The sequence below is a fragment of the Oleiagrimonas sp. MCCC 1A03011 genome (assembly GCF_003267965.1).
GTDB classification, from domain to species: Bacteria; Pseudomonadota; Gammaproteobacteria; order Xanthomonadales; family Rhodanobacteraceae; genus Oleiagrimonas; species Oleiagrimonas citrea.
In genome coordinates, this window is record NZ_MSPY01000008.1 from 1 (window position 1) to 57,671 (window position 57,671).

43 protein-coding genes, 3 tRNA genes and 1 pseudogene (1 of these 47 running past the window's edge) are annotated in these 57,671 nt (G+C 65.9%); 13 read left to right on the forward strand and 34 right to left on the reverse strand.

Annotated features, from left to right (window positions below; all coding sequences use genetic code 11):
• Positions 1 to 176: 176 nt before the first annotated feature.
• On the forward strand, positions 177 to 698 hold the full coding sequence (locus tag BTJ49_RS13640) for a hypothetical protein (RefSeq protein ID WP_113065980.1): 522 nt from the start codon (positions 177 to 179) through the stop codon (positions 696 to 698).
• A 402-nt stretch (positions 699 to 1,100) separates the two neighbouring features.
• On the opposite strand, the gene BTJ49_RS13645 is transcribed toward BTJ49_RS13640, so the two are convergent.
• The 5 genes from BTJ49_RS13645 to BTJ49_RS13665 form a co-directional block, all read right to left on the reverse strand.
• Positions 1,101 to 1,967 carry a trypsin-like serine protease gene (locus BTJ49_RS13645; RefSeq protein WP_113066045.1) on the reverse strand — a complete coding sequence of 289 codons (867 nt, stop codon included), beginning with the start codon at positions 1,965 to 1,967 and terminating at the stop codon, positions 1,101 to 1,103.
• A 240-nt stretch (positions 1,968 to 2,207) separates the two neighbouring features.
• Entirely contained in the window at positions 2,208 to 2,876 is a 669-nt protein-coding gene (locus BTJ49_RS13650) for a trypsin-like serine protease (protein WP_343125534.1), read from the reverse strand.
• Positions 2,877 to 3,212: 336 nt separating this feature from the next.
• Positions 3,213 to 4,166, reverse strand: coding sequence for a DJ-1/PfpI family protein (locus tag BTJ49_RS13655; protein ID WP_113065981.1), 954 nt, complete (start codon positions 4,164 to 4,166; stop codon positions 3,213 to 3,215).
• 105 nt (positions 4,167 to 4,271) lie between these two features.
• Positions 4,272 to 4,676: a TIGR03067 domain-containing protein gene (locus tag BTJ49_RS13660; protein WP_206098428.1), complete on the reverse strand. Its 405-nt coding sequence runs from the start codon at positions 4,674 to 4,676 to the stop codon at positions 4,272 to 4,274.
• Between the two features lie 196 nt (positions 4,677 to 4,872).
• Complete coding sequence (locus BTJ49_RS13665) at positions 4,873 to 6,258, reverse strand: FAD-binding oxidoreductase (RefSeq protein WP_113065983.1); 1,386 nt, start codon at positions 6,256 to 6,258, stop codon at positions 4,873 to 4,875.
• A 136-nt stretch (positions 6,259 to 6,394) separates the two neighbouring features.
• Here BTJ49_RS13665 and serA point away from each other — a divergent pair, with 136 nt between their 5' ends.
• Together serA and BTJ49_RS13675 are read left to right on the forward strand one after the other, a co-directional pair.
• A complete protein-coding gene (serA, locus tag BTJ49_RS13670; RefSeq protein ID WP_113065984.1) occupies positions 6,395 to 7,630 on the forward strand; it encodes a phosphoglycerate dehydrogenase in 1,236 nt (411 codons plus the stop codon).
• Between the two features lie 35 nt (positions 7,631 to 7,665).
• Positions 7,666 to 8,031 (forward strand): cupin domain-containing protein, encoded by a 366-nt coding sequence (locus BTJ49_RS13675; protein WP_113065985.1) that lies wholly within the window; start codon positions 7,666 to 7,668, stop codon positions 8,029 to 8,031.
• Between the two features lie 172 nt (positions 8,032 to 8,203).
• Here BTJ49_RS13675 and BTJ49_RS13680 read toward each other — a convergent pair.
• The 14 genes and pseudogenes from BTJ49_RS13680 to BTJ49_RS13740 all read right to left on the reverse strand — a co-directional run bounded on the left by BTJ49_RS13680 (position 8,204) and on the right by BTJ49_RS13740 (position 20,984).
• Positions 8,204 to 8,280 (reverse strand) — tRNA-Pro (locus tag BTJ49_RS13680).
• A 63-nt stretch (positions 8,281 to 8,343) separates the two neighbouring features.
• Positions 8,344 to 8,700, reverse strand: coding sequence for a MerR family transcriptional regulator (locus BTJ49_RS13685; RefSeq protein WP_113065986.1), 357 nt, complete (start codon positions 8,698 to 8,700; stop codon positions 8,344 to 8,346).
• Positions 8,681 to 8,980, reverse strand: a complete 300-nt coding sequence (ihfA, locus tag BTJ49_RS13690; protein ID WP_113065987.1) for an integration host factor subunit alpha — start codon at positions 8,978 to 8,980, stop codon at positions 8,681 to 8,683. The genes BTJ49_RS13685 and ihfA overlap by 20 nt, the downstream gene beginning before the upstream one ends.
• A 1-nt stretch (position 8,981) precedes the next feature.
• A complete protein-coding gene (pheT, locus tag BTJ49_RS13695; RefSeq protein WP_113065988.1) occupies positions 8,982 to 11,363 on the reverse strand; it encodes a phenylalanine--tRNA ligase subunit beta in 2,382 nt (793 codons plus the stop codon).
• Between the two features lie 87 nt (positions 11,364 to 11,450).
• Complete coding sequence (gene pheS / locus BTJ49_RS13700; RefSeq protein ID WP_113065989.1) at positions 11,451 to 12,446, reverse strand: phenylalanine--tRNA ligase subunit alpha; 996 nt, start codon at positions 12,444 to 12,446, stop codon at positions 11,451 to 11,453.
• A 132-nt stretch (positions 12,447 to 12,578) separates the two neighbouring features.
• Complete coding sequence (locus BTJ49_RS16060) at positions 12,579 to 12,938, reverse strand: helix-hairpin-helix domain-containing protein (RefSeq protein ID WP_255420391.1); 360 nt, start codon at positions 12,936 to 12,938, stop codon at positions 12,579 to 12,581.
• Positions 12,912 to 13,262, reverse strand: a pseudogene (gene rplT, locus BTJ49_RS15990) (50S ribosomal protein L20); the annotation flags it as partial. The gene BTJ49_RS16060 and the pseudogene rplT, both read right to left, overlap by 27 nt.
• Before the next feature lie 19 nt (positions 13,263 to 13,281).
• Positions 13,282 to 13,479: a 50S ribosomal protein L35 gene (gene rpmI, locus BTJ49_RS13710; protein ID WP_043099924.1), complete on the reverse strand. Its 198-nt coding sequence runs from the start codon at positions 13,477 to 13,479 to the stop codon at positions 13,282 to 13,284.
• 213 nt (positions 13,480 to 13,692) lie between these two features.
• On the reverse strand, positions 13,693 to 14,223 hold the full coding sequence (gene infC, locus BTJ49_RS13715; RefSeq protein WP_113065991.1) for a translation initiation factor IF-3: 531 nt from the start codon (positions 14,221 to 14,223) through the stop codon (positions 13,693 to 13,695).
• Between the two features lie 41 nt (positions 14,224 to 14,264).
• Complete coding sequence (gene thrS / locus BTJ49_RS13720; protein ID WP_113065992.1) at positions 14,265 to 16,166, reverse strand: threonine--tRNA ligase; 1,902 nt, start codon at positions 16,164 to 16,166, stop codon at positions 14,265 to 14,267.
• Positions 16,167 to 16,501: 335 nt separating this feature from the next.
• A complete protein-coding gene (locus BTJ49_RS13725) occupies positions 16,502 to 17,878 on the reverse strand; it encodes a carbohydrate porin (protein WP_113065993.1) in 1,377 nt (458 codons plus the stop codon).
• Positions 17,879 to 17,951: 73 nt separating this feature from the next.
• On the reverse strand, positions 17,952 to 18,890 hold the full coding sequence (locus BTJ49_RS13730; protein ID WP_113065994.1) for a glycine betaine ABC transporter substrate-binding protein: 939 nt from the start codon (positions 18,888 to 18,890) through the stop codon (positions 17,952 to 17,954).
• A gap of 31 nt (positions 18,891 to 18,921) precedes the next feature.
• Positions 18,922 to 19,773, reverse strand: coding sequence for a proline/glycine betaine ABC transporter permease (locus tag BTJ49_RS13735; protein ID WP_113065995.1), 852 nt, complete (start codon positions 19,771 to 19,773; stop codon positions 18,922 to 18,924).
• Entirely contained in the window at positions 19,770 to 20,984 is a 1,215-nt protein-coding gene (locus BTJ49_RS13740) for a glycine betaine/L-proline ABC transporter ATP-binding protein (protein WP_113065996.1), read from the reverse strand. Before BTJ49_RS13740 ends, BTJ49_RS13735 begins: the two co-directional genes overlap by 4 nt.
• Positions 20,985 to 21,275: 291 nt before the next feature.
• Here BTJ49_RS13740 and BTJ49_RS13745 point away from each other — a divergent pair, with 291 nt between their 5' ends.
• Positions 21,276 to 22,286, forward strand: a complete 1,011-nt coding sequence (locus BTJ49_RS13745; RefSeq protein WP_113065997.1) for an NAD-dependent epimerase — start codon at positions 21,276 to 21,278, stop codon at positions 22,284 to 22,286.
• Positions 22,287 to 22,361: 75 nt separating this feature from the next.
• On the opposite strand, the gene recD is transcribed toward BTJ49_RS13745, so the two are convergent.
• Genes recD through recC form a run of 3 tightly spaced genes read right to left on the reverse strand, consistent with a single transcriptional unit; the run spans position 22,362 to position 31,059 of the window.
• Entirely contained in the window at positions 22,362 to 24,212 is a 1,851-nt protein-coding gene (gene recD / locus BTJ49_RS13750) for an exodeoxyribonuclease V subunit alpha (protein ID WP_113065998.1), read from the reverse strand.
• A complete protein-coding gene (gene recB, locus BTJ49_RS13755; protein WP_168184753.1) occupies positions 24,209 to 27,781 on the reverse strand; it encodes an exodeoxyribonuclease V subunit beta in 3,573 nt (1,190 codons plus the stop codon). The genes recD and recB overlap by 4 nt, the downstream gene beginning before the upstream one ends.
• Positions 27,778 to 31,059, reverse strand: coding sequence for an exodeoxyribonuclease V subunit gamma (recC, locus tag BTJ49_RS13760; protein WP_168184754.1), 3,282 nt, complete (start codon positions 31,057 to 31,059; stop codon positions 27,778 to 27,780). Before recC ends, recB begins: the two co-directional genes overlap by 4 nt.
• A gap of 275 nt (positions 31,060 to 31,334) precedes the next feature.
• On the opposite strand from recC, the gene cysK reads away from it, so the two are divergent.
• Positions 31,335 to 32,291, forward strand: coding sequence for a cysteine synthase A (gene cysK, locus BTJ49_RS13765; protein ID WP_113066001.1), 957 nt, complete (start codon positions 31,335 to 31,337; stop codon positions 32,289 to 32,291).
• 15 nt (positions 32,292 to 32,306) lie between these two features.
• On the opposite strand, the gene BTJ49_RS13770 is transcribed toward cysK, so the two are convergent.
• The 7 genes from BTJ49_RS13770 to BTJ49_RS13800 all read right to left on the reverse strand — a co-directional run bounded on the left by BTJ49_RS13770 (position 32,307) and on the right by BTJ49_RS13800 (position 42,821).
• Positions 32,307 to 34,772 (reverse strand): cation-transporting P-type ATPase, encoded by a 2,466-nt coding sequence (locus BTJ49_RS13770; protein ID WP_113066002.1) that lies wholly within the window; start codon positions 34,770 to 34,772, stop codon positions 32,307 to 32,309.
• A 327-nt stretch (positions 34,773 to 35,099) separates the two neighbouring features.
• Complete coding sequence (gene cydC / locus BTJ49_RS13775; protein ID WP_113066003.1) at positions 35,100 to 36,839, reverse strand: thiol reductant ABC exporter subunit CydC; 1,740 nt, start codon at positions 36,837 to 36,839, stop codon at positions 35,100 to 35,102.
• Complete coding sequence (gene cydD, locus BTJ49_RS13780) at positions 36,836 to 38,599, reverse strand: thiol reductant ABC exporter subunit CydD (protein WP_168184755.1); 1,764 nt, start codon at positions 38,597 to 38,599, stop codon at positions 36,836 to 36,838. Before cydD ends, cydC begins: the two co-directional genes overlap by 4 nt.
• A 40-nt stretch (positions 38,600 to 38,639) precedes the next feature.
• Entirely contained in the window at positions 38,640 to 38,846 is a 207-nt protein-coding gene (locus BTJ49_RS13785; protein WP_113066005.1) for a hypothetical protein, read from the reverse strand.
• Positions 38,847 to 38,859: 13 nt separating this feature from the next.
• On the reverse strand, positions 38,860 to 39,993 hold the full coding sequence (gene cydB, locus BTJ49_RS13790) for a cytochrome d ubiquinol oxidase subunit II (protein WP_113066006.1): 1,134 nt from the start codon (positions 39,991 to 39,993) through the stop codon (positions 38,860 to 38,862).
• 3 nt (positions 39,994 to 39,996) lie between these two features.
• Complete coding sequence (locus tag BTJ49_RS13795) at positions 39,997 to 41,568, reverse strand: cytochrome ubiquinol oxidase subunit I (protein ID WP_240601843.1); 1,572 nt, start codon at positions 41,566 to 41,568, stop codon at positions 39,997 to 39,999.
• 251 nt (positions 41,569 to 41,819) lie between these two features.
• On the reverse strand, positions 41,820 to 42,821 hold the full coding sequence (locus tag BTJ49_RS13800; RefSeq protein ID WP_113066007.1) for a LysR substrate-binding domain-containing protein: 1,002 nt from the start codon (positions 42,819 to 42,821) through the stop codon (positions 41,820 to 41,822).
• 351 nt (positions 42,822 to 43,172) lie between these two features.
• On the opposite strand from BTJ49_RS13800, the gene BTJ49_RS13805 reads away from it, so the two are divergent.
• From BTJ49_RS13805 to BTJ49_RS13835, 7 genes are all read left to right on the forward strand, one after another.
• Positions 43,173 to 43,808, forward strand: a complete 636-nt coding sequence (locus BTJ49_RS13805) for a peroxiredoxin (RefSeq protein WP_113066008.1) — start codon at positions 43,173 to 43,175, stop codon at positions 43,806 to 43,808.
• A gap of 65 nt (positions 43,809 to 43,873) precedes the next feature.
• Positions 43,874 to 44,932, forward strand: a complete 1,059-nt coding sequence (locus tag BTJ49_RS13810; protein ID WP_113066009.1) for a cysteine synthase A — start codon at positions 43,874 to 43,876, stop codon at positions 44,930 to 44,932.
• A 93-nt stretch (positions 44,933 to 45,025) separates the two neighbouring features.
• Positions 45,026 to 45,409 carry a hypothetical protein gene (locus tag BTJ49_RS13815; protein ID WP_113066010.1) on the forward strand — a complete coding sequence of 128 codons (384 nt, stop codon included), beginning with the start codon at positions 45,026 to 45,028 and terminating at the stop codon, positions 45,407 to 45,409.
• 93 nt (positions 45,410 to 45,502) lie between these two features.
• Positions 45,503 to 46,543, forward strand: coding sequence for a dihydroorotase (gene pyrC / locus BTJ49_RS13820; RefSeq protein ID WP_113066011.1), 1,041 nt, complete (start codon positions 45,503 to 45,505; stop codon positions 46,541 to 46,543).
• A 118-nt stretch (positions 46,544 to 46,661) separates the two neighbouring features.
• Positions 46,662 to 47,987, forward strand: a complete 1,326-nt coding sequence (locus BTJ49_RS13825) for a GAF domain-containing protein (RefSeq protein ID WP_113066012.1) — start codon at positions 46,662 to 46,664, stop codon at positions 47,985 to 47,987.
• Positions 47,988 to 47,999: 12 nt separating this feature from the next.
• Complete coding sequence (locus BTJ49_RS13830; RefSeq protein WP_113066013.1) at positions 48,000 to 48,872, forward strand: PAS domain-containing protein; 873 nt, start codon at positions 48,000 to 48,002, stop codon at positions 48,870 to 48,872.
• 9 nt (positions 48,873 to 48,881) lie between these two features.
• The gene (locus BTJ49_RS13835) at positions 48,882 to 51,431 is read left to right on the forward strand and encodes an EAL domain-containing protein (protein WP_255420392.1); all 2,550 of its coding nucleotides are present in this window, start codon (positions 48,882 to 48,884) and stop codon (positions 51,429 to 51,431) included.
• A gap of 61 nt (positions 51,432 to 51,492) precedes the next feature.
• Here the strand turns inward: BTJ49_RS13835 and BTJ49_RS13840 are convergent.
• Positions 51,493 to 51,567 (reverse strand) — tRNA-Val (locus BTJ49_RS13840).
• A 46-nt stretch (positions 51,568 to 51,613) separates the two neighbouring features.
• Complete coding sequence (gene uvrB, locus BTJ49_RS13845) at positions 51,614 to 53,632, reverse strand: excinuclease ABC subunit UvrB (RefSeq protein ID WP_113066015.1); 2,019 nt, start codon at positions 53,630 to 53,632, stop codon at positions 51,614 to 51,616.
• 149 nt (positions 53,633 to 53,781) lie between these two features.
• Between uvrB and BTJ49_RS13850 the strand changes: the two genes are divergently transcribed.
• On the forward strand, positions 53,782 to 54,312 hold the full coding sequence (locus BTJ49_RS13850) for a GspH/FimT family pseudopilin (RefSeq protein ID WP_113066047.1): 531 nt from the start codon (positions 53,782 to 53,784) through the stop codon (positions 54,310 to 54,312).
• A gap of 222 nt (positions 54,313 to 54,534) precedes the next feature.
• Here BTJ49_RS13850 and BTJ49_RS13855 read toward each other — a convergent pair.
• The 3 genes from BTJ49_RS13855 to BTJ49_RS13865 all read right to left on the reverse strand — a co-directional run.
• Positions 54,535 to 54,611, reverse strand: a tRNA-Asn gene (locus tag BTJ49_RS13855).
• A gap of 37 nt (positions 54,612 to 54,648) precedes the next feature.
• Positions 54,649 to 56,064 carry a nucleotide 5'-monophosphate nucleosidase PpnN gene (ppnN, locus tag BTJ49_RS13860; RefSeq protein WP_113066016.1) on the reverse strand — a complete coding sequence of 472 codons (1,416 nt, stop codon included), beginning with the start codon at positions 56,062 to 56,064 and terminating at the stop codon, positions 54,649 to 54,651.
• 188 nt (positions 56,065 to 56,252) lie between these two features.
• On the reverse strand, positions 56,253 to 57,671 hold the final stretch of the coding sequence (locus tag BTJ49_RS13865; protein WP_113066017.1) for a TonB-dependent receptor. 1,824 nt of this gene lie beyond the right edge of the window; 1,419 of the gene's 3,243 nt are visible here — the last part of the coding sequence; its start codon lies off the right edge, out of view; it ends in the stop codon at positions 56,253 to 56,255.

The window sequence follows — 57,671 nt, forward strand, 5'->3', positions numbered from 1 at the left end:
GTGTCCGGAGCGTACGCTCCTGTCTGGCTCATCGAAGCCGTGTGGCGACGCGGGAGGAGTCCATTGGATCATTCAAGCCGACAACCCACTGGCTACGCCAGCGGTCGGCGTCTTAACTCAAGCGTTATGCCGCAGAAGAAATGTATTCACACGCACTAATCATTGGTGGAACCGGCATGCTCCAGACAGCGTCGGTGCAACTTGCAACAAGTTCGCTGCAGGTCACCTCCGTGGCGCGCACCGATCGCTCGCTGGCTGCATTGCACAGCTTGATCCCTGAGCGGCAGCGAGCCATGCATCACATGGTGCAACTCGACTGGTCCGAGCAAGATGCCTTTCTCGCAGGCATCCAGAGTCACATTGAAAGTACGGAGCCACCTGACCTTGTTCTAGCTTGGATCCACAATGACAAGCTCGCCTTGCGCCTTGCCAGCACCTTGGGCAAGTTTCAGCTCGCGTTTTTCCATGTCATCGGTAGCGCAACGTCCAATCCAGCAAGAGTGGCGTCCCGAGTGTCGAGCGCCTTACAACCTTCAGCAAGCATCCAGTACTACCAAGTTGTTCTCGGCGCCGCCAAAGACGGCGGCCACGTCCGTTGGCTCACGCACGCGGAGATTTCCGCCGGTGTGCTCAAGGCAATTCAGTCGCACCGTCCACAGTTCGTGGTCGGTGCACTCGGGCTTGACGCTGCCGAATAGGGGACGGGAATAGGACGGAGGGAATTAATTCCATAGATGCGATGCGCAAGAACCAAGGCAGCGCACCATCACCCTCCGCGTGAATAGGATCCTGAAACTTAATTGCCTCCGTCCCCTTAAGACTCAAGACTCGACCCCTTAAGACAGTGAGTCCGTCGCCGCCGAACCCGCCTTCCGCACATCACCACCTCCGCAGCTTGCAATCCATTAGGTATCGCGCGTGTGGAATCCGTTTCGAGCATCAATACCCAACGGCGGCTATAGTTTCTGGCCTTCACTGAAGACCGCGAGAATGTGATGGAGATGGAGCGGAAGGCTGGCGCCGGCTGGTGGTAACTCAGGGGAAGCGGCTAACAATTCGTCCAAGCCGCCGCCGCTTCTTAGTGCGTCTCAATTCAAGTATTAGATCGCGCTTTTAGCAGCCTTGTTCACGCCAAGCTTGTGACTCGTGCTATCCGAGTGCGCATCCATCACGCCCTTTATCCACTTTGTATAGTAGGAAATGCGCGAGTTGGAGAACGACTGGCCGCAAACGCCAGCGACGAATGTAGCGTGCCCCTTGGGCCAATGCTTCCAGTCCGACAAACCGGCAAGCTTCCAAGTTCCGTCCGACTCGATCAGCACCGGGCCACCGCTGTCCCCGTCGCCGATGACACCCTCGAGCGGAAGCGCGTCGGGACCGCAATCGAAGCGATAGTCCAGCCATTGCGCATGCGCCCGCGTGATCCGGTTGAACGCACGGCGCAATTTGCCGCGATGCGGAGAGTGCGGATATTGGCCCACCTTACCGTTGCCCGTGGCGCCTCTGCCGATGATTTTTACCACCTTGCCCTGCTCGTTCGATGCCCGATACAGCGGCATGGGCTGGACGTCTTCAACGGGCTGGGCCAACTCGATCAGCGCGATGTCGTGCATGGCCTCGAAGGCTTCCGTGATCGCCTGCCGATTCTTCAACGTCGGATGTTTTGCCGCCTGTTCGACTCTTGCGTATTGCTCCTTGAATCGCGGATACAAGTACACGTGAGCAACCTTCCGCCACGTGCCATGCACCCGCACCCCCATGAGCATGTAGCCCTGCGTTGCATGTGCGGCCGTCACGACCCAGCGAGGCGCGATCAACACGCCCTGCCCCTCTCCGGGCATTTCGGCCAACGCGGGGATGGCGCTGGGAGCGATGAGGTAGCGGGCATCGTCGACGTCAGCACGGATGACCACCGCACCGACGGCCGTCGATACGGCCAGAAGGCACAAGACGAGACTCCATTTCATGGATTCATTCTCCGTAATGAAAGACAGGGCGACGTAATCGTCGTACAGCGGATGGACGAGGCACGTCAGCCGCAAACCGGAATTCTGGCAGAGCGCCGGACAAGGAGACGGCCATATTGCAGACAGTTCCGGCCAATCGCTGCGTCGCCCGAAGCGTGGCCGGCGTTCGCTGGGTGAAAAGCCAGGTGCTTTCCTGTGCTGAGCCTGACGAGCAAACGAGTCTGACCCTGCGATCGGGAATCACCGCTGTGCACCCATCGCGCCTTTTCCGTCCGATGCTTTCGCCGCCACGCAGCACGGATACGCAGCCACGGTCTTTTCGATCCAGTCGGCATAGTGCGAGATGCGCACGTCATAGCTGACTTCACCATAAAACCCGGTCTTCAGACCATGATCGCCGCCCGGCTTGATCCATGAAGTCAGGCCGGCCAGTTCGTTCTCGCCATGCACGTTCAGGATGAGCGGACCGCCGCTATCTCCGGACCCGGAGATGCCTTCCAACGGCAGCGCAGCGGGCGGCGCATCGAACGTGTACCAGAGCCAGCGACCATCCGCGCCCGTCACCATGTTGTAGGCGCGCCGAAGCACGGTGCGATGCGAGGCCTTGGCCTTGATGCCCGTCAGGCCGTTGCCCGTGGCTCCCTTGCCAACGATCTCGACCTTCTTTCCTTTTTCGGCCGAGCCTCGATACAGGGGCATGGGCGTCACGCCCTGCACCGGCTTTGCAAGCTCGATCAGGGCGATGTCATCGCGCTGCGAAAGGAAGGCATGGACCTTCGAAAACTTCTTGTTTGCCAACGCCTGCTTGACCATGGCATCCGGCACCCGCTGGAAGCCTGGATATTGAATGACACGCACGAAGTCGTAAGGCACACCGCCCACCGATACCTTTTCCTGCATGCCCAGCATCGGCTGCGGTGACCACCCACCGGGGTGCAATCAGGACTCCCAGCCCCTCTCCGGGCATGTCGGCCAAGGCGGGAATGACGTTGGCGGAAATTCGGTAGCGGGCGTCACCCACATCGGCCCGGGTGACCACGGCGCCAGCCACGGTCGATACCGCCAGAAGGCAAAAAAGCGAGACTTCCTTTCATGCATGCCTCCTCATCGTTCTCCGGAATCCGGGGCATGGCGACGCGCGCCGTTGCGCAGCAGACAGATGTCTGCATCGGCTGCAGCCTGCAGACCCTAGCAGAACAGTGGGTCGAGCGACGGCCAAATGACCGATCATCCCGGCCAGGCGCTTCACGGCGCGAAACGTTGCCGATATTCGTCGGGCGTCGCGTCATAGCGGTTGCGGAACACGCGGCGGAAGGTATCCACGCTGTTGAAGCCGACCGCTCGCGCTATGCGCACCACGGAATCACGCTGGGAAGTCAATTGCAGACAGGCTTGCTCCAGCCGCAATCGTTCGACGAAACGCGCGGGCGTGGTGTCGAACGTCGCAGTGAACACACGACGGAAATTACGCGGACTCATCGCCACGCATGCCGCCATGCGTTCCACGGTCAGCGGTTCCGCGAGATGATCGAGCAGCCATTCGAGCAGACCGGTCATGCGCCCCGAACCCCGGGTCTGTGCGGCCAGCGGCGCGGAGAACTGCGCCTGATTGCCGGGACGCTTCACGTACATGACCAGATCGCGCGCCGCGTCCAGCGCCAGAGCCGCACCGAGGTCTTCCTCGATCAATGCGAGGGCAAGGTCCATGCCGGCCGTCAAACCACCGGACGTGGCAAAGCGACCGTCGCGCAGGAACAGTCGATCCGGCTGCAGGTCCAGCGCCGGATAGCGGCGAGCCACGTCATCGGCATAACGCCAGTGCGTGGTGGCACGGCGTCCGTCGAGCAGGCCGGTCGCCGCAAGGATGTAGAGACCCGTGCAGACGCTGACCACACGACGCGTCGTCGGAGCGCGATGGCGCAGCCACGCGAGCAGCCGTGTATCGGAATCGAAGCGGCGACTGCCGATACCGCCGGGGATCAGCAGGGTATCCAGCAGTGGCGCATCGTCGAGCGTGCAGGTGGGCGTGACGACAAGGTTGTTTTCGGCACGAACAGAATCGGCGTTCAGACCGATGACATGCAGTCGATACGGCGGCTCACCCGTCGTCGACCGGTTGGCCATGCCGAACACGTCGAGCGGCCCGGTCAGATCGAGCGGTTTCATGTCTGGATAGACAAGAAAACCGATTTTTTTCATGACCTCCCCCCAGCCATCTTCATCGAATCGAAACCAACTTGCCTGAATGAGCACGCCAGGCAGTCTTCTCTTGCGAACAAGTGTCGATGGCCGCCTGGAACAGGATCAGGCCTTGCGTACGGAACGGCGCAGGGTCTGACCGGGTCCGGTGCGGAATGTTTTCGGCCGAGGATCGCCCGGATCGGCGGCAACGAAGACGAACTCATTCTCCGTCAGCTCATAGATGGCCAGCAACGGCTGGCCAGCCTCCGCGCCCATCGAGTCCACCCAGGTGATCGATTTCGGAGTCGTGGTGGCATCCAGGGTGAAATGGCCTTCGAGCAGGATCGTGCCGTCCGCCGCGCGCACGCAGAAATGGTCATCGCTGTAGGAACACAGCGCCCCCGGTGGACTGTGTTCGTCATCGGGTGGATTCGCGATGCCATCGGCTTCGAGATAGGTCTGTTCCCACGTGCCCTGGAGCAATGCCCGATCGCGCTGGTTGAGGTCCATATCGGTTGAGCGGTCCATGCTGATTCCTTTGCAGTACTGAATCGCCGAGTTTGTCACCAGAACAGGCAGGGCGCCAATAGTGTCCAAGGTCAGGACGCTTACACGTGGCGATGCGGATTCGCAGCGGGTCGGTCACGCGCCATTCTCGACAACCTCGTCCCCGGCATGCCGAGAGGCAAGGAACTCAGTCAGGCCGCAAACCTTCCCGGGCAACTCAGAGATCGAACAACTTCCCCGGATTAAGAATCCCGTGTGGATCGAACACCCGCTTCACCTGCCGCATCAGCTCGATCTCGGCGGGCGTGCGGATCGTGTCCAGGTAGGGCTTCTTCAGCAGTCCCACGCCGTGCTCGGCGGAGATGCTGCCGCCGTGGCGCTGCAGTACCTCACATAGCATGCCGGTGACGCGGCCGCATTCGGTGACGAAGTCCTGCATCGCCATCGCCTCGGGGCGCAGCACGCTAATGTGCAGGTTGCCGTCGCCGATGTGGCCGTACCAGACCACCTCGAAATCCGGGTATTCGCGGGCGAACAGGGCCTGCATGTCGGCGAGGAAGCCCGGCACGCGCGATACGCGCACGGAGACGTCGTTCTTGTAGGGCGTGCGCGCGGCCAGTGATTCGGTGATGCCTTCGCGCAGGTGCCACAGCTCCGCCGCCTGCGTTTCGCTCTGCGCCATCACGCCATCGATCAACCAGCCCTGCTCGGCACCGTGTTCGAACGCGGCCAGGGCAGCCTCGCTCGTGGCGTTGTCCGGCGTTTCGTATTCGACCAGCACGTAGTACGGCGCTTCGCTGTCGAACGGCCGCTTGCCGCCGTGCGCCAGCACGTGGGCCAGCGCCTTGTCGGTGAAGAATTCGAACGCGGTCAGCGGCAGACGCGCGCGGAACATGGCGAAGGCCTGCATCAGGCTGTCCATGTCGGGCACCGCCATCACCATCACCTGCGGCGCGCGCGGCGGATCGGTCAGGCGCATCGTGGCCTCGACGATCAGGCCCAGCGTGCCTTCGGAACCGGCGAACAGATGGCGCAGATCGTAGCCGGTGGCGTTCTTGATCAGGCCGCGGTTGCACTCCAGCACCTCGCCGGTGCCGGTGACGACCTTCACGCCGGCCAGCCAGTCGCGGGTCAGGCCGTAGCGGATCACCTTGATGCCGCCGGCGTTGGTCGCGATGTTGCCGCCAATCTGGCTGGAGCCGCGGCTGCCGAAATCGACCGGGTAGTACAGCCCCTTCTCGCGCGCCTCCTGTTGCAGCGTCTCGGTGACTACGCCGGCCTCGACGGTCATGGTGCGGTCGATGGGATCGAAGTCGAGGATGCGGTGCATGCGCTGCATCGACACCACCACTTCGCCGTGCATCGCCACTGCGCCGCCGGACAGGCCGGTGCGGCCGCCTGAAGGCACCAGCGCCACGTTCTGTTCGACCGCCCAGCGCACCAACGCCCGCACCTCCTCGATGCTTTCCGGCAGCGCCACGGCCAGCGGCGCGGGCGGGTACTGGCGGGTCCAGTCGCGACCGTAGTGTTCCAGATCGGAAGGCTCGGTCAGCACGCGTTCGGGCGGGAGCAGCTGGCGCAGGGAAGCGAGGACGTCGGACATGGCGGTGACAGGCGCGGCATCGAAACCCCGAGTGTACGGCACGCGACGCGCATCACCCGCGACGAATCGTCATTTCCGCCGCCGACCGCGCTTCTGGCATAGTCGGCACTTCACCCTGCCCACTGCCACCCGAGCCATGCCCAAGACCTCGTTCCCCCGCGAAGACCTGAAGATTCTGCTGCTGGAAGGTGTCAGCCCGACCGCGGTCGAGGCTTTCAAGGCCGCCGGATACACCCGTATCGAATACCACGACAAGGCGCTGCCGCACGACGAACTGATGGCGGCGATCGAGGACGCGCACATGGTCGGCCTGCGTTCGCGCACGCAGCTGACCGACGAGGTCATCGGCCATGCGCGGCGGCTGTTCGCGGTCGGCTGCTTCTGCATCGGCACCAACCAGGTGCGGCTGGACACCGCGCGCCTGCGCGGCATTCCGGTGTTCAATGCGCCCTACTCCAACACCCGCAGCGTGGCCGAACTGGTGCTGGCCGAGGCCATCCTGTTGATGCGCCGCATCCCCGAGCGCAACGTCGCCGCCCACCGCGGCGATTGGCTGAAGTCGGCCGACGGCAGCTACGAGGTGCGCGGCAAAACACTCGGCATCGTCGGCTATGGTCACATCGGCACCCAGGTCGGCGTGCTGGCCGAGTCGCTGGGCATGCGCGTGCTGTACCACGACATCGAATCCAAGCTGATGCTGGGCAACGCACAGTGCGCGGATAGCCTGGCTGCGCTGCTGGCCGCCTCCGACGTGGTGACACTGCATGTGCCGCAGACGCCGGAGACCGCCAACATGATCGGCGCGGCCGAGATCGCGGCGATGCGTCCCGGCAGCATGCTCATCAACGCCTCGCGCGGCAACGTGGTCGATATCGACGCGCTGGCCGCGGCCCTGCGCAGCGGTCATCTGGCCGGCGCCGCGGTCGACGTGTTCCCGCGCGAACCCAAGAGCAAGGGCGAGGAATTCGTCTCGCCGCTGCGCGATCTCGACAACGTGCTGCTGACTCCACACGTCGGCGGCAGCACGCAGGAGGCGCAGGCCAATATCGGTCAGGAGGTCGCCGCCAAGCTGATCCGCTACAGCGACAACGGCTCGACCCTGTCAGCGGTGAACTTCCCCGAAGTGGCGCTGCCCGGGCATCCGGACAGCCGCCGTCTGCTGCACATTCACCGCAACGTCCCGGGCATGCTGTCGCGGGTCAACGAGGTGTGCTCGCGCGACGACATCAACATCGACGGTCAGTACCTGCAGACCGACGGCGAGATCGGCTATGTGGTCATCGACATCAGCGCCACCGAAGCAGCGGCCGAGAGCATCAAGGAGCAGCTGGCCGCCATCGACGGCACGCTGCGCACGCGCCTGCTGTACTGAAGCACGCGCACTGCCACCGAGCAGGAGATCTGGAAATGAACGATGTCGTCAACCTGGCCGAGAAGCTGGCACAGTTCAGCGAGCACTGGTCGCCGCGCGTCGTCGCCGAGCTCAACGACTACCAGCTCAAGGTGGTGAAGCTGCAGAACAGCTTCGTCTGGCACAAGCACGACGACACCGACGAACTGTTCCTGGTGCTGCAGGGCGCGATGTCGATCCGCCTGCGGGACGGCGACGTGTCCCTGCAAGCCGGTGAACTCTACGTCGTGCCGCGTGGCGTCGAGCATCAGCCTTACGCCGAGGATGAATGCCACGTCCTGCTGATCGAGCCGCGCGGCGTGGTCAACACCGGCGACGCCGAGGACACCCGTCTGCGCGCCGACAACGACCGCTGGATCTGAAGGCCGTTGCGCGCCGCATGGCGCAGACTCCTCCCCGGAACCGCATGCCATCGGCGTGCACTTCGCGCCCGGCCGGCCGCGCGCCGAACCGCCCGTTCGCCCTCTTTGAATTCGGGCACAAAAGAAAACCGGCGCCCTCTCGGACGCCGGTTTCTGGAATCTGTTGCCGCATTGGTCGGGGCGGCGAGATTCGAACTCGCGACCCCTACAACCCCATTGTAGTGCGCTACCAGGCTGCGCTACGCCCCGACGGGCGGCAAACAAGAGGCGCGATTCTAGCTGATCGCGACCGATTACGATAGCCGTCCGCGATCAGTGACGAAGAATATCGAGGACTTCTTCCAGCTCCATGCGCACCTGATGCACGATCTGCTGCGACATGCTGGACTCGACCTGGGCCTCGCCGCCTTCCAGTCGCGCGCGCGCGCCGGTGATGGTGAAACCCTGCTCGTACAGCAGCGAACGGATCTGACGGATCATCAGCACGTCGTGACGCTGGTAGTAGCGTCGGTTGCCGCGCCGCTTGACCGGCTTCAGGGCCGGAAACTCCTGCTCCCAGTAGCGCAGCACGTGCGGCTTGACGGCACACAGCTCGCTCACCTCGCCAATCGTGAAGTAGCGCTTGGCGGGGATGACAGGAAGTTCTGCGTTACTGCCTGGGTCCAGCATAGCCTTCGACTCGCACCTTGAGCTTCTGGCCCGGACGGAACGTCACCACGCGACGGGCAGAGATGGGAATTTCCTCGCCGGTCTTCGGGTTGCGCCCGGGGCGCTGATTCTTCTGGCGCAGGTCGAAATTGCCGAAACCCGACAGTTTGACCTGCTCCCCCTTTTCGAGCGCTTCGCGAACAGCCTCGAAGAACGCATCCACGAATTCCTTCGCTTCGCGTTTGTTCAAGCCAACGTCCAGAAACAGTCGCTCGGCCATGTCTGCCTTGGTCAGCGCCATTTCAACCTCGCAGTCGCGCCATGCAATCACGTTCCAGTGCAGCCAACGCATCGGCTACACACTGGTCCGCGTCCTCGTCTGTAAGAGTGCGTGAAGCGTCCTGTAAAATCAAGCCCATAGCGAGACTTTTGCGTCCATCACCCAAACCTTTGCCGCTATAACGGTCAAACACCAGCAATTGCGCCAATCGTGCGCCCAACGCGCCGCGAACACAGGCATCGACGGCGCCCCAGGACACGGTTTCCGGCAGTTCGACCGCAAGGTCGCGGCGCACCGACGGATAGCGCGAAACCGGCTGTGCGTGCGGCAGCGTTCGCGGCAGCACGGTCTCCAGCTGCAGCTGCGCGACCAGCACGTCGGTCTCCAGGTCCAGCGCCGCCGCCAGGCGCGGATGCAGCACGCCGACGTAACCGGCGACTTCGCCGTCACGCAGCACGCGGGCACCGCGGCCCGGATGCAGCCAGTGCGGCAGCGCCTCGGCATCGAACGACCAGGCCCTCGGCGCGGCGCACAGCGCCAGCACGGACTCCACGTCGCCCTTGATGTCGTGGAAATCGACGTCGCGTGCCGTCTGCCCCCACTGCTCGGCATGCGCCGATCCGCAGGCGACCATGGCCAATTCCATGGTCTGCACCGGCGCATCAGCCCCGGCGCGGAAGGTGTTGCCCAGCTCGAACAGGCGCACCCGCGCCTGCTGCCGCGCGCGATTGCGGCGCAGCGCCTCGATCAGCCCGGGAAGCAGCGAGGGCCGCATCACCGCCAGATCCGCCGACAGCGGATTGGCGAGCGCCACCGTATCGGTGCCCAGCCCCCAGTCCTGCAGCAGCTCGGCGTTGACGAAGGCCATGCACAGGGCCTCCTGATAATCGCGCGAGGCCAGCTGACGTCCCAGATCGAGCGGCCTCAGGCGCTCTTCGGGATCGGCCTTCAGCGCCAGCTCGCCGCTGGGCGCGTGGGTCGGGATGTGCTCGTAACCGTGGATGCGGATGACTTCCTCGATCAGGTCCTCTTCGCGCTCGATATCGAAGCGGTGGCTGGGCGGCAGTGCGCGCCATCCGTCCTCGGTGCCTTCCACCGTGCACTGCAACGCCTCGAGGATGCGGCGCACGGCGGCGCCCTCGATCTGCAAGCCCAGCACGCGCGTCAGCCGCGCGCGACGCAGCGCGACGACCTCGCGTTTGGGCAGGTCCTCCAGCCGCTCGGCGCCGAGCCTCGGACCGGCGCGACCACCCGCCAGTTCGCACAGCAGCGCGCTGGCGCGCTCCAGGGCCTGCAGCGGCAACTCGGGATCGACGCCGCGCTCGAAGCGGTGCGAGGCATCGGTATGCAGACCCAGCTTGCGCGCGCGACCGCTGATCGCCGTGGGCGCGAAATGCGCACTTTCCAGGAAAACGTTGCGGGTGGCGTCGGTGACGCTGGATGCCTGCCCGCCCATGATGCCGGCCACGGCCAGCGGCGCGGATGCATCGGCGATCATCAGAAATTCGGGCGTCAGCGCGACCTCGTTGCCGTCCAGCAGCGTGAGTTTCTCGCCTTCGGCAGCACGGCGCACGGTGATCGCGCCCTGCAGCCGGTCGTTGTCGAAGGCGTGCAGCGGCTGACCGGTTTCCAGCATGACGTAGTTGGTGACGTCGACCACCACACTGATCGGTCGCAGACCCGCACGACGCAGGCGCTCGGCCATCCACAGCGGCGTCGGTGCGGACGGATCGATGCCCTCGACGATGCGACCCAGGTAGCGCGGACAGTCGGCGCCGGCGTCGAGACGCACATCGCGCGAAGCCTCGCTGTCCACCGCCACCGCCGGCGGCGGCTCGATCTTCAGTGCGCTGTCGAACTGCGCGGCGACATCGCGCGCCAGCCCCCACATGCCCAGGCAGTCGGAACGGTTCGGCGTCAGGCCGATCTCGATGGCCGCGTCCGGCAGCCCCAGCGCTTCGGTAAGCGGCGCACCAGCGCGCACCTCGGCCGGCAGCTCCATCAGCCCGGAGGCGTCGCTGTCCACGCCCAGTTCCTTCGCCGAGCACAGCATGCCGAACGATTCCACGCCGCGCAGTTTGGCTTTCTTGATCTGGATGCCGCCCGGCAGCGTCGCGCCGACCGTGGCCAGCGGCGCCTTCAGACCGACGCGGGCATTGGGCGCGCCGCAGACGATCTGCAACGGCGCATCCAGCCCCGCTTCCACCGAACAGACCTGCAGGCGGTCGGCATCCGGATGCGGTGCGGCGGCGACGATCTCGCCCACCACCACGCCATCCAGCGATGCGCCCAGCAACTCGACGTCCTCGACTTCGAGGCCGGCCATGGTCAGCCGTCGCAGCAGCGCCTCCCGGTCCGCCGGGATGTTCACCAGTTCACGCAGCCATTTCTCGGAAAATTTCATGTGTAGCGCCGGAATTCTGTATCAGGGTCGGACGTGCGCGCGGGGTGGCGCGCCGTGGTTGCGCGCGGGGCATCCCCGCGCGGCCGTTCACGCAAACTGCCGCAGAAAACGCAGGTCGTTCTCGAAGAAGGCACGCAGATCGGTCACGCCGTAGCGCAGCATGGCGAAACGCTCGACGCCAATGCCGAACGCAAAGCCCGTGTAGCGTTCCGGATCGATGCCGCAATTGCGCAGCACGTTCGGATGCACCATGCCGCAGCCGAGCACCTCCATCCAGCGCTCGCTGCCGTCGTCCGTCTCCCAGCGGATGTCCAGCTCGGCCGACGGCTCGGTGAACGGGAAGAAGCTGGGCCGGAAGCGCATCTCGAAGTCGCGTTCGAAGAAGGCGCGCACGAAGGTCACCAGCGTGCCCTTCAGATCGGCGAAACTGGAGGTCTCGTCGACCAGCAGGCCCTCGATCTGGTGGAACATCGGCGAGTGCGTCTGATCCGAATCGCTGCGGTAGACCTTGCCCGGCGCGATGATGCGCACCGGCGGCTGGCGGTCCTTGAGCGCGCGGACCTGCACCGGCGAGGTGTGCGTGCGCAGCAGGCGACCATCGGGAAAATAGAAGGTGTCGTGCATGGTCCGCGCCGGATGGTTCGGCGGGAAATTGAGCGCTTCGAAGTTGTGCCAGTCGTCCTCGATCTCGGGACCGTCGGCACGTTGGTAGCCGAGGCGCTCGAAGATGTCGGCAATGCGTTCCAGCGCGCGCGTGACCGGATGCAGACCGGCGCGCCCGCCATCACGACCGGGCAGCGTGACGTCGATGCGCTCGGAAGCCAGCCGCTGTTCCAGCGCGGCTTCCTGCAGAGCGTCACGACGCGCGTCCAGCGCCTGCGCGACACGCCCCTTGGCCTGGTTGATCGCCGCGCCCGCCGCCTTGCGCTCTTCCGGCGCCAGCTTGCCCAGCGTCTTCAGCTGCGCGGTGATGCTGCCGGACTTGCCCAGCAAGGCAACGCGCAGCGCCTGCAGCGCGTCCAGCGTGTCGGTTCGTTCGATGTCCGCGAGGGCGTCGCGGACCTGGGATTCGATATCGCTCATCGATCTGGGACCTGTCGGGGTTCCTGGCGAGCGGGCCGTCCGCCCCCTCCAAACGCATGCGGGGAAGGACTCGCGCCCTTCCCCGCATGAGGATACTGCTTCGATCGCCGCGCGTGGCGGCAATGCACTGGCTCAGGCGACGCGACCGCCCTTGAGCTCTTCCTGCAGCGCTTTCAGCTCGTCAAACTTGCCCGCGGCGGCCAGCTCGGCCTGCTGCGGCCAAGTGCCCGGATCGTGCGAGGCGTAGCGGCTGCCGGCCTCGTGCAGGATCTCGCTGAGCTTCTCGACGCTGGTCTCGGCCAGCTTGGCGAAGCTGTCCACGCCCTGGCCGGCCAGAACCTCACCGATCTTCGGGCCGATGCCCTCGATCTTGGTCAGGTCGTCGCCCTTGGCGGAGCTCTTCTTCGGCGCAGCGGCCTTCTTCGCGGCGGACTTGGCAGCCGATTTCGGCGCAGCCTTGCCGTCCAGCGCGGCCTTGGCCTGCGCGGCAATGGCGCCAAAGGCCTTGATGTCGTGCACGGCGATGTCGGCCAGGACCTTGCGGTCGACCTCAATGCCGGCCTTGTTCAGGCCGTTGATCAGGCGGCTGTACGACAGATCGAACATGCGCGCGGCGGCGTTGATACGCACGATCCACAGCGAACGGAACTGGCGCTTCTTCTGCTTGCGGCCGATGTAGGCGTACTGGCCGGCCTTGATGACGGCCTGATTGGCTACGCGATAAACCTTGCGGCGGGCGTTGTAATAGCCCTTCGCGCGACCGATAACTTTCTTGTGACGACGACGGGCGATAACGCCCCGCTTGACTCGTGCCATGGTGGTCTACTCCTGATCCTTACGCGTAGGGCAGCATGCGGGCGACGGACTTGCTGTCGCAGTCGCGCACGTGGTTGGGAGCGCGGAGGCCGCGCTTACGCTTGGTCGACTTCTTGGTCAGGATGTGCGACTTGAAGGCATGGCCGGCCTTGAACTTGCCGGTCGCGGTCTTGCGGAACCGCTTGGCCGCGGCCCGATTGGTCTTGATCTTGGGCATGATGATTCCCTTGAGTTGTTTCTTCGACTGACCCCGGCGGCCACTGGGTGGCGCTTTCCGTCCTGCCCGGATCGGCTTGTCATGGCCCGTCCAAATCGGGCCGAATCACGAATAATACTATGAACCCCGCGCGGGAGGGAAGTCTCGCGCGGTACCGCTTCCGTGGCGCGCCACGGAAGCGGAAGGTCCGTCATCGCTGCGGCGCGTAACGCCTCAGGCGTTGTTCTTCGGCGGCGCCAGCATCATCACCATCAAGCGGCCTTCCTGACGCGGGAACTGCTCGACCACGCCCAGCTCGCCGACGTCCTGCTGCACGCGCGAAGCCAGTTCGCGACCGAGCTCCTGGTGCGCCATTTCCCGTCCGCGGAAACGAATGGTGACCTTGACCTTGTCGCCATCCTCGAGAAAACGGAGGATGTTGCGCAACTTGATCTGGTAGTCGCCCACGTCCGTGTTGGGACGGAACTTGACTTCCTTGATCTCGATCTTCTTGGTCTTCTTGCGGGCCGCGTTGGCCTTCTTCTGCTGCTCGAACTTGTGCTTGCCGAAGTCCATGATGCGGCAGACCGGCGGGTCGGCATTGGGCTGAATCTCGACCAGATCGAGACCGGCCTCCTCGGCCAGATTCAACGCCTCGTCGCGGGACACGATGCCGACCTGCTCGCCGTCTGCGTCGATGACGCGGACGTTGGGCACACGGATCTCGTGATTGCGACGATTACGCTTGTTGTCGGGGATGGCGATACCTCGTCCTCCAAATGATGCCTAAGAATGACCGGAGCCGATCAACGTCGGCTCTCGGCCTCCAGCCGCGCAGCGAAATCCGCCAGCGGCATGCTGCCCAGGTCCTCGCCCGAGCGGCTACGCACGGAGACGGCGCCGGCTTCCTTCTCGCGGTCGCCCACGACCAGGAGGTACGGCACCTTCGACAGCGTATGTTCGCGGATTTTATAGCCGACTTTTTCGTTGCGCAAATCCGCTTCCACGCGGAAACCTTTCTCGACAAGGACTTGCGCCACCTCGGCAGCGAAATCCGCCTGCGCATCGGTGATGTTCATCACCACCGCCTGCACCGGCGCCAGCCAGGCCGGGAACTGGCCTGCATGGTGCTCGATCAGGATGCCGATGAAGCGCTCCATCGAACCGACAATGGCGCGATGCAGCATCACCGGATGCCTGCGCTGACTGTGCTCGTCGACGTATTCGGCGCCCAGACGTTCGGGCATGGAGAAGTCGACTTGCATGGTGCCGACCTGCCAACCGCGGCCGATCGAATCACGCATATGGTACTCGATCTTCGGGCCGTAGAACGCGCCCTCGCCCGGCAGCTCGTCCCATTCGACGCCGGCGGCGCGCAGGGCGCTGCGCAGCGCCTCTTCCGAAGCGTCCCACACTTCGTCCGAGCCGATGCGGTCGTCCGGGCGCAGCGCGATCTTCATTTCGATGCGCTCGAAACCGAAGTCGGCGTAGACCTTCATCGCCTGGGCGTGGAAGGCGGTCACTTCGGCCTCGACCTGCTCGGGCGTGCAGAACACGTGGCCGTCGTCCTGGGTGAAGGCGCGCACGCGCATCAGGCCGTGCAGCGCGCCGGACGGCTCGTTGCGATGGCAGCCACCGAATTCGCCGTAGCGGATCGGCAGATCGCGGTAGCTGTGCAGGCCGGCGTTGTAGATCTGCACGTGGCCGGGGCAGTTCATCGGCTTGACCGCGTAGGTGTGCTTCTCCGACTCGGTGAAGAACATGTTGTCCTGGTAGTTGTCCCAGTGGCCGGACTTCTTCCACAGCGACACGTCCAGAATCTGCGGGCCGCGCACTTCCTTGTAGCCGGAGTCGCGGTAAACCTTGCGCATGTACTGTTCGACCTGCTGCCACAGCGCCCACCCCTTCGGGTGCCAGAACACCATGCCCGGACCTTCCTCCTGCTGGTGGAACAGGTCCATGGCCTTGCCGATCTTGCGGTGATCGCGCTTCTCGGCCTCTTCCAGCTGGTGCAGGTAGGCCTTGAGCTGCTTGTCGTTGATCCAGGCGGTGCCGTAGATGCGCGTCAGCATCGCGTTGTCGGAATCGCCGCGCCAGTAGGCGCCGGCCACCTTCATCAGCTTGAAGGAGCGCAGCTTGCCGGTGTCGGGCACGTGCGGGCCGCGGCACAGATCGGTGAACTCGCCCTGCGTGTACAGCGACAGTTCCTCGTCGGCGGGGATCGACTCGATGATCTCGGCCTTGTACTCCTCGCCCATGTCGCGGAAGAACGTCACGGCGTCGTCGCGCGACTTCACGCTGCGCGTCACCGGCTGCTTCTCGCCGACGATCTTTTTCATCTCCGCCTCGATCTTCTCCAGATCTTCCGGCGTGAAAGGCCGTTCGTAGGCGAAGTCGTAGTAGAAACCGTTGTCGATCACCGGACCGATGGTCACCTGCGCGCCCGGATACAGGCGCTGCACGGCCTGGGCCAGCAGATGCGCGGTGGAGTGGCGCAGGATCTCCAGCGCCTCGGGACTCTTGTCGGTGACGATTTCCAGTCCGGCGTCGTGATCGATGGTGTAGCTGGCGTCCACCAGCTGACCATCGACCTTGCCGGCCAGGGTCGCCTTGGCCAGGCCGGCGCCGATGGAGGCGGCCACGTCCTGCACGGAGACGGGATGTTCGAACGGCTTCTTGCTGCCGTCGGGAAGCGTGATCTGGATCATGACGAAAACTTTCTTGCGAACAATAAAAAAGGGCGCGCAGCGCCCCATGGTGGAAGCCCGGCGCGAGGAATCAGTGTCGGAAGTTCGTAGTGTCCATGTCGCACACTCGACCGGCAGTTACCTGCGGGCCACCTTGTTCGTGTTTCGGGTCATGTGAAAGCTAGCCCGGCGCCCACACGGTGTCAACGACACGCATGGCGCCGGCGCTCGCGATGGCCGGGAAAGCAGGCCGCCCGAAGACGACATGCCACGCCCGGCCGAGCATTCCGGGGAGCGGTCCCGCGCCCGCCACCTGCGTGGCGGACGCGAGGCCCGACTCTCCGGTCCCGGCGTTCCTAGAAGTAGAAGCCGAAGTTGATGTTGAAGCGATGCTCCACCTTGCCGTCGCCGGCCATGCTTCCGCCGATGAACGGCTGGTTGCGCGCGGTGACGAAGTCGAAGTAGGTGTACAGATCGCCCGCCGACACGCCCACGCCCAGGATGTTCATGAAGGTGCTGGGCAACTGACCGGACTTGTTGGTGATCAACGAGTAGTCGTTGTAGAAATCCAGACCATGGACCGGTCCCCACTGCACCGGCTGGTGGTACTTCACGTTGAAGGTGTAGGAATCGGCCTTGGCGGCGATGGTGTCGTAGAACGCATAGGCGCCCACGGCCAGACGGTCGGCGCCGCCGTCGACGTTGTAGTCGTAGCGAGAGGCCTGCGCCTGCACGTTCAAGCGCTTGTAGTCGGCGTTCATGTGCAGCGCGTAGGCCGAATAGTTGCCGATGCTGGACGACGGCCCCTCGAGTCCGCCATGCAGACCGGAAGCGCCCAACTCGATCTTGAGATCGTCGTTGGGCTTGAACGTATAGGCCACGCGTGCGGCGGCGGTGTTGATGCTGGCCGCCGGATGCTGCGGATCGGCGTAGATGCCCTCGCCCGGCGAACGCACGCCGACCACGTTGTACGAATAGCTGTTGGAGCGGTTGCTGACGTAGCCGTCGATGCCGCCCATGCCGTCGTTCTTGAAGAAGGCCAACTGCACGTTCCACGGATCGCCCGAGTACACGTACTCGACGCCCATGTGGTAGGTGTCCTCCAGCCCCAGGTAGTAATTCGAGCTGAAGAAGTAGTTGTGCGAGTTGTACGGCTGGTTGCCGAACGGAATGCGCGTCAGGCCCACCTGCAACTGCTGGTTCTTGCTGAAGTCGTAGCCCAGCCACGCGTACTTCACGGCGCTCATGTACTGGAACCAGCGCCATTCGGCCTGCAGCTCGATGTCATCGACCCGGCCGCGGAAATTCAGGCGGAAGATGTCGAAATCGGCGTCGCCGGTACGGTGGACGTTGTTCTTGTTGTAGTCCTCGTAGCTGTACTGGAAGCGCATGGCGCCGCCGACGGTGATGCCGTTCTTCTGCTTCTTCTCGACCTTGGCGACCTTCGCCTTGGTCTTCTTGTTGTCCTTGGCCAGCGTGTCCAGCTTCTTGCGCGTATCGGACGATTGCTGCTGCGACGCCGTCTGCTGCGCGCGCATGTCATCGAGCTGCTTCTGCAGCATGTCGATCTGCTTCTGCATGATCTCGATGCGTGCGGCCATGTCGGCCTTCTTCTGCTGGTCGCTCTTGGCGGTCTTGCCCTGACCGGAAGTTCCGGAGGCAGCCGCGCACGGCGCCGCCAGCGCCGCGGCGATGCCGAGGGCAAGCGCGCAGGCGCGTGTGGATGCGTTCATGACGATCCCCTTCGATTTTTCAATTGGAGTCATGCCGGGCGGTGCTGCTCCACCGCCCGGCGCTCGGATGCGATTACTGCTGCGCGGCGGCCTTGCCGGTCCACGCGTCGACCTTGTCGCTGTTCGCTGCCACCCACTTCTTGGCGGCGGAAGCCGGATCGCTGCCCGGCTCGCGCGCGGCGGCCATCACCTGCTGCATGTCGCCGGCCGTCCAGTGGAAGGCGTCGAGCACGGCATAGGCGCCCGGATCGGCCTGCTTGAAGCCCTTGCGCACCAGGGTGTCGATATTCTCGGAATCGCCATAGATGTTCTTCGGATCGGCCAGATACTTCAGCTTCCAGCGCGCCCACATCCAGTGAGGGGTCCAGCCGGTGACCACGATCCACTTCTTGTTGTCGATGGCGTTCTTCAGCGCGGCGGTCATGGTCGCGCCGCTGCCGGACACCAGCTTCAACGGCAGGCCGTACTGCTTGATGACCTTCTCGGTCAGATCCATCTCGCCCGCGCCCGGATCGATGCCGACGATGCGGTCGTCGAACTTGTCGGCATTGGCCTTGAGCTGCTCGATGCTGTCGATGCTGACGTAATCGGGCACGACCAGGCCCAGCTTGGTGCCCTGCATGTTCGGCCCCAGATTGTCCAGGCGGTCCTTGGTCTTGGCGTAGTAGTTGGCCTGCGTGGTCGGCAGCCAGGCGCAAACAGTGGCGTCGGCATCGCCGTTGGCGATGGCCGAGTACATGGCCGCACCGCTGACCGACACGGCGTCGACCGTGTAGCCCTTCTTCTCCAGCGCGGCCTTGACCACGTTGGTCGCCGCCGTGCAGCTGGACCACTCGACGTAGGCCAGCTTGACGTGACCGCCGGAGGCGGCCGGCTTGGCCGTCATCGCCGTCGAGGCCGAGGACGCGCCGGCATCTTTGCCGGACTGCCCGCCGTTGTTGGAACACGCGGCGAGCGCGAGGGCGGAAACCGCCAGGACACAGGTATTGCGTAGAGACATGGTGCGAATCATGGAATCGCTCCTTCTGATGGAAAAAGGGAAATCAGTGCGCGCTGGCGACCTTCGAGTCGCGGCCGATACGCTGGGTGATGCGGTCGAGGATCATGGCCAGGATCACGATGGCGATGCCGGACTCGAAGCCCTTGCCGGGCTCGAGACGCTGGATGGCCTCCCAGACTTCGCCGCCGAGTCCGCCGGCGCCGATCATCGCGGCGATGACGACCATCGACAGCGCCAGCATGATGGTCTGGTTGATGCCCGCCATGATGGTCGGCACGGCCATCGGCAGCTGCACCTTGAACAGCTTCTGCTTGCGCGAGGAACCGAAGGCATCGGCCGCCTCGATCAGGTCGCCCGGCACCTGGCGGATGCCCAGCGCGGTCAGACGGATGGTCGGCGGCGTGGAGAAGATCACCGTGGCCACGCTGGCCGAGACCGCGCCCAGTCCGAAGAACGGAATCGCGGGGATCAGGTAAACGAAGGCCGGCATGGTCTGCATGAAATCGAGCACCGGCATGACGATTCTCGACGTGCGCTTGTTCAACGCGGCGGCAATGCCCAGCGGCAGGCCGATGGCGACCGCGATCAGGGTCGAGATCAGCACCAGGGTGAAGGTCTCCACCGTGGGCTGCCACAGGCGCAGATTCCACAGGAACAGCAGGCCCAACGCCGTGAAGATGCCGACACGCCGCCCGGCCACGCGCCACCCCACCGCGGCGACGATGATGATCAATAGCCACGGCGGCACGAACAGCAGGCCGGCGACGATGGCGTCGATCACCGCCGAAATGGCGTGACTGAGCGCCTGCGTCAGCCAGGAGAAATTGTGTGTCAGCCAGTCGAGCGCGACGTCGATGCCGTGCGCGAGAGGAAACTTGGGAACCGAGGGGATCATGCCGCGTCACTCCTTTCCGCTTCCGAGTCGGAGGTGTCGTTGTTCTCGGCCAGCGCCGTGAGCACGCCGGCACGCGTGACCACGCCCAGCACCTTGTTGTTTTCGTCGACCACGGGCAGCAGCCAGCGCCAGTCCGCGAGAATGCCGATCACGTTCATCAGCGACTCCGAAGGCGTCACCGACGGGGTTTCCTCGACCAGCGACTCGATGTGTTCCACACCGTCCCTGACCGCCTTGCTGGCCGCCTCGGCGCTGATCGAACCGACCAGCGTGTAATCGCGGTTCACCACCAGCAGGCTGGCGTAGTTCTCGTCGGCCATCTTGCGCAGCACGGTGCGCGGACCATCGTTCGGGAACGCGACCACGCGCGCACGCTGCAGCACGGACTGCGCAGTCAGCACGCGTGACATGTCCACGTTCTCGACGAAGCGCTCGACGTAGGCGTTGGCCGGATTGTTGAGAATCTCTTCCGGCGTGCCGATCTGCACCACGCGGCCGTCCTTCATCAGCACGATGCGGTCGCCGACCTGCAGGGCCTCGTCCAGATCGTGGGTGATGAACACGATGGTCTTCTTTACGCGCTGCTGCAGCTGCATCATCTCGTGCTGCATGTCGCGACGGATCAGCGGATCGAGCGCGCTGAACGCCTCGTCCATCAGCAGGATGTCGGGCTCCACGGCGAGCGCACGCGCCAGGCCGACGCGCTGCTGCATGCCGCCGCTCAGCTGTCCCGGATAGGAATCGGCCCAGCCGTCCAGACCGACCAGTTCCAGCGCCTCGTTGGCGCGGCGTCGACGCTCGTCCGCGTCAAGGCCCTGCACTTCCAGGCCGTAGGCCGCGTTGTCCACCACCGTGCGGTGCGGAAACAGCGCGAAGTGCTGGAACACCATGCTGATCTTGGTCTGACGCAACTTCAGCAGCGCCTGGCGATCGAGGCGCGTGATGTCGTCGCCGTCAATGAAGATGTGTCCGCGTGTCGGCTCGTTGAGGCGATTGAGACAGCGGATCAGCGTCGACTTGCCGCTGCCGCTCAACCCCATCACCACCAGGAATTCGCCTTCTTCCACCTCGAACGAGACATCGGCGATGCCGACGGCCTGTCCGGTTTCGCGAATGTCGGCGTTGCTCTTGCCTTCGTCGAGCATGCGCAACCCCTGCTCGGGATGCGGCCCGAAGATCTTGGTGAGCTTCTCGACCTTGATTTTGGCCATCGTCTGCTGCCCCTTCCGCTAGACGGAACGCGCCCTGTCGGTGCACCGCCCGGGGGACCGCAAAAAACGACCACAACAGACGCCGCACAACAGGCCGGCTCGTAGATTGATATGCATACCACCGTAGTACCTCTGGCATGTCCGCTCAACCTGAACAAGCCTGCGATGGCAGGTATCCGCGCGGCCGAAAACCTCGAAAACACTGCGACAGCAGTGTCTTGTCGTCGCCGACCCGCAACTCATAAAGCGTTAAGATGCACGCCTGCGAACAACACATCTGGACCTTCAACGATGCGGATTCTGGTGACCGGCACGGCGGGTTTCATCGGCGCGGCGCTGACCGAAGCCCTGCTCGCGCGCGGCGACGACGTGCTCGGAATCGACAACCACAACGACTACTACGATCCGGCACTGAAGCAGGCTCGCGTGGACCGCTTCGGCGAACATCCACGCTATCTGCATCGCCGCATCGACCTGGCCGACATGACGGCGCTGCAAGACGCCTTCGACGGTTTCCGTCCGCAGCGCGTCGTGAACATGGCCGCCCAGGCCGGCGTGCGCTACTCGCTGGAAAATCCGCACGCCTATGTGCAGAGCAACGTGGTCGGCTTCGTCAACCTGCTCGAAGCCTGCCGTCATGGTGGCGTCGAGCACCTGGTCTACGCCTCATCCAGCTCGGTCTACGGCGACAACCGCGACATGCCGTTCTCCACGCGTCACGCCGTCGATCACCCGGTCAGTCTGTACGCCGCGACCAAGCGCGCCGATGAACTGATGGCGCACACGTACAGCCATCTGTACCGACTGCCGACCACCGGTCTGCGCTTCTTCACCGTCTACGGCCCGTGGGGCCGTCCGGACATGTCGCCGATGCTGTTCGCCGACCGCATTCTGCGCGGCGAGACGCTCGACGTGTTCAACCACGGCCACCACAGCCGCGACTTCACCTACATCGACGACATCGTCGAGGGCGTGATCCGCTGCCTGGATCATCCCGCGCAGCCGGACCCCGACTACGACCCCGCGCACCCGGTCGCCGACCGCTCCAGCGCTCCCTGGCGGCTGTACAACATCGGCAACGGCAAGCCGGTGCAACTGATGCGCTTCATCGAACTGCTGGAACAGCACTTGGGTCGCGAAGCGAAGAAGAATCTGCTGCCGATGCAACCCGGCGACGTGGCCGACACCTGGGCCGACGTCGAAGCGCTGCACCGCGATGTCGGCTATGCACCGTCGACGCCGATCGAAGTCGGCGTGGAACGTTTCGTGGAGTGGTATCGCAGCTACTACCCGAACGCCTGACACCCCACGCCTGCGCATACGCTTCGAAAATCCACGCGCGACCCAGATCCATCTACCGTGATGGCGATGACGCGTTCAGTCCGAAGACGCCGTCAAACGTGCCGCCAGACCGCTGAAGCGACGCGTGCTACGAGCCACGGTGCGGCGCAGCGTGCCCGGCGTCGCCACCAGCGTGACCTGACGACGCGCGCGGGTCACGGCGGTGTAGAGCAGCTCGCGGCCGAGTACGCGCGCATCGTGCGGCGGCAGCACGATGTCGACCGCCTCGAATTCCGAGCCCTGGCTCTTGTGGATGGTCATGGCGTAGGCGCTTTCGCATTCGGGCAGCGCCGCCAGGGCCAGCTTGCGCACGCCGCCCTCGGCGTCCGGGAACCAGGCGCGCAGCACGCCTTCGGCATCGGACAGCACCACGCCGATGTCGCCGTTGAACAACGACACGCCGTAGGCGTTGCGGGTCACCAGCAGCAGACGGCCCGGATACCACAACGCATCCGGCTCCGCCCCTGCACGCTGCCGCAGGGTCCGCTCGAAGGCCTCGTTCAGCGTGTGGCTGCCCCAGGCTCCATCGCGCAACGCAGTCAGTACTCGATGCCGGGTGGACATCGCCAACGCTTCGCGGGGATCGTCGCAGTGCGCCAGCGCTGCGAAGCGTTCGACGTGCCGCCCGACCAGCGCCGTCGGCGGGTGCTGTGCAGCCCCCTCGTCCAGGTGCACATCCACGTAGGTCGCTTCCGTCAGCCCGCGACATAGCGCATCGCCTTCGCCGGCGCGGATCATCGCGGCCACCTGCCCCAGTCCGCTGTCGCCGTCGAAACGATGCGAACGATGCAACTCGACCACCGCATCGGCAAACCGCCCAGCATCCGCATGCGAGTTCACCCACGCGCCTGTCACCGCATGCACCAGCGCCGCACGTGCGGGCGACACCGCGCCCTCGCCGGCAGCGGCGCACACGGTCGCGAGCACGTTGCCGGCCTCGACCGAAGCCAGCTGGTCGCGGTCGCCAAGCAGCACCAGGCGCGCGCCCTCCGGCAGCGCGTCCAGCAACCTTGCCATCAACGGCAGATCGACCATCGACACTTCGTCGACGACGACCAGATCGGTATCCAGCGGGTACCCGGCGTGATGGCGAAAGTGCGTGCTGCCGCGACGCACGCCGAGCAGACGGTGCAGGGTCGACGCCGTGGTCGGCAACGCTTGCCGCACGTCCTCGTCCACCTTCAGCGCATCGATGCGCTCGCGCAGCGACTCGCTGAGCCGTGCAGCGGCTTTGCCCGTGGGCGCGGCCAGATGAATGCGCGGCGCGGCCTGTCCCGAAGCCCGCCGCTGCCCGATCCAGGCCGCCAGTAGCCAGAGCACCGTGGTGGTCTTGCCGGTGCCCGGCCCGCCGGTGATGACGGTCAGCGGGGAGATCAGACCGGTCAGGGCCGCCAGCGCCTGCCGGTCCGGCTCAGCGCCCCCCAACGCAAAGAAAGGGTCGAGCGCCGCGCGCAGAGCGTCCGCATCCACAGCCGGCGCCGGTGCCGAAAGCAGGCGGCGCAGCACCTGCGCCACCCGGCCTTCGTGATGGAAATAGCGTCCCAGCCAGACACGCTCTTCGTCGTACAGCAGCGGCTCGACGGCCGCATCCGACGCCGGCGCTGCCCAACGGCTCGTCTGCAGCGCCTGCTGCAGATGCTCGACCGCCGGAAGTTCCGGCAGCGCATCATCGTCACCGCAGGCTTCGCCGAGTACGGCCGGCAGTTGCGACAGCGGCAGACAACTGTGCCCCTGCGAGACCGCCAGCGAAGCCGCCGCGGCCAGCAACCCCAGCTCCATCGGCACATCCGCCTCCAGATCGAGCAGGCAGCGGCCGAGTTCAATATCGAGCGGGCGCAGCACGCCGCGCGCCTGCAGTCGATCAAGCAGATCGCCACGCGGATTCATGACCGGCCTCCGGGCGCACGCAACAGCGCATCCATGGCGAAAACCAGTTCGGGCGGCGGACGATCCGCATGGATGCCGTTGCCTTCCGGACCCACGCCCATCCCGCGCAGGAACAGGTAGCGCACGCCGCCGAAATCGCGCGCATAGTCGTAGTCATCGCCGCGCAGCTGGCGAAGCCAGCGATGCAGGGCCACGGTGTAGATGAGGTATTGCAGATCATAGTCGCTGTCGTGCACGGCCACGCGAAGCGGCTCGGGCGCGTAGTCGGCGACGCGGTCGCCGAGATGATTGGTCTTGTAGTCGGCGATCCACCAGCGGTCCGCATGCACGAAGACCAGATCGATGATGCCGTTCATCAGACCGCGCAGGCGTCCGCCGACATGGGCGAAGCGCTCGCGCTGCAACTGGTAGCCATGGACATGCAGCACGTCCAGCAACTGCTGCGGGTCGGCCCCTTCCATGCCGAAATCAAACACCATTTCGGCACGCCGCATGCTCTCCGGGAGCGCGGCCAGACACAGGTCGTCGACCACCGGCGTGCGCAGTGTGCGGCGCAGAAGGTCCTCGACCGAACGCTGCGCCGCCGCTCCGCTGAATCCCTGCGCCGCCAGCGCGCGCATCACGATTTCGCGCTGCGTATCGGGCACCGCACCGGCATCGTCGGCCCAGGCTGCGAAGTCGATGTGTTCGAGCGCGTCGTGTACTGCACTGCCGAAACGGCTTCCGTGCAGGCCGCCGGCCATCGCCGGCACGCGCGCATCGGCGTCTGTCGCCGATGCGGCGGACGCGTCGGTGTCGAAGTGCGGCGAGTGCCCACCCTCGGCCAGTCGCGAAAAGCTGTGATGACGCCAATCGCGATCCAGTTCGCGCTGGAAACGGCGCGCCTGTAGCTGCGGCGTCTGTGCTGGCGGCGCGACGCCGATGTGCACAGGCTCCGGCAAAGGCGCTTCCGCCACGCTCGCACCGCCGCGTGCCAGCAACGCCTCCACACCATCCGCAAGCACCCAGCCGAGCACGCTTCCCGCCGGCGTTCTGCCCGACGCTGGCACGCTGAGCCAGCACGAGTGCCGGGCGCGCGTCACGCCGACGTAGAGCTTGCGCACGCCCTCGGCAAGCTCTTCCCGCTGCGCAGCGGCCATCGCTTCGTCATCGTCCGGGTCACGATCACCGGATCCGCTGGCGATGAATCGGCGCACCAGATCATCGCCGTCGTGATAGCGCGCGAACCCGCCCTTCTCCGGCTTGCGCGCCTGCATCAACGCGGCGAACGGCAGCAACACCAGATCGAATTCCAGTCCCTTGCTGGCGTGCACGGTCATGATCTGCACACGCTCGGCATCGCTTTCCAAACGCAACTGCTCGTTCTCGTTGCCAGCGTCGGCCAGGGCCATGCGCCGCGCCAGCCAGTCGCGCTGCGCACGCGCGCTGGACAGACGACGCGCCTCGGCCTGCAACGCATCGCCCAACTGCATCAGATTGCTGAGACAGCGCTCGCCGTCGGGTTCGGCCAGCAGCCGGCGCGCGTGCCGTTCGCCGAGACGCTCCAGCATCGCCAGCACGCCGCGCTCCAGCCAGCGTGCGCGCAGGTCGTCAAGTTCGTCGCGCCAGTCGGCATCGTGATCCTGCATGGTCCGCAGATCGCCGAGGCGACGTCCGAGCAGGCGTGTGCACAGCGCGCCGCGCGCCAGTCCGGCATGACGCGGCGCCAGCAAGGCATCGAGGATGCGGCACAGTTCGACGGCCTCCTGCGTGGCGTAGACGCTCTCGCGCCGCTGGCACACGGCGGGTACACCGCAGGCCGCCAATGCATCCTGGACGCGCATGGCCTGCCGGTTCGAGTCGACCAGTACCGCAATGCTGCCGGGCGCGACCGATACCTCGCGCAACTGCGCCGTCTCGGGCGTCAGCAAACGCGCCACCTCGCCGGCGCAAGCGAGGGCGAGACTTTCTTCAAGCGCTTCGCGTCCACCGGGCGGCGCCTCGTCGGGCAGTCGCCAGAGCGTCATCGGCGCGACCTGCTCGCCGTTCCGACGCAAGGCGCCATCCGCTTCCTTGCCGCCCGATTGCACCGATTCGAAGGCAATGCCGTCTTCGACGAAGACATCCTCGCGCCCGCTGAACAGGGCTTCGCAGGCGGTCAGCAATCCGGCAGCGGAACGGTAGTTGTGATCCAGCGACCAGTGCGCCGCGGCCAGGCGCTTGGCGCGCAAATAGGCATGCACGTCGCCGCCACGGAAGCCGTAAATGGCCTGCTTGGGGTCGCCGATGCAGAACAGCACGCCCTGCTCGGCGTAGAGCCGACGGAAGATCTCGAACTGACGCGCATCGGTGTCCTGGAATTCATCGACCAGGGCGACCGGATATTGCGCATGCAGCGCCTGGCGCAGACGTTCGCCGCGCGCGCCGTCGTCGAGACCGCGATGCACCCATTCGATCTGGTCGGCGTAGGACAGGCGTGACAGATCGCGCTTGCGCGCGGCCAGCCCCTCACGCGCTTCGCGCAGCAATGCATGCAGCACGACCGGCGTCCGGGCGCGGACCTGGTCCGCGTAGGCGGACTCGGCACGCAGCCAGTCGTCGATGGCCGTGAACGCCGCATGCCCCGCGAACGGCGGCTTGTTCTTCTTGACCGCAGCGGCCAGTTTCTCGCCGGCGAATTTCTGCAGCAGGTTCGGTGCCGGCCGTCCGCCCTCGGCCAGTTGCCGGTGCAGGTCGCGCAGGCCCTCCACGCTATCGGACTTGTACCGCCCGCCGTGCAGATGACCCGCCTCGAACGCCGCCCGGAACACGGCCACGGCCTCTTCACCCGCCTCGCTCCAGATCCGGTGCAACGCCTCGCGCGCCGCGTCGACGTCTTCGGGCTGGCAAGGCGCCATCGCGTCGGCATCCGGCGACGGGAGCGGTTCGATGCGGCCATGGAAGTCGATGAGGGGCTTCAGCGTCGTGGCCAGCGCCTCCGGCGTCGAGCCGAGCGTCAGCAACGCGTGCCGGTCGACGATGTCCTCGGCGCTGCCCCAGCGCAGCCACGCGTCGGCGGCGAAGGACGCCAGCAGATCGTCGTCGGAGGGTTCGAGCGTGCGGGTTTCGCTGACACCTTCGATCAGCGCTGCATGCTCACCCAGCACGCGCTGGCAGAATCCGTGAATGGTGAAAATCGCCGCCTCGTCCATGCGCGTCACGGCCTGCTGCAGGCGATGCGCCAGATCGGACGGTGCTTCCTCGCCGCACTCCAGCGTGCGGCGAAGCAGCGCCAGCGCCCAGCGCTGCTCGCCGTCCAGGGTGTCCGGAAGTGCGGCGTCAGAATCGATCCAGGGCTGCGCCGCGACCCGCGCGCACACGGCCAGGCGCTGCCGAAGGCGCTGACGCAGTTCCTCGGTCGCGGCCTTGGTGAACGTCATTACCAGAATCTGCCGCGTTTCCAGATTTCGCTCGACCACCAGCCGCGCATACAGCCCGGCGATGGTGTAGGTCTTGCCCGTGCCGGCGCTGGCCTCGATCTGCTGCACATCGGCCAACGGCACGCGCAGCGCCATGTCGGTGTCGGCCAGATTCCGCAACACCTCGTTCATGGCGCACCTCCGTTCCGCAGCGCTTGGCACAACGGCAGATGGACATGCGCGGCAAGAGCCTCGAAACGCCCCTGCAACGCCGCGCCATCGAACAGCTCGCGACCGCGGAAGGCCAACGCGAACCAGGCATCGCCGGCCTCGGCGTAGGTGTTGTACCCCCCTGCCCAGCTGCCTTGCGCGGCTTTGCATGCCGCCGCCTCATCCTCGCCGGCTGCGCGCTTCTCCGCCCAGGCGAAGGCTGTGCGCAAAGGAAGCGGCAACGCCTCGCGCCGGCCTTCGCGATGCACGTCCAGCAACACGCGCAGATGCGCACACGCTTCCGCGGCCGTGGGCATGGCCGGGCGCCACGGCAATCGCCAGGATGCCTTTCCGCTGTCGCGCCCCCAGGCCAGGCAATCCGGCGCGATTTCCAGTGCGCGCGCAGCCAGGGCGCCCAACCACCAGTGCATCCAGCCGCCTGCGCTGTGCGAAGCACCGACCCATGCGCCGTATCCGCCTTCGTGGAGTTCCTCGAGCACGCCGGTCAGCACCCTCCCCTCGCCCAGATCCAGGCGGAAACGATGCGGCGCCTGCGGTGGATGCGCCTGCCGCCATGCCTGCCATTGCCGCAATCCCGGTCCCAGCGACTGCAGGGTGTCGCGCAGGGCCGTCTCGCCCCAGGCCAACGGCGGCAACAGCGCCTGCGCGCGCAGGGCCTCCAGGGTCTGTCCGGCCGTATCATCGACGTTCGCGGCCAGCACTGTGTCAAGGCGATGTCGCTGCAGCGGTTCGAGCGTCAGCGGCTCACGTTCGTCGACCTCCTCGTCCGGCGCGGACAACGTGATGCCCGCCTCGATCCGCAGGAACGCCGCGGCGGGATTGCGGAAGAACTGCCGCAACGCAGCCAGCTCGACCGCTTCCGTTTCATTCTCCGCCGACCATGCGTCGTCGGCGAACACGACCGGCTCGACGCGGCGCGGCGCGGGACGCGCCGCCTCCAGCCATTCGTCGCGATAAGTGAACACGTTCGCATCGTGCATGGGCACATCATCCGGAACGAACAGGCGCGATGAGAACGCCTGCATCGGATGCTGCGTGACCAATTGCTTGCGCGCAGCGGCAGGATCGCGGAAATACCCCTCGCAGACATGGTCGAGCAACTCGCTCAACACCACGGACGGCTCGATCGCCGTGCCCTTGCGCAGATCGATGCCGGTGTAGCTGAGATACAGCTGCCGCTCGGCGGCCATCAGCGTCTGCAGGAAAAGATAGCGATCGTCCTCGCGCACCGAGCGGTCGCCCGGCATGCGACGACCGACCAGCATGCGGTTCAACGCGTCAGCGGGATCGCGGCGCGGAAACGCGTCGGCATCCATGCCCAGCACGCAGATCAGCTTAAACGGCACATTGCGCAACGGCACCAGACCGCAGACGCTGACGCCGCCGGCCAGGAAGCGCTGCTGCGGCGCCTGCTCGCGCAGCTGTTCCTGCGCGAAAGCGCGCACCGTGCGCCAATCCAGAGGCTGGTCGAACGCAGCCTCCGCACTGTGCTCGGCCAGCGCACGCAGGGCGGCTCGAGCGGCTTCCAGCGCACGTTCCTCGTCGCGGCCTTCCGGCTGTGGCACCAGGCGATCCAGCGCCTCGTTGATCAGGGTCTGCCACGCGCCGGGCGGTTGCGGACGCCGTTGCGCATGACGCAGAGTCCGCAAAATGCGCTGGACCGAAAACAAGGCGCCGAGCGCGGCGGTGTCCGCGCCCTCGATGTCGGTCAGCGGTGCAATCCCGTGCAACAACGCACCGGATGTCGCCTCGCCGCTCATGTAGCCCAGCAGCAGACGCCGTCGGCCGAAGCGCCAGCTGTATTCCTCGAACGCGGGCAGACCATGCGCCAGCCGATCCTCGGCGTCCTCGCCCCAGCGGACGCCGGCGTCGCGCACCCATGCGCGCACCGTCTCCAGCACGTCCTCGTCGAGGCCGAAGCCGCGCAGCACGGCCGGCACCGCCAGCACCTCCAGCACTTCGCTGGCCGTCAGCCGCGAGGCGGGCAGATCGAGCAGCCGCAGGAACAGCGCCGCCAGCGCATGCGTCTCGGCCAGCGGGCGGTCGGCCACGGTCCACGGAATACGCCGCGGGTCGTCCACGCCCAACGCGCCGAACACCGCCTCGATGCACGGCGCGTACCGGGCGAGATCCGGCACCATCACCGCGATGTCGCGCGGCTGCAGTTCCGGGTCCTGCTTCAGGCGGTCCAGCAACTGATCGTGCAGCACCTGCACTTCGCGCAGCGGCGAATGGCAGACGTGCACCTGCAACGAACGATCCGCCGGATCGTGCACATCGCGGCGCATATCCGGATCGGGCGCGGACAGCGTGATCACGTCCGCCTGCACGCGCTGCAGCAGGGTGTCGCGCGGCGGATCCTCGTCCTCGGGAAACGTCTCGACGTCCGGCTGCACGTGCTCGTAGGAAAACAGCTGGGCGACGAAATCGCGCCCGACACCGCCCAGCGAGACCAGCAGGCGATTGGGCGGATCGTCGAACAGGCTCTCACCCGCCTCCAGCCGGGTCTCGCATTCCCGGCGATTCGGCAGGTCGCCCCAGTATTCCCGGCATGGCGTGGGCAGGAAGAAATGCAGCGCGCAATGGCGTCCCAGCACGCCCAGCACGCGCAGCACGTCCGGCGACACGTTGATGATGCCGAAGGCGAAAACGCTCGACGGAAGCTGCGCGGGCCGGGGCGCATCCGCTTCGGCGTGACGCCGCAGGAACTGCCCCAGCAGATGACTGCGGGAAGTCGCATCCCCGCGGGTCAGTTGCCGCCACAGCTCCGCCTGCGGATCGTCCGCGTCCTCGCCCCGGGCCCAGCCTTCGAGCAATTCGCGCCGATACCCCTGATAGCGTTCGTACAGCTGCGCCAGATGGCCGGACAACTCGAAGCTGCGCAGATCATCCGCGTCCTCGCCCAACCACGCACGCACGGCGGCTGGCGCGGCCGGATCGCGCAGATGCGCCAGGATGCGCCAGCGCAGGACTTCCCGGTCGAAGCCCGACACCGACGGCAGCTCCGCGTGTTCGGCCCGCAGCAACCGCCATACCAGCTGGGCCGGCGCGATGAATTCCAGGTTGGCGGCGATGCCGTACCGCTCGGCCAACCGCTGCACCAGCCAGCGCCGCAGACCGGGCTGCGGCACCAGCACCGTCTGCGGTTGCAGCAAGTGTGCCGGGTCGCGTCGCGCCAGCAGATCGGCCAAGGTATCGGCCAATGCATCGAGATGAGTGTCGTAGTGCAAATGGAACATGCTGGGCGTCGATCCTGACGGCTCGCGGCAATGGGTCAAGCGTATCCCATCATCCTGCCCGATCGATGTCTCGCGAGATGCGACAAGCATTGTCGCAACGTCTGGCATCGACTGTTCCGCCGACCACACGGTATCGGCCGCGTGGACGATGCCTGCCGCGCCGAAAAGAGCGCACAATGCCCATTCAACGACTTGCGCGCAGCGTCCGCGCCGTTTGCGTCTGTCCCAGCCCGGCGCCCTGTTCGCAGCATTCTGCTTCGCGACTGGAGACCGCCATGATCCACGAAAGCATTCTCGACACCATCGGACGCACCCCCGTCGTGCGTCTGCATCGCATGGCGCCCGAGGGCCGCGAGCTGTTCGTGAAGATCGAATCCTTCAATCCCGGCGGGTCGGTCAAAGACCGTCTCGCCAAAGCCATCATTCTCGACGCCGAGCGACGCGGCACGCTGCAGCCCCGCCAGACCGTGATCGAAGCCACCAGCGGCAACACTGGCGTGGCGCTGGCCATGGTCTGTGCGGCGCGCGGTTATCCGTTCGTGGCCGTGATGGCCGATTCCTTCTCGATCGAGCGCCGCAAGCTGATGCGTGCCTACGGTGCGCGCGTCGTACTCACCCCCGCCGCCGAACGCGGCACCGGCATGGTGAAGCGGGCCGAGGAACTGGCGAAGAAACACGACTGGTTCCTGGCCCGCCAGTTCGAGAACGAAGCCAACCCGTCCTACCACCGCAACACCACGGCCACGGAAATCCTGCGCGACTTTGCCGACCACCGGCTCGACGTCTTCGTCAGCGGCTGGGGCACCGGCGGCACGCTGACCGGCGTGGGCGAGATGCTCAAGGTCGCGCGACCCGAAGTGCGCATTGTCAGCACCGAACCGGCCGTCGCCGCCCTACTCGCCGGCAAGGAATGGAATTCGCACAAGATCCAGGGCTGGACGCCGGACTTCATACCCGAAGTGCTCAATCGCAACGTACCCGACGACAACATCCCGGTCACCGACGACGAAGCCCTCGAAACAGCACGGCGTCTGTCGCGCGAGGAAGGGATCTTCGTCGGCATCTCCGCCGGCGGCACCGTGGCCGCAGCACTGAAGGCCGCGGAAAAGACCCCGCCGGGCGCCGCGATCCTGGCCATGCTGCCGGACACCGGCGAACGCTATCTCAGCACGCCGCTGTTCGAGGGCATCCCGGACGGTTCGGACGATGCGTGGCTGCCCACCCGAGATTGACGACACCGCATCGATTCACGACGCGCGCACAACGCGGTGGCTCCGATGGAACAACGCAGCCACCGCGCCGATCAGCACGCCGCCGGCCAGCGCCAGCATCCAGTCGTCGGCATGCAGCAACTGCATCTGCAGCGCTGCCGCAAGCGTCGGAATCGTCAGCAGCACGATCGCCGAAGCCAGCGCCGCCAGCGGCACAATGCGCGCCGCCCTTGTGCGTCCGCGACCCAACGCCAGCGTCACGGCCGCACTGGCGACGACCAGCACCAGCAACGCCATGCTGCGAGCGTGCACGGCGCTGCCGGAGGATTCCAGACTATAGGCGTAACCGACGCCGACCAGCGCAGTCAGCGCCAGACCACCGCCGATCACCACCGCCCATTCGCGGGCATCGAAGAAACGCAACCGCGTCGTCCTGCGCACGCGCTGCAGCCGCGCGCGGGTGGGCAGCTGCTGGAAGGCCAGCAACGCCGTCGGATGGATGATCAGTTCCAGCCACACCACGTGGATCGGCAGATACAGCAGCGGCAGACCCAGCCAGGGCACGAAGGCGGCCGTCAGCACCAGCGGCATGTGGATCATCAGCAGGTAGGCGAAGCTCAGCTTCAGATTGCCGAACAGCTGACGGCCTTCGGCAATGGCCTCGACGAGGGTGCCGAAGTTGTCGTCGAGCAGCACCACCGGCGCCACTTCGGAAGCTGTGCGCGTGCCGCGTCGGCCCATGGCGATGCCGATGTCGGCCGCCTGCAGTGCGGGCACGTCGTTGACGCCGTCGCCAGTCACCGCCACGATCTCGCCCTCCGCCTGCAGGGCGCGCACGATCTCCAGCTTGTGCATCGGCAGGCAGCGCGCGACGGCGTCGAGATCCGCCAGCGCGGCGACGCCGTCCCGACGCAGATCGCGCACCAGGTCCTCGCCCAGGCGCACTGTTGGCGCCGCACCGCCGAGACCCGCCTCGACGGCGATCGCGCGCGCCGTGAGCGGATGATCGCCGGTGATCATGAGCACGCGGATACCCGCCTGCCGGGTCTCGGCGACGGCTTCCGCGACACCTTCACGCAGCGGATCGGCGAATCCCAGCAGTCCGGCGAACGCATACTCGCGATCCGGCTCCCCGCCAGGCCAGGCCGGCAAGGCGCGTCGCGCGCAAGCGATGACCTTGTAGCCACGCGCCGCCCACTCGCCGGCGCGCGCGCTCCAGACTTCGCGCTCCTCCGATGACAGCGTGCACATTGCGAGTACCGTCTCGGGCGCCCCCTTCGCCACGGCCTCGAACTGTCCATCCTCCAGCACGAACACCGCCACCTCGCGACGGGCTTTCTCCGTGAACGGGAACGTCGCCGCGCGTTCGCCGCCCGCCCCGCCGGCACGTTCGAGAATGGCCGTGTCCATGGGATCGGCACTGTCCTCGCGGCTGGCGCGCGCGGCTACGCGCAGCAGAGCCGGCTCGTCGACATCCGACGCCGGCTGCAGCGTGCGCAGTTGCAACCGGCCTTCGGTCAGGGTGCCGGTCTTGTCGGTGCAGATCGCACTGACACGGCCGATGTTCTCCACCGCCACGGCACGCTGCACCAGGGCGCCGTGGCGCGCCAATCGCCACACGCCGACGCCGAGAAAGGCGGTCAGAACCACCGGAAACTCCTCAGGCAACGCGGCGACCGCCAGCGTCAACGCGCTCACCACCGCATCGAGCAGGCCATGCCCCTGATACCAGCGCGCCAACGCCAGCGCCACGCACATCAGCACGGCCACGGCGACCAGCGCGGTCACCAGCGACGACAACGCCTGCTGCAACGGCGTGCGCTGCCGCGGACCGGTCTGCGCCAGGCGCACGATGCCTCCGTACAGGGTCCGTGCACCGGTATCGACCACGCGCAGCTGCAGCGAACCGGTCAGCAGACGCGTACCGGCCGCGCCCCAGTGCCGATCCTCGATCTCGGCGTCCTCGGGCATCGCACCCGTCCAGGGATGCTTGCGGCACGGCAGCGACTCGCCAGTGAGCGCGGATTCATCGAGCTGCAGATGCTCTCCATCGACGATCACGCCGTCGGCAGGCAGATATTCGGACGCCTCCACCCGCACCAGATCGCCCGGCACGAGATCGACCGTTTCCACCTCGACCAGATGGCCATCACGCCATACCCGGCTACGCATGGCGAGCCGGCTGGCCAAACCTTCCACGCTGGCGCGGCTGCGCCGGTGCAGATACGCGTCCATCCCCAGAATCGGCAGCAGCGCCAGCCCCAGCACCACCGCCTCGGTGTGGTCGCCGAGCAGGGCGAACAGCAGCGAGATGCCGAGCAGGAACCACGGCATCGGATCGCGCGCGCTCTCGCGCAGCACCTCGCGCCAGCCGGCGCGGCGCGACGCAAACATGTCGTTGCGCCCAAAACGCGCGCGCCGCGCCTCCACTTCGGCGCGATCCAGACCGCGCGACGGGTCGGACGGCGAACTCCAGCGTTCAGGGGGAACGTGGTGCTTCATGGGACGACCTCAGCGTCGGTCGCCATCGGCAAGCCTGCATGCCGCTCGGTCTACCTCGGAACAGACTCGTACATCGAAAACGGATGCCATGCGCGCGCGCCTCCCCGGTTGGCGATGCCGATCACCCCGGCAGTTCGAAGCGTAACGCAGATACGCTCCGGGATACTCCACGGCGGACCCGTGGCCTGCACTCGACCAGAGACTCCCGGCACTCACGCCGCGCAGGTGTTCCATCAAACCGTGCGTGCCGCCGACCGCCATGCACACGTCGACCGGGAACCGAAAGAGGCCGGGCCTAGCACGACTCACCAACCAGCGGATGCCTTCTCAGTGCGTCGTCGAAAAACGGTCCGAGCACGACGCGACAGACACCGACGCGACCGCTTCATCCGCCACGATGCGTCCCCGCTCCATGCGCACCCGCCGATCGACCAGATACGAGAGGCCCTCGAGCCGGTGCGTGATAAGCAGCACCGTGCGTCCCTCGGCCAGCGTCGCCAGCGCCCCCATCAACGACTGCGCGGTGGCGGCGTCGAGTCCTTCGGTCGGCTCGTCCAGCAGCAGGATCGGGCGATCCGCGAGCAGCGCACGCGCGATGGCCACGCGACGCGCCTCGCCGCCCGAGAGATGCGCGCCGCCTTCGCCCAGCCAGGTGTCGTACCCATCCGGCAGTGCCGCGACACACTCGCTCAGCTGCGCCGCGTGCACAGCGGCCTCAATCTGCGCGCGGGTGGCGTCGGGGCGCGCTACTCGCAGATTCTCGATCAGGGTGGCGTCGAACAGGTGCGTGCGCTGTTCGACCACGGCGATGGCGGCGCGTACATCGTCCGTCGCGTAATCGGTGATAGAGCGTCCGCCCCACATGATTCGCCCGCCCTCGAAAGGCTGGAAACGCAGCAGCGCCGCCGCGAGGCTGCTCTTGCCCGCACCCGAAGCGCCGGTCACCGCCACGCGGCTGCCGAACGGAAGCTCCAGATCCACGCCGTCCAGCGCCCACGGCGCGTCCTCGGCATAGCGAAGCCGCACGCCGCGCAGGGAAATATCCGGCTGCGACGGCGGCTTGGCTGACTCCGCCGGGTCCTCGACCGCCGGTTCGGCGTCGACCAACTCGAACACCCGTGCCGCCGCCGCCCTGGTCGCGCCCCATCGCGTGAAAGCCTCGGGCAGCACGGCCAGCACCTCGAACGCCGCCATGCCCAGCAACACCAGCATGACCACATCCGGTCCAGCCAGCCTGTCGGCGCGTGCCGCGGCCGCCCCCAGCAGAAGGGTTCCCGCCGCCACCGCCTGTGCCAGCAGCGGTATCAACGACTGGCCGCGCTCCTGCAGGGCATCCAGACGCGCCAGCCGCATCTGCTGCGCATCGGTCAGCGCATGAATGCGCGCCTCGCGCACTGCATCGGCACCATACAGCCGCAGCTCGGCCGCGCCGCGCACCAGATCGCCGACCTCCGCGCGCAGCGCCGCCTCATCGCGCACCATCGCCTCAGACGGCGCGCGGCTGCGCACGATCAGCCAACGCGGCAGCAGCACGGCCGCCGCCGTCGCCGCGACCGCCGTCAGCACGGCCACCGGCCAGGCGTAGGCCGCCTGCACCGCCAGCACCAACGGCAACGCCAGCAGCGCAACGACGATGGGGATGCCGATCCCCAGGTAGGCGTGTTCGAGCCGGTCCACATCGGCACGCAACCGCGAGAACAGGTCTGCCGAGCCAAGAAAACCGGTCCGCGCCGGCGCCAGCGGCAGCAGACGATCGAACAGCCACAACCGCAGGCGCGACAGCACCCGCAGGGTCGCCTCGTGATTGACCAGCCGCTCGACATAACGGCCGCCGGTGCGCAACAGCGCCATGGCGCGGATCAGCGCGGCCGGCGTGTAGTAGTTCAGCACCGCGCCCGTGGCGCCGGCCAGCGCCATGCTGGCGATGAAGTGCCCCGCAATCGCCATCAGGGCGATGCCGGCCAGCGTGCTGATCAGGGACACCAGCACGCCCAGCATCATCCAGCGTCGCTGGCTGCCCAGCACGCGCCAGAAGCGACGCAACGGTCCGGTCACCGACGCGCTCATGCGGCCTCCTCGTTCTGCAGCAGACGGAAGAACGCGCCGCGATCGGCGATCAGCTGCGCTGGCGCGCCCGCCTCGATCACGCGCCCGGCCGCCATCACCACGACCTGATCCGCCGCCCGCGCCGCATCCAGACGATGCGCCACCTGCACTACCGTGCGTCCGCGCCGAAGCGTGGCAATCGCCTCCTGCACTGCCCGTGCGGAGGCTTCGTCCAAATGCTGGGTCGGTTCATCGAGCAATAACAGCGGCGCATCGCGCAGCCAGGCCCGCGCCAGCGCGACGCGCTGTGCCTGACCGCCGGACAGCCCGTAGCCGTTCTCGCCCAGTGGTGTTTCCCAGCCGTGCGGAAGCTCGCGCAGCACCGCGTCGAGCCCTGCCGCGCGCGCGGCGCGTTCCAGCGCCACGTCGTCTGCATCGGGACGCGCCATGCGCACGTTGTCGCGCAGCGTGCCGACGAACAGATGCGGCCGCTGCGGCAGCCAGGCGATGCGCGCACGCCAGGTGTCCGCATCGAGCGCGTCCAGCGCATGCCCTTCGACCTGCACCGTGCCCCGCGACGGTTCGTGGAATCCCATCAGCAACCGAAGCAGACTGCTCTTGCCCGAACCACTGGCGCCCACCACCACCGTGGTTCGGCCAGCGGGGATATCCATCGTGATGCCGTCCAGCCCGGCACGACCCGGCGCATATTCGAAGCGCACGTCCTCGATCTCGATGCGCGGCGGATGCGCAGGAGCGACGACCTTCGACGAAGCGGCAGACGCCGTTCCCTCGGCCGGCGGCGTGGACTCCAGCAGCGCGGCCAGATCGCCCGCGGCCGAGACCGCGTCCATGCGCGCATGCCGCAACGCGCCCAGGGCACGCAGCGGCAAAAAGAATTCCGGCGCCAACAGCAGCACGAACATGCCGTGGGTGAAGGCCACATCGCCCCACATCAGACGGAAACCGACCAGCACCGCGACCACGGCGATGCTCACCATGGCGAAAAATTCCAGCACCAACGACGACAGGAACGCCACGCGCAGCACCGACATCGTCTCGCGGCGGTAGGCCTCGCTGCGTTCCGCCAGCAGCACGCGCCGTCGTGCGCCTGCGCCGAACAGGCGCAGCGTCACCAGCCCCTGCAGACTGTCGAAGAACTGATTGCCCAGACGCAACAGCGTGACCCAGCGGCGCTGACTGGCCCGCTCCGCCACGCCGCCCAGCAGCACCATGAACAACGGCACCAGCGGCGCCGTCACCAGCATCACCAGCCCCGCGACCCAATCCGCCGGAAACGCCGCGACCAGGACGATCAACGGCAACAGCACGGCGGCGGCCTTCTGCGGCAGGTAGCGCGCGTAGTACGGCGCCAGCGCATCCACGCCGTCGACGGTTCGCGTAATGAGATCGGCACTCGACTGTCGCGCCAGCCACGCCGGTCCGCGCGCACGGAACTGTTCGAGCACCCGCATGCGCACGTCCGCCACCACGCGACGACCCGCCTCGAATCCGAACCGGCGCGCCTGCACCGAACACGCGGCACGCACCAGGGCCAGCAACACGAATGCGGCAGCGGCCGGAAGCACGTCGCGCACATGGGCCTTCTGCAGGAGGATCGCGTTCAACGCCCAGGCCAGCAATCCCGCCTGCACGCACAACAGCACCGTACCGGCGGCCCCCAGGCCCATCGCGGACAGCAGCCAGCGTCGGACGGTCCCTTGCTGCTGCGCCAGCCAGTCGGTCGCCCCCGGCGCGGCATCCGCCTTCACGGATGCCACGCCCGAAGCCTTCGCCCGCACCGCGGGCGGTTCATCCGTGTCAGCGTGCGTCATCCGCGGCCGACTGCGATGCGTGTTCATCCTGTGCATCCAGCATCGCACCGCCCGCGGCCGCGCACAGCACGATGGTGGCCGTGCCCAGCAACCAGGCGAAGTACCAGGGACCCAGCTCGCCCAGCACAATGGCCAGGAAAATCGCCACCATCGCCAGCGCCAGGAGCAGCAAGAAAAAGATCGTTCGTTTCATCCTCGCGTCTCCTTCAGTACGCGTGTTCGTCGGCGGCGACATGCTCGGGCTTCACCTTCCCGCGCATCACATAGAACGCCCAGCTGGTGTACCAGACCACCAGTGGCACGAACACCACGGTGAATCCGACCATCCAGGTCAGCGTCAGTTGGCTCGACGTCGCGTTCCACAAAGTCAGGCTCTGCGACGGCTCGCTGCTCGACGGCATCATGAACGGGAACATCGCCGCGCCGACCGTGCCGATCACGCCGATCCAGCCCAGCGCGCCCGACCACCAGCCGAGATGCGAACGGCCCGCACGCGCGGCCAGCGCCGCGCCGATCACGCCGGCGAAACCGACCAGCGGCACCAGCCACAGCGCCGGATGCGCGCTGTAATTGCCGAACCACGCGCCCGAGGCCTGCGTCACCGTCTGCTGCATCGGCGTCTGCGCCAGGTTGCCCGACGGACCGCTGACCAGCTGGAAACCGTCGATCGCGTGCACCCACACGCCGCCCAGGGCGAACAGCACCACAGCCACCGCGGCCGCGACCATGACCAGCTTGCGTGCACGCTGGAACATCGCATCCTCGGCGCCGTTCATCACCGTCAGCGCGCCCATCATCGACGACAGCGCCACCGACAGCACGCCGCACAGGATCGCGAACGGGTTGAACAGGGCCAGGAAGCTGCCGGTGTAGTACGAGGTCAGGTTCCAGCTGAAGTGGAACGGCACACCCTGCAGGATGTTGCCGATGGCCGCGCCGAACACCAGCATCGGCAGGAAGCCGCTGACGAACAGCGACCAGTCCCACACGTTGCGCCAGCGTGCCGACGGCATCTTGCTGCGGTACTCGAAGCCCAGCGGGCGCACGATCATGCTCCACAGCAGCAACAGCATGACCACGTAGAAGCCCGAGAAGGCCGTGGCGTAGATCAGCGGGAACGCCGCGAACACCGCGCCGCCACCGAGGATGAACCACACCTGGTTGCCGTCCCAGTGCGGGCCGATGATGTTCAGCGCCACGCGGCGCTCCAGGTCGTTGCGGCCGACATAGCGCAGGATCGTGCCCACGCCCATGTCCATGCCGACCATCACCGCCAGGCCCATCAGCAGCACGCCGAGCAGCAGCCACCAGACCACTTTAAGAATCAGATAAATTTCCATGGATCAGGCCTCCGCATTCGCCGTGGTCAGGGCCGGTGACGGCTTGTGATCGCCGTGGTCGTCCGGTCCCCTGCGTATCGCGCGCACCATCAGGAACATCTCCACCGCGATGAAGGCGCTGTAGATCAGCACGAAACCAGCCAGCGAGAACACCATGTAGGTGACACTGTGGGTCGAGGCCGACATCCACGTCGGCAGTACGCCGTACACCGTCCACGGCTGCCGGCCCAGCTCGGCGACCAGCCAACCCGCCTCGTTGGCGATGAACGGCACCGGGATCATCCACGGCGCGATCTTCAGGAACCAGCGCCGTCGCTCCACGTTGTTACGCAGCGTGAAGACCACCGCGAGGATGAAGAACGCCAGCATCGCAAAGCCGAACGCGACCATCGTGCGGAACGCCCAGAATACCGGCGCCACAGGAGGAATCGTCGCCTTCGCCGCGGCGTCGACATCGGCGTCCGTCACCTTGCTCAGATCGTGCTGGTAGCCCTGCACAAGGAAACCGTAGCCGAGGTCGTCCTGATGCTGGCGGAACGTCGCCAGCGCGGTCTGGTCCTCGGGATTCTTCGATAACGTCTGCAGGGCCTGCACCGCCGGAATGCCGTTGCGGATGCGCTGCTTGGCCATGGCCTCGAGCTGATCCACGCCCGGCACGCTACCGTCCACCGAGTGCGTGACCAGCAGCGAAAGCGCGTAGGGAATCTGCAGTTCGCCGTGGTTGGTCTGGTCCTTCTGCGACGGGAACGCGACCACGTTGAACGGCATCGGCCCCTGCTCGGTCTTCCACAGGGCTTCCATCGCCGCCAGCTTGGTCGGCTGCGCCTGACCGCCGACAAAGCCCAGCGCGTCACCCAGTGTGATGACGCCGAGCGTGGCCAGGATGCCGAAGATCGCCGCCACGCGGAACGAGCGACGTGCCAGTTCCGTATGACGCTTGCGCAGCATGTAGAACGCGCTGACGCCGCACACGAAGATCGCCGCAGTGACGTAGCCGGCGATGGACGTGTGCACGAACTTCGCCTGCGCATCGTGACTGAAGATCAGGTCGGTGAAGCTGCTCAGCTCCATGCGCATCGTGTGCGGATTGAACGAGGCACCCTGCGGCGTCTGCATGAAGCTGTTGGCGATCAGGATCCACAACGCCGACAGATTCGAACCCACCGCCACCAGGTAGGTCACGGCCAGATGCTGACCGCGCTTGAGGCGGTCCCAGCCGAACACCATGATGCCGACGAAGGTCGACTCCATGAAGAACGCCATCAGGCCCTCGATGGCCAGCGGCGCGCCAAAGATGTCACCGACGAAGCTCGAGTAGAACGACCAGTTGGTGCCGAACTCGAACTCCATAGTGAGGCCGGTGGCCACGCCGATGGCGAAATTAATGAGGAAGAGTTTGCCCCAGAACTGGGCCATGTCCTTGTATATCTTGCGCCCGGTGGTGACGTAGATCGTCTCCATCGCAGCCAGCAGGAAGGACAGTCCCAGTGTCAACGGCACAAACAGGAAGTGGTACAGCGCGGTAGCGGCGAACTGCCATCGCGAGAGTTCGACAACGGTCGAGTCGATCATCATGGATTCCCTGGTAGCCAACCTGTGCACCGGCGGGGAAGCCCCCGGACCGGCGACAACACGAACACCCTACTATCTTGGATGTCGCGTTGCAGCGTACTCCAAGGATGCACGGCAAACTCGCGGCAGAATGTCGCGAATTCTGCCTACCTGCGCGGGAGTTGACTCAGATCAATTGCGGGAAGAGATGGAGGCGGCGCGACCGCCCGGAACCTCGCTCCGGACGGTCGCGCCTTGCAACGACCACGAGACGGCTAGGCTGCCACGTGGGTACGCATGGCGTCGCGCTGCAATTCGCTCCAATGCGGCGGTGCGGGCCAATTCGGCTCGAACTCGCCACTGAGCGCAGCCTGCAGATCGCGGCGATCCAGGTGCGGCGCGAACTGCTCGACAAGATCCAGCGTGTAACTGCGCAACACGCGGTCGCGGCGCAGCACCAGCCAGGTGGTGCAGTCGGGCAGGAGATGCGCGGCATCGAGCATCTGCAGCTCACGGTTGTCCTCGGGACGAATCGCCATCTCGGCCAGGACGCCGACGCCGAGGCCGGCGCGCACGTAGGTCTTGATGAGATCGGCATCGCTCGAGGTGCACGCGAACAGGGGGCGCATGCCGGCCGATTGGAACGCCTGCTGCAGCGAGGACTCCGGTCGCAGCGAGGAGTCGTAGCTGACCAGCGGCTGCCCGGCCAGATCGCCCAGGCGCAACGGCCGGCTCAGGCGCGCTAGCGCATGGCCGCGCGGCACGACGACCGATCGCCGCCAGCGGTACAGCGGCACGGCCAGTCCGCCCAGCGGCGCCGGGCCACTGCTGCTGATGATGGCCAGATCGGCCTGTCCGCCGGCGAACAGGCCATGGATCTGCGCGTCGCCATGCGGACGCAGATGCAGGCCCACGCGCGGATGCTTGCGGCCGAAGGCGGCAATCGCGGATGGCAGCACGAAACGTGCCTGAGTGTGGGTGGTGAGCACGGTCAGATCGCCGTGCGCGTCGCCGCGCAGGTTGGCCGCGAGTGCGCGGATGCTGCGGGCTTCGTCGAGGATGGCGCGGGCGCGGGCGATGACTTGCTGCCCGGCGGGCGTGACCGACTTGAGGCTCTTGCCCTTGCGCGCGAAAAGCTGGAAACCGAGTTCGCCTTCAAGCTGCTTGAGCTGCTTGCTGACGCCAGGTTGCGTGGCGTGGATGCGCTCGGCGGCCAGAGTGATGTTTAGGCCGGAATCGGCGATGGAAACGATATAACGGAGCTGTGTCAGGGTCATGAGGGTTGTTCCGAAGGTGGGCGTTGGCGGTGGTGGCGGGGACCTGCATACATGCGCCAGCAATAATTGGCATTGATCGTGCAAATGTTCATGGTTAGACGTTTCATGGTGTTTCCCTCGTGAAAACCGGCACCGCGCCGGTTATGAGTCTTGAACATATCAGCAGACAGCATATCGGTCCACTGCCCTCATTTGGACGTCTATCACTCCAAATCACGCACAGCGAACAACATACCGAAAAGGCATATCGGAACAGCCAGCCTTCATTTCACGCGCCGCCAAGCTCCGCGTAGGGTCGAGGATCGACGCCACCCCGGCGTCTCCGTCGCCCCCGCAAACACGGAGTTACGCATGAGTCTTCCCCTTGGCGAAACCGCCCCCGATTTCACCGCCGATTCCACCGAAGGTCCGCTGCAGTTCCATGCATGGAGCGGCGACCAGTGGGTCGTGTTCTTCTCGCACCCGAAAGACTTCACCCCGGTGTGCACCACCGAACTGGGTGCCTTCGCACGTCGCAAGGACGAGTTCGCACAGCGCAACACGCGGCTGCTGGGCCTGTCCGTGGACTCGGTGGACGACCACGCACGCTGGGCGCAGGACATCGCCGATGTCGGCGGCACCCCGCTCAATTACCCGCTTCTGGCCGACCCCGAGCGGGCCGTCGCCAAGCTGTACGGCATGTTGCACCCCAAGGCCGACGCCAAGGTCACCGTGCGTTCGGTATTCATCATCGACCCGCAGAAGAAGGTGCGACTGACGCTGACCTACCCGCCCAGCGCCGGCCGCAACATCGACGAGATCCTGCGCGTGCTGGATTCGCTGCAGCTGACCGACGGCAAGCAGCTGACCACACCCGTGGACTGGCGAGCGGGCGAGGACGTGATCATCGCGCCCTCGGTTTCCGACGAAGCGGCCCGCGCGCGCTACCCCGACGGCTGGCGCGCGCTCAAGCCCTATCTGCGCCTGATTCCTGCCGAGCAGGCCTGAACCAACGCACCACGGCCCGTCCGGATTCGCTTGCGAACCGGACGGGCGAACCCATATCCGACACCATGAATACAAACGCGCTCTTCCGCCCACCCGCACCTGTTTCACTTCCACGCAACGACCTGTCCACCGTCATCGGACAGACCCCGCTGATTCGGCTGCACGCCGCCAGCGAAGTCACCGGCTGCGACATCCTGGGCAAGGCCGAATTCATGAACCCCGGCGGCTCGATCAAGGACCGCACGGCGCTGGGTCTGCTCGACGATGCCGAGCGCCGCGGCCGGATCCGTCCCGGCGGCACACTGATCGAGGGCACCGCCGGCAACACGGGCATCGGCCTGGCCCTGGTCGGCAACAGCCGCGGCTACCGCACCATCATCGTCATGCCGCAGACGCAGAGCGCGGAGAAAATCGCCGCCCTGCGCATGACCGGCGCCGAAGTGCGTCTGGTGCCCGCCGTACCGTACAAGGATCCTGGTCACTACGCCCACCGCGCCCGCGCACTGGCCGAAGAGATGAACGCCGCCGATCCCGGCAGCGCCTGGTTCGCCGACCAATTCGACAACACCGCCAACCGCGACTTCCACGAAGCCACCACCGGCCCCGAGATCTGGGAACAGACCGGTGGTGCCGTGGACGGCTTCGTCTGCGCCACCGGCACCGGCGGCACCCTGGCCGGCGTCGGCCGCGCGCTGAAGACGCGCAAGCCGGGCGTGCGCATCGCCCTGGCCGATCCGGCCGGTTCGGCGCTGGCGAACTACGTCAACCACGGCGAACTGAAGTCCGAGGGCAGTTCCATCAGCGAGGGCATCGGGTCCAGCCGCGTGACCGCCAACTTCGACGGCGCGCCGATCGACCTGGCATGGAACATCCCCGACGAAGAATCCGTACCGCTGCTGCACGCCCTGCTCACCGAGGAAGGGCTGTGCCTGGGCGGATCGAGCGGCGTCAACATCGCCGGCGCCATCCGCCTGGCGCGCGAACTCGGTCCCGGCCATACCATCGTCACCATGCTGTGCGATTCCGGCACGCGCTACCCACGGAAACTCTTCAACCCCGCCCTGCTGCGCGAAAAGAACATTCCGGTGCCCGGCTGGCTGGACCGGGCTTTTCCCGCCAACTGAATCGCCGCCCTGCACCGCCCGGTCAACCGGAGCGGCGGCGCATGCGTTCTGGTTCTTCGAAGGCCTGCCGCGCAGGTCCGCGAGGAACCACGCATGAAGAGCACCCTGATCACCGCCCTGGCCGCCCTGTGCCTGTTCGCCGCCGGCAGCGGCGTCGCCACCGCACAGACCGCCCGCGAACACGCCCAGCACCGCCTGCAGCATCGCGCCGAGCGCGTGGACCGGCGTACCGACCATCGCGCGCTGCGCGTCGAACGGCACAGCTCACGCCGCGCGCTGCGGATCGATCGCCGCAGTCATCGCCGCGCGAACCGTCTCGCTGCACACGGACATCCACGCGCGGCGCAGCGTGTCGTGCGCCACGGCGATCATCGCACCGCTCGCGTGCTGCGCCGGGACGATCGCCGCGCCGCCCGGATCGAACACCGTGGCGACCGTCGTGCCATCCGACTCATGCGGCGCGCGGCGCGCAGCTGACACGCAGGACTGTCCCCATGCGCACGGCGCGAATCATCGGATCGCGCCGTGTGTTTTCAGGACCCGCACCCGCAAACCGCTACACTATGCGCCATGAGCGCAACCGAACTGACCTTCACCCGCCCCGACGACTGGCACCTGCACGTGCGCGACGGCGCCCTGCTGGCCGCCGTGCTGCCGGACACCGCGCGCCGCTTCGCCCGCGCCATCATCATGCCGAACCTGAAACCGCCGGTGGCCACGGTGGCGCAGGCCCGGGCCTATCTCGAGCGCATCCTGGCTGCTCTGCCCGAGGGCGCGGACTTTCAGCCGCTGATGACGCTGTACCTGACCGAAGCCACCACCCCGGACGACATCGCCGAGGCGCGCGAGAGCGGCTTCGTGCACGCGGTGAAGTACTACCCGGCTGGCGCCACCACCAACGCAGCCAGCGGCGTCACCGACCTCCGCCGTATCTACCCGGTGCTCGAAGCCATGCAGCGACATGGTCTGCCGCTGCTGATGCACGGGGAAGTCACCGACTCCGCCGTGGACATGTTCGACCGCGAGCCGGTCTTCGTCGAACGACATCTGACGCCGCTGCGCAATGATTTCCCGGACCTGCGCATGGTGCTCGAGCACATCACCACGCGCGAGGCCGCGCAGTTCGTGCAGGACGCCCCCGCGCACGTGGGCGCGACCATGACGCCGCAGCACCTGCTGATGAACCGCAACGCGATCTTCGTCGGCGGCCTGCGTCCACACCACTACTGCCTTCCGGTGCTGAAACGCGAGACGCACCGACAGGCGCTGATGGCGGCAGCCACCAGCGGCGACCCGAGCTTCTTCCTCGGCACGGACAGCGCGCCGCATCCGCGCCACGCCAAGGAAAGCGCCTGCGGCTGCGCCGGTATCTATTCCGCCCACGCCGGCATCGAGTTCTATGCCGAGGCCTTCGAAGCCGCCGACGCACTGGACAGACTGGAAGGCTTCGCCAGCTTCCACGGCGCCGATTTCTACGGCTTGCCGCGAAATACCGACACCATCACCCTCAAGCGCGAAAGCTGGACGGTTCCCGAGGAAGTCGATTTCGGCGGCGTGCCGGGGGTACCCCTTCGCGCCGGTGATACCGTGGCCTGGCGACTGACGGACTGAGACACCGTCGACAGACGGCCCGCTTTCGCCATGCGTTACCCTGATCTCCGCACGTCTTGCGTGTTTCTATCGCGCAAACAGCATGCGATGATGCCTCAGGCGTTCCAAGGGGCCCACCATGTCGGCCGGCAAGCAAGCTCCTGACTCGAATCTGGAGTCAAAGGTCAGCGGATTGCTGGACCTGCAGCGTGAGTTATTGACCGTGGTCGCCCGACACGGCGCCCTCGAACCACGCCTGGACCAGCTCTGCCGACTCTTCGAGCAAGCCGTGGACGGCATGGTCGCCACCATCATGCAGCTCGACGCAGGCACGGACCGGCTGCGTTTCGTGAGTGCGCCGACCGCGCCGAAGGACCTGCTTCGCCAACTCGACGACACCCAGCCAGGCGATGGCTACGGTTCGTGCGCACACACGGCCTGGACGGACCGGGCAACCTACGTCTGTGATGCCACGAAGGACCCTCACTGGACCGCAGTCCGCGACGTGGCGGCGGCGTCCGGCGTGCGTTCCTGCTGGTCGGCTCCGGTGCACGATCGCGAGCAGAACATCATCGGGACCTTCGCCCTCACTTCGCTGCGGGCACACCTGCCCGATGACTACCAGCGGCGCCTTCTGGAACTGGGCGCGATCAGCGCCGGACTCCTGTTCGACCAGGAGGGCGAGGCTCGCGCCAAGGCCGATAGCGACCGAACCGTGCACCGACTCGCGCTGGTCGCCGACCACTCGCCGAACGGCATCTTGTTCACCGACACCGCGGGTACCATCGAATGGGTCAACGCCAGCGCGCTGAAACTGCTCGAATGCGCAAAGGACGACATCGTCGGTGAGAACCTCCGCGCTGTGCTGATGCAGGAGATGTCCGTCTTCGACAGCGATGCGGTGCTGCAGACCATCCGACGCGGCGAAGCATTCGCCGGTACATTGCAGCTGCGCCGCCCCTCCGGAAAGCGCTGGGCGGCACAGATCACCTGCACGCCGAGGCGGAACGCAGAAGACTCGCAGCTCGAAGGCGCCGTGGTGATGCTGATCGACGTCAGTCCATTGCAGCGCCTGTCCGAATTCAATGTGCTGCTAGCCAATGTGGACATGCGGCTATCGCGGCGCAACGAACCCGAGAAACTGCTGCAGGACATCTGCGAACTCGCGGTTGCGCATGCCGGTCTCAGTCTGGCGTGGATCGGTCGGCCCGACCCGGACACCGGCTGGTTCGAACCGATGGCGGCGGCCGGACCCGGCCGCCCTTACCTCGACGTCGTTCGAATTTCCAGCAACATGGACCTTCCCGAAGGACGGGGTCCTTGCGGCCTGAGCTGGAACGACGGCCAGACCCGCTTCGACTGCTCCTTCACGGACGACGAGCTCAAGCCGTGGGCGAAGGCCGCGCGTCAGCAGGGTTTCGCTGCCATTGCGGTATTGCCAATCCATCGCGCGGGCCAGCTGTGAGCCCTGCTATGCGTGTACCACACCGAACTGCACTCGTTCGATTCGGCGCTTCAGCAATTGCTGAAGACGATGTCGCGGAACATCTCCTCCGGCCTGGATCGCATCGACCTCATGCGCCGCGAAAGCGAGAGCCAGGCCCTGAACCAATCCATGCTCGAGAGCACTACCGTGGGCGTGGTGCTGACGCGCAACAATGTGGTCTTCCGCGCCAATCGCCGTGCGGCGGACATCCTCGGCGTCGCCGGACCAAAGGCCCTGGAAGGCATCCGCGCCTCGGCCTTCTACGGCGACCCAGATGCCGGCCGATGGCTTGCCAGAAAGACCTATGAAGCGTTCGCGGACAACCGAAGGGCCATCTTCGAAATTCCAGCACGGCGGATGGACGGCCGCCGAATCTGGCTGCGGCTGGAAGGCGCTCCCTTCGATCACGACGACTACGACGAGATCTGGAGCCTGATCGACCAGACCGAGCAGCACCAGGCGATCGAACAGCAGACCCTGCTCGCCAATGCCATGTCCTCGGTGCAGGAAGGCGTGATCATCACGGACGCCCAGCAGCGGATCGTGTACGTCAACGAGGGCTTCCACGCACTGACCGGTTACACCTTCAAGCAAATGCATGGCCGCACATGCAAGTTGCTACAGGGACCCGACAGTAACCCGGAGACCGTTCAACGCATCCATGCCGCCCTGCAGGACAAAGGCGCATTCGTCGGCGAAATTCTCAATTACCGCAAGGACGGCAGTACGTTCTGGAACCTGCTGACGATCAACCCGATTCGCGATGCGCAGGGCCGACTCAGTCATTACGTCGGCGTGCAACGCGACATCACCGACCTGCGCCAGCTGAACGCGCGCATGGAACATCTGGCCTTTCACGACTAACTCACCGGACTGCCCAATCGCCGAGCGCTGGATCGCTATCTGGCAGACGCTCTGCCCCGCAGTGTCGCCGACGATCAGGTCCTCGCCGTGGCCATGATCGACCTGGACGACTTCAAGATCATCAACGACACCCATGGCCACGTCGGCGGCGACCGGCTGCTCAAGGGCGTCGCTCAACGGATCCAACCCCTTCTGACCAAACACGACTTCTTCGCCCGTCTGGGCGGGGACGAGTTCGTGGTGGTTTTCCACGAACGCTCCCAACGCCGCGCGGAGAAACATCTGCGCAAGCGCTTCGACGCCATCGGCCGGCGATTCCGCGCGCCACTCGACGTCGGACTGGATCGTCCCATCCACGTCGGCCTGAGCATGGGCATCGCGCTGAGTCCGCAGCATGCCAGCGAGGGCGGCATGCTGTTGCGGCTGGCCGACGAGGCGCTGTTCAAGGTCAAGCGGAACAAGCTGGAGCGGGCCAACTGGTGGTCCATCCACGGCGAAGTGGACGAGGAAGAGCTGGCCGTCTCGATTGCGCCCTACGGCGACAGCGCCGCCGAAACACTGGACGTGGCGCGCCCGCATCTGGCCGATGCACTGTCCGACATCGTCGATGAGTTCTATGCACTGGTGCACACCGCCCCCCACGCTTCGCGCCTACTGAACGGCCTGGCCCCTAAAGAGATCGAGCACCTCAAGCAGCGTCAGATCCTGCACGTCCAGTTGCTGACGTCCGGAAGCACCACGCGCAAGAGCCTGATCGAGGCCAGCAGGCGCGCCGGACGCATCCACGCGCTGATCGGCATCGACAGCGTGCTGCTGATGCGCTGGATGGCCATCTACCACGAGAGTCTGGTACGACAGTGCAACATGCTGCCAATCAGCAAGCGCAGCCGCTATCACCTGGCGCAACTGCTCGACCACCGCCTGCAAGACGATCTGCAGGCACAACTGGAAGCACAGACCTTCGTGCAGGATCGCTACGCAGCGATCATCGACCAGTTCATGCCCGATCGCGGTTCCAGCTGGAACGACGCCATCAGCCTGGAAATGCGCCTGCTAGCCCGGCTGCCGGGCATGGCCTGCGTCATGGTCCTGCGCCAGAGCGGCCCGGAAACCTACAACATCGAGTCCAGCGCCGGCACTGCCGCACATGCCGTCGCCGGTGCACTGCGTGCCGAATACGGTGTGCGTCACAGCGCGAACCTCGCACCTCCCGACGATAGCCTGCTGTCCAAGAGCTGGCATACGGCCGAAATCCATACCTGCCCCCACCTCGCGGAAGTGCCGGACAACACTCCGGCACTTCCCCGTGCGCTGATGCAGGACGAGATCCGCGCCGCCGCCTGCATTCCGGTGATCGACGAGCAGCGCCTGCCGGTCGCGCTGCTGCTGCTACTGGGGCATTACCCGAATCAGTTCGAAAGCAAGTACATGCAGCACTTCATGCGCAATCTGCAGTTGCGTGGCAACGAGATCTGGCAGCGCAGCATGCGCCCGCCGCCGCCGGTGCCCTACGAGCAGGCCGTGGCCTTCCGCCGCCGCCTTTTCAAGGACGGCCTGCGCATGCTGCTGCAGCCAGTGATCGATTTTCGCAGCGGACGCGTGACCAAGGTCGAAGCCCTCGCCCGCCTCACGCTCGAAAGCGGCGAACAGCTGGGACCCGACGTCTTCCTTCCCCTGCTGCGGAATACCGAACTGGATACGCTGTTCCAGCGCGGCCTGGACATGGCGCTGAGCGACCTGGTCGAACTGGAACGGCAGGGACTGCGTATCGACCTGGCCTTGAACATCTCGCCGCATACGCTGGCCGAACCCGATTGCCCGGAATGGGTGGCCGAAGCCCTGGAACGGCACGGTCTGGCACCGCAACGCCTGATTCTGGAGATCCTGGAAAACCAGCGTGTCGACCGGGCAGCGCGCGACGCGGGCGTGCAGCGTCTGGTGACACTGGGCGTGCGCTTTGCCATTGACGACCTGGGCTCGGGCTACAGCAGTCTGCGCCGACTGGCCAGCCTGCCCTTCGACGCGGTGAAGATCGATCAGGATCTGCTCGCACGCCTGCATGTCGATCCGGTGCAGTCGATCACCCTGATCAGCGCCGTGGTACAGATCGGTCGGGATTTCGGCTGCAAGGTGATCGCAGAGGGCCTGGAAGACCCGGGCATGATCGAAGTCGCGCGGCTGCTCGGCGCGAGCATGGGACAGGGCTATGCGATCGCCCGCCCCATGCCGGCCGCCGACCTGCCTGCCTGGAGCCGGCAGTTCGTGCTCGATACCGGCGATGACGGCCCCAAGACGCCGCTGGGCGGCCTGGCGTTCCAGTGGATTTCCGTGCGGCATGGCTCACTGCACACGAAGACGCTGGAAGACTGCCCGCTCACGCGTCTGATGCAGTGCCACAATCAGCATGCCGGGGATGCGAAGGCGCTTCATGCGGCCGTGCACGCCGACCCGCAAGACGCACGAGCCGCGCACCGCCTGCTGGAGTGGATGCAGGCCTGCATCCTCGGCCCGGACGCCGCGCTGCGCTGCGAAAGGCAAGAAAAAGGCCGCCCCGACTAGTGCAGGGCGGCCTTTTCGAACGCTTTCCGCGACCCGGAAGCACCGGAGCACGAAACGAATGTGGTGGGCGGTACAAGGATCGAACTTGTGACCCCTTCCATGTCAAGGAAGTGCTCTACCGCTGAGCTAACCGCCCAAGAGCCGCGCATTGTAGCCGAGCCGAACGGAGGCCACAAGCGCTTTCAGTGCAGCGCTTCCTCCTTGATCCGGGCGATCTCGTCGCGGACCTTCGCGGCGGCTTCGAACTCCAGATCCTGGGCGTGCTGGTACATGCGCGATTCCAGCTTCTTCAGCTGCGCGGCAACCTGCGTTGCGCTCATCGCTGCGTAATCCGGCCGCTCCTCCGCCACCTTGCGCATGGCCTCGCGGCCACGGCCGCGCTTGCGGCCGGAGTCGCCGTGGGCGCCTTCCATAACGTCGGCGATGCGGCGCACGATGGTCTTCGGCGTGATGCCGTGCTCGGCGTTGTAGGCCAACTGCTTCTCGCGGCGGCGAGCGGTCTCGTCCATCGCCGCCCGCATCGAACGGGTGATCTCGTCGGCATAGAGGATGGCCTTGCCGCGCACGTTGCGGGCGGCGCGGCCGATGGTCTGGATCAGCGAGCCGGTGGAGCGCAGGAAGCCTTCCTTGTCGGCGTCGAGAATCGCCACCAGCGACACCTCGGGCATGTCCAGACCCTCGCGCAGCAGGTTGATGCCGACCAGCACATCGAATTCGCCCAGACGCAGGTCGCGGATGATCTCGACGCGCTCGACAGTGTCGATGTCCGAGTGCAGGTAGCGCACGCGGACGTCATGCTCGGCCAGGTACTCGGTCAGGTTCTCGGCCATGCGCTTGGTCAGCGTGGTGATGAGCACGCGATCGCCGTCGGCCACGCGCTTGCGGATCTCACCCAACACGTCGTCGACCTGGGTGCGCACCGGACGCACCTCGACCTCGGGATCGATCAGGCCGGTCGGGCGCACCACCAGCTCGACCACGTTGCCGTCATCGTGCGCTGCCTCGTAACGGCCCGGCGTGGCGGAGACGAAGATCCGCCGCGGCGCACGCTCCTCCCACTCCTCGAAGCGCAGCGGGCGGTTGTCCAGCGCCGACGGCAGACGGAAGCCGAACTCGACCAGGGTCTCCTTGCGCGAGCGGTCGCCCTTGTACATGGCGCCGATCTGCGGAATGGTCACGTGCGACTCGTCCAGCACCAGCAGCGCATCCGGCGGCAGGTAGTCGAACAGGGTCGGCGGCGCCTCGCCGGGTCCGCGCCGGGTCAGGTGCCGCGAGTAGTTCTCGATGCCCTGGCAATAGCCGACCTCGGCCATCATCTCGATGTCGAAGCGCGTGCGCTGATCCAGGCGCTGCGCCTCGACCAGCTTGTTGGCCTTGTACAACTGCTCCAGGCGCTCCTTGAGCTCTTCCTTGATGGTATCGATGGCGTTGAGCACGCTCTCGCGGGTGCTGGCGTAATGCGTCTTCGGGTAGACCGTGTAGCGCGGCACCTTGCGCTGCACTTCGCCGGTCAGCGGATCGAACAGGGCCAGGTTCTCGATCTCGCCGTCGAACAGCTCGATGCGCAGCGCCTCGGTGTCCGACTCGGCCGGAAATACGTCGATGATCTCGCCGCGCACACGGTAGGTGCCGCGGCGCAGCTCCATCTCGTTGCGCGTGTACTGCAACTCGGTCAGCTGGCGCAGCAGCTTGCGCTGGTCGATGTGCTCGCCGACCGACAGGATCAGGCGTAGGCTCAGGTAGTCCTCGGGATCGCCCAGGCCGTAAATGGCCGAGACCGTGGCCACGATCAGCGCATCCGGGCGCGACAGCAGTGACTTGGTCGCGGCCAGACGCATCTGCTCGATGTGGTCGTTGATCGAGGCATCTTTCTCGATGAACGTGTCCGACGCCGCCACGTAGGCCTCGGGCTGGTAGTAGTCGTAGTAGCTGACGAAGTATTCCACCGCGTTGTGCGGGAAGAATTCCTTGAATTCGCCGTACAGCTGCGCAGCCAGCGTCTTGTTCGGCGCCATCACCAGGGTCGGTTTCTGCACCTGCTGGATCACGTTGGCGATGGTGAAGGTCTTGCCCGATCCGGTCACGCCCAGCAGCGTCTGCGCGGCCAGGCCCGCCTCGAAGTTCGCCACCAGCTTGTCGATGGCCTGCGGCTGATCACCGGACGGCTGGTAGGGCGACACCAGTTGGAAACGTTCGCTCATGCCCGCGGACCTGCGTCAAAGGACTTCAATTATACGGAACCTTGCCTACACGCCTTTGCGCCGCCCCCGACGAACTCGCCCGTTCGGTGCCGATATCGCTCCATGCCCGCCCGACGCAGCATGGATACCGGATCGCACGGAATGCGCACATGCCCGGAAACAAACGAAAATCGCGTGGATTCACGCTCATCGAACAAATCGCCGCGCTGGGCATCTTCGCTGTCCTGATCGGCGTCGCCGTGCCATCGATGCAAGGTCTTCTGCATCGCAATCAGGCGCATGTCGCCATGGATGCGCTGAGTCGCGCGCTCCATGCAACCCGGATGCTCGCCATCGAGCGGCAGCGCCACGTCCTGCTGTGCCCGAGCGCCGACGGGCGTCGATGCAGCGGCGGGCACCAATGGCAGCACGGCTGGGTGATCGCGCTGGACCGGGACAACGACGGACAGCCCGATGGAAACGTCTTCTCCAGCCAGACCACCCTGCCCGGCGTGCGCATTCTCGGCAGTCGCAACCGTACGCATGTGCGCTACCACGCCGACGGCAGTGCACCGGGCAGCAACCTTACGCTGGTGATCTGTCCAACTGGGGATATCGGCTCGACCGTGGATGCCCTGGTGGTATCCAACGTGGGACGCATCCGTTCCGGGCACGTCCCCGCAACTCGGTGCCGACACTGAGACGCGCACCGCGGCGATACCACTCGACCGAGCCAACAAAAGCACACCCGCGCTGCGAACTCGTGCGCCCCAAAGGCACCCACCATAGAAGCCTTGTCGAACAGCATCCGCATGCACTGCGCAACGCGGTGAAGCACAGCGCTCCGGCAACAAAAAGCCCCGCACGATGGCGGGGCTTCCTGATTGTCGCGCAGACGCGAGAGGCATCGCGCAGACTTCGTGTGGCGCCCGAAGTAGGACTCGAACCTACGACCCCCTGATTAACAGTCAGGTGCTCTAACCAGCTGAGCTATTCGGGCAGCGAGCTGCGCATTTTTGCTTCCGAGCGTCGATCTGTCAAGCCGAAGTTGCACTTTCTTCTTGCGCGACGTGATAGCACGGCTCGTAGGCGGTGCCTCCCGGCAACTTCATGCGCTGCTGTTCCACAAACGCCTTCAGCAGCGTGTCCAGCGCGCGCATGATCTCCGGGTCACCATCGATGTGGAACGGCCCGTGCTGCTCGATCGCGCGCATGCCCTCTTCCTTGACGTTGCCGGCCACGATGCCCGAGAACGCGCGGCGCAGATCCGCCGCCAGCTCGTGCCGTGGACGATCCCGGTGAATGCGGAGGTTGGCCATGGCCTCGTGGTTCGGCGCGAACGGCTGCTGGAACTCGTAGGGGATGTGCAGCGACCAGTTGAAGAAGAATGCGTCCTTGGTGTCCAGACGATAATTGCGCACCTTCTCCAGCCCGCGAACCATGCTGCGCGACACCGCCGCCGGATCGTCGATGATGATCTCGTAGCGTTCGGCCACGGCGTCGCCCAGAGCCAGACGCAGGAAGCGATCGATCTGCTCGAAGTACGCCGCCGAACGAGCCGGTCCGCTGAAGATCAGCGGGAACGGAATCTCGCGATTCTCCGGGTGCAGCAGGATGCCCAGCAGATACAGGATCTCCTCCGCGGTGCCGACGCCCCCCGGGAACACGATGATGCCGTGCCCCGTGCGCACGAAGGCCTCCAGGCGCTTCTCGATGTCCGGCATGATCATCAGATGATTGACGATCGGGTTCGGCGACTCCGCCGCGATGATGCCCGGCTCGGTGATGCCGATGTAGCGGTTGCGGCGGCGGCGCTGCTTGGCGTGGGCGATGGTCGCGCCCTTCATCGGCCCCTTCATCGCGCCCGGACCGCAGCCGGTGCAGATGTCCAGCATGCGCAAGCCGAGCTGATAGCCGACCGCCTTGGTGTAGTCGTACTCGTGACGCGAGATCGAGTGCCCGCCCCAGCACACGACCAGATTCGGATCCATGTGCGTACGCAGAATGCGGGCGTTGCGCAGGATCTCGAACACGATCTGGGTCAGCCCTTCCGAGCCGGCCTCGGTGAATTCGCGCGGCGCGATCTGGGTGGCGACGTAGACGATGTCACGCACCACGGCCACCAGCAGTTCGTTGATACCGCGGATGATCTGCCCGTCGACGAAGGCCTGGGCCGGCGCGTTGCTCAGTTCGATCTTGATGCCGCGCTCCTGCTGCAGCACCTCGATATCGAAGTCGGGGTACAGCTCCAGCATGCTGCGCGGATCGTCGCTCAGACTGCCCGAAGTCAGCACCGCCAGCGCGCAGCGCCGCAGCAGCGCATGCAGGCCGGAACTGCTGGCGTCGCGCAGTCGGGCGACTTCGTTGCGGGAAAGGATATCAAGGCCGCCGGCGGGCGAGATGCGCGCGCTGACGGTATTGGAACCGGCCGAGCCGGTGTAGGAAACATTCACGGGTGTGGGACTCCTTGGACGCCTGCAGTGCACCGATGACCGTTCCGGCGCGACCGTGACGCCCCGCAAGCTTTGCGGGCGAATCGGCCGAGGTCAAGCGCCCTCGCCGATACATGGCGACGGACATCCGGGCAAAAAAATGCCGGCGCCCTTGCGGACGCCGGCAGATGGACTACGAGAAGTCCTGTTTAGAACGTGTACTTCAGCGTCAGCATGGCCGACCAGCGCGAAACCACGCGAGTCGGGTTGCCGCCGGCGTCGTACGTCTCCAGCTGCTGGGGCTGGAAGTTGCCGTTGCTGTCGGTCGGCAGGTTGTACACGTACTGACCCTGCGCATTGATGCCGCCGTAGCCGCTCAGCGTGCGGGTGTCATATCCACCGACGTAACGGACATCGCCCCACTTCTTGTTCAGCAGATTCAAGAAGTTGTAGATATCGAGGCGAATGATGCCCTTGTTGCCCTTGAAGAAGCCCGGAACTTCCTGCTGGAAGCTCATGTTCATCGTGTTCACCCAGGGCATGCGGGCTTCGTTGATGCCGGCAATCTGGCCACGATGCTTGGCCAGGTAGGCATCGCTGTCGATGTAGTTCTGGAACTGCTGAACCAGCTTGGCGCTGGCCGAACCGTAGCTCACCTTCGGATCGTTCAGGGTCGGGATGTAAATCGGATCCTCGTAGCTCACGCCGTCACCGTTGACATCACCCGAGAAGATCCAGGTGTACGGCAGACCGCTGTGGCCCGTGTAGAAAGCCGACACCATGGTGTTGTAGTCACCGAAGAAGGCATGGCGCCAGGTCACGCCCAGCTTCAGGCTCTTCGGAATGTCACGCTCGGCGACACTGGCGATCTCCTGGTTCGGGTTCACGCGCGCCCAGTACTTGTAGCCGGAGGACGCCTGCGAGCTGCCCGCCGGGTTGACCTCGGTGGCATGGCTCAGGGTGAACGCCGCGCTGGCCGACCAGTCGTTGGAGAACGGCTTGGACAGGGCCAGGGTCAGGCTGTCGGTCTTGCCCTTGCTGGTGTTGCTCAGCTCGGTCGACAGGCTGTAGAACGACGGATCGGCATTGGCGTAACGGCTACCCGAACCGGTGGTCGGATCGGACCAGAACTGCTGACGGCCGTCCGGCAGGGTGCCGGTCGGGGCACCGATGTTCAGCGCGCGATAGAAGATCGCGTTCTTGGCCTGCGTGTGCTGGTACTCGATCGATCCGATCATGCCCCACCACGGCAGCTCGCGGTCCAGAGCCAGGCTGGCCTTCCACACCGTCGGCAGCTTGAAGTTCGACGAAATGGTGTCGACGTCCATCTGCGAGGCACTCGGGCCACCCGCCGGGATGTTCTGGTTGAACGCATCCGGGCTGAACGCGGCCTGCGTCGGGTCATACACGTAGTACGTGGAAACCGTCATGCCGTTGTTCTGGTACGGGTTGGTCAGCCACACCGACGGCGGGAAGGTCTGGAACAGACCGAAACCACCACGCAACTGGGTCATGCGCTCGGAGTCGAAGGTGTAGTTGAACGAGAAACGCGGCTCAACAACCTTGTTCTTCGAACTCAGCGTGTTGTTGTTCGGATAACCGAAGGTCTGCTGGAACTGCGGGTTGTA

What these genes read in the sequence shown, in the direction of transcription:
- BTJ49_RS13640 (WP_113065980.1), top strand. Translation starts at nt 177, where the DNA reads ATGCTCCAGACAGCGTCGGTGCAACTTGCAACAAGTTCGCTGCAGGTC.
- BTJ49_RS13645 (WP_113066045.1), bottom strand. Translation starts at nt 1,967, where the DNA reads ATGAAATGGAGTCTCGTCTTGTGCCTTCTGGCCGTATCGACGGCCGTC.
- BTJ49_RS13650 (WP_343125534.1), bottom strand. Translation starts at nt 2,876, where the DNA reads ATGCTGGGCATGCAGGAAAAGGTATCGGTGGGCGGTGTGCCTTACGAC.
- BTJ49_RS13655 (WP_113065981.1), bottom strand. Translation starts at nt 4,166, where the DNA reads ATGAAAAAAATCGGTTTTCTTGTCTATCCAGACATGAAACCGCTCGAT.
- BTJ49_RS13660 (WP_206098428.1), bottom strand. Translation starts at nt 4,676, where the DNA reads ATGGACCGCTCAACCGATATGGACCTCAACCAGCGCGATCGGGCATTG.
- BTJ49_RS13665 (WP_113065983.1), bottom strand. Translation starts at nt 6,258, where the DNA reads ATGTCCGACGTCCTCGCTTCCCTGCGCCAGCTGCTCCCGCCCGAACGC.
- serA (WP_113065984.1), top strand. Translation starts at nt 6,395, where the DNA reads ATGCCCAAGACCTCGTTCCCCCGCGAAGACCTGAAGATTCTGCTGCTG.
- BTJ49_RS13675 (WP_113065985.1), top strand. Translation starts at nt 7,666, where the DNA reads ATGAACGATGTCGTCAACCTGGCCGAGAAGCTGGCACAGTTCAGCGAG.
- BTJ49_RS13685 (WP_113065986.1), bottom strand. Translation starts at nt 8,700, where the DNA reads ATGCTGGACCCAGGCAGTAACGCAGAACTTCCTGTCATCCCCGCCAAG.
- ihfA (WP_113065987.1), bottom strand. Translation starts at nt 8,980, where the DNA reads ATGGCGCTGACCAAGGCAGACATGGCCGAGCGACTGTTTCTGGACGTT.
- pheT (WP_113065988.1), bottom strand. Translation starts at nt 11,363, where the DNA reads ATGAAATTTTCCGAGAAATGGCTGCGTGAACTGGTGAACATCCCGGCG.
- pheS (WP_113065989.1), bottom strand. Translation starts at nt 12,446, where the DNA reads ATGAGCGATATCGAATCCCAGGTCCGCGACGCCCTCGCGGACATCGAA.
- rpmI (WP_043099924.1), bottom strand. Translation starts at nt 13,479, where the DNA reads ATGCCCAAGATCAAGACCAATCGGGCCGCGGCCAAGCGGTTCCGCAAG.
- thrS (WP_113065992.1), bottom strand. Translation starts at nt 16,166, where the DNA reads ATGATCCAGATCACGCTTCCCGACGGCAGCAAGAAGCCGTTCGAACAT.
- BTJ49_RS13725 (WP_113065993.1), bottom strand. Translation starts at nt 17,878, where the DNA reads ATGAACGCATCCACACGCGCCTGCGCGCTTGCCCTCGGCATCGCCGCG.
- BTJ49_RS13730 (WP_113065994.1), bottom strand. Translation starts at nt 18,890, where the DNA reads ATGATTCGCACCATGTCTCTACGCAATACCTGTGTCCTGGCGGTTTCC.
- BTJ49_RS13735 (WP_113065995.1), bottom strand. Translation starts at nt 19,773, where the DNA reads ATGATCCCCTCGGTTCCCAAGTTTCCTCTCGCGCACGGCATCGACGTC.
- BTJ49_RS13740 (WP_113065996.1), bottom strand. Translation starts at nt 20,984, where the DNA reads ATGGCCAAAATCAAGGTCGAGAAGCTCACCAAGATCTTCGGGCCGCAT.
- BTJ49_RS13745 (WP_113065997.1), top strand. Translation starts at nt 21,276, where the DNA reads ATGCGGATTCTGGTGACCGGCACGGCGGGTTTCATCGGCGCGGCGCTG.
- recD (WP_113065998.1), bottom strand. Translation starts at nt 24,212, where the DNA reads ATGAATCCGCGTGGCGATCTGCTTGATCGACTGCAGGCGCGCGGCGTG.
- recB (WP_168184753.1), bottom strand. Translation starts at nt 27,781, where the DNA reads ATGAACGAGGTGTTGCGGAATCTGGCCGACACCGACATGGCGCTGCGC.
- recC (WP_168184754.1), bottom strand. Translation starts at nt 31,059, where the DNA reads ATGTTCCATTTGCACTACGACACTCATCTCGATGCATTGGCCGATACC.
- cysK (WP_113066001.1), top strand. Translation starts at nt 31,335, where the DNA reads ATGATCCACGAAAGCATTCTCGACACCATCGGACGCACCCCCGTCGTG.
- BTJ49_RS13770 (WP_113066002.1), bottom strand. Translation starts at nt 34,772, where the DNA reads ATGAAGCACCACGTTCCCCCTGAACGCTGGAGTTCGCCGTCCGACCCG.
- cydC (WP_113066003.1), bottom strand. Translation starts at nt 36,839, where the DNA reads ATGAGCGCGTCGGTGACCGGACCGTTGCGTCGCTTCTGGCGCGTGCTG.
- BTJ49_RS13785 (WP_113066005.1), bottom strand. Translation starts at nt 38,846, where the DNA reads ATGAAACGAACGATCTTTTTCTTGCTGCTCCTGGCGCTGGCGATGGTG.
- cydB (WP_113066006.1), bottom strand. Translation starts at nt 39,993, where the DNA reads ATGGAAATTTATCTGATTCTTAAAGTGGTCTGGTGGCTGCTGCTCGGC.
- BTJ49_RS13795 (WP_240601843.1), bottom strand. Translation starts at nt 41,568, where the DNA reads ATGATGATCGACTCGACCGTTGTCGAACTCTCGCGATGGCAGTTCGCC.
- BTJ49_RS13800 (WP_113066007.1), bottom strand. Translation starts at nt 42,821, where the DNA reads ATGACCCTGACACAGCTCCGTTATATCGTTTCCATCGCCGATTCCGGC.
- BTJ49_RS13805 (WP_113066008.1), top strand. Translation starts at nt 43,173, where the DNA reads ATGAGTCTTCCCCTTGGCGAAACCGCCCCCGATTTCACCGCCGATTCC.
- BTJ49_RS13810 (WP_113066009.1), top strand. Translation starts at nt 43,874, where the DNA reads ATGAATACAAACGCGCTCTTCCGCCCACCCGCACCTGTTTCACTTCCA.
- BTJ49_RS13815 (WP_113066010.1), top strand. Translation starts at nt 45,026, where the DNA reads ATGAAGAGCACCCTGATCACCGCCCTGGCCGCCCTGTGCCTGTTCGCC.
- pyrC (WP_113066011.1), top strand. Translation starts at nt 45,503, where the DNA reads ATGAGCGCAACCGAACTGACCTTCACCCGCCCCGACGACTGGCACCTG.
- BTJ49_RS13825 (WP_113066012.1), top strand. Translation starts at nt 46,662, where the DNA reads ATGTCGGCCGGCAAGCAAGCTCCTGACTCGAATCTGGAGTCAAAGGTC.
- uvrB (WP_113066015.1), bottom strand. Translation starts at nt 53,632, where the DNA reads ATGAGCGAACGTTTCCAACTGGTGTCGCCCTACCAGCCGTCCGGTGAT.
- BTJ49_RS13850 (WP_113066047.1), top strand. Translation starts at nt 53,782, where the DNA reads ATGCCCGGAAACAAACGAAAATCGCGTGGATTCACGCTCATCGAACAA.